Annotated in this window: 42 protein-coding genes and 2 tRNA genes (2 of these 44 only partly in view); 14 read left to right on the top strand and 30 right to left on the bottom strand. The window is 44.1% G+C overall.

What is annotated here, in order from left to right:
* The 3 genes from EII32_RS01010 to aspS form a co-directional block, all read right to left on the bottom strand.
* Positions 1–228, bottom strand: the 5' portion of a protein-coding gene (locus EII32_RS01010) for a hypothetical protein (RefSeq protein WP_233582271.1). Its footprint begins 105 nt before the window's first position; the window shows 228 of its 333 coding nt (coding positions 1–228); the start codon lies at positions 226–228; its stop codon lies off the left edge, out of view.
* A gap of 77 nt (positions 229–305) precedes the next feature.
* Entirely contained in the window at positions 306–605 is a 300-nt protein-coding gene (locus EII32_RS01005; RefSeq protein WP_125233592.1) for a winged helix-turn-helix domain-containing protein, read from the bottom strand.
* 167 nt (positions 606–772) lie between these two features.
* On the bottom strand, positions 773–2,533 hold the full coding sequence (aspS, locus tag EII32_RS01000; protein ID WP_125233591.1) for an aspartate--tRNA ligase: 1,761 nt from the start codon (positions 2,531–2,533) through the stop codon (positions 773–775).
* A gap of 227 nt (positions 2,534–2,760) precedes the next feature.
* On the opposite strand from aspS, the gene EII32_RS00995 reads away from it, so the two are divergent.
* Positions 2,761–3,144 (top strand): DUF1573 domain-containing protein, encoded by a 384-nt coding sequence (locus EII32_RS00995; protein WP_125233590.1) that lies wholly within the window; start codon positions 2,761–2,763, stop codon positions 3,142–3,144.
* A gap of 296 nt (positions 3,145–3,440) precedes the next feature.
* Here EII32_RS00995 and EII32_RS00990 read toward each other — a convergent pair whose 3' ends face one another.
* On the bottom strand, positions 3,441–4,688 hold the full coding sequence (locus EII32_RS00990) for a DUF3078 domain-containing protein (protein ID WP_125233589.1): 1,248 nt from the start codon (positions 4,686–4,688) through the stop codon (positions 3,441–3,443).
* Positions 4,689–4,889: 201 nt separating this feature from the next.
* On the opposite strand from EII32_RS00990, the gene yidC reads away from it, so the two are divergent.
* The 5 genes from yidC to EII32_RS00965 all read left to right on the top strand — a co-directional run bounded on the left by yidC (position 4,890) and on the right by EII32_RS00965 (position 13,491).
* Positions 4,890–6,785 (top strand): membrane protein insertase YidC, encoded by a 1,896-nt coding sequence (gene yidC, locus EII32_RS00985; RefSeq protein WP_125233588.1) that lies wholly within the window; start codon positions 4,890–4,892, stop codon positions 6,783–6,785.
* A gap of 12 nt (positions 6,786–6,797) precedes the next feature.
* Positions 6,798–8,963 carry an alpha/beta fold hydrolase gene (locus EII32_RS00980; RefSeq protein ID WP_125233587.1) on the top strand — a complete coding sequence of 722 codons (2,166 nt, stop codon included), beginning with the start codon at positions 6,798–6,800 and terminating at the stop codon, positions 8,961–8,963.
* Between the two features lie 86 nt (positions 8,964–9,049).
* Positions 9,050–10,669 (top strand): MFS transporter, encoded by a 1,620-nt coding sequence (locus tag EII32_RS00975; RefSeq protein WP_125233586.1) that lies wholly within the window; start codon positions 9,050–9,052, stop codon positions 10,667–10,669.
* A 455-nt stretch (positions 10,670–11,124) separates the two neighbouring features.
* Positions 11,125–11,694 (top strand): L-threonylcarbamoyladenylate synthase, encoded by a 570-nt coding sequence (locus EII32_RS00970; RefSeq protein WP_125233585.1) that lies wholly within the window; start codon positions 11,125–11,127, stop codon positions 11,692–11,694.
* 12 nt (positions 11,695–11,706) lie between these two features.
* A complete protein-coding gene (locus EII32_RS00965; RefSeq protein WP_125233584.1) occupies positions 11,707–13,491 on the top strand; it encodes a chloride channel protein in 1,785 nt (594 codons plus the stop codon).
* Here the strand turns inward: EII32_RS00965 and fmt are convergent, their stop codons facing one another.
* The 3 genes from fmt to EII32_RS00950 form a co-directional block, all read right to left on the bottom strand.
* Positions 13,492–14,457, bottom strand: coding sequence for a methionyl-tRNA formyltransferase (gene fmt, locus EII32_RS00960; protein ID WP_125233583.1), 966 nt, complete (start codon positions 14,455–14,457; stop codon positions 13,492–13,494).
* A gap of 127 nt (positions 14,458–14,584) precedes the next feature.
* On the bottom strand, positions 14,585–15,004 hold the full coding sequence (locus tag EII32_RS00955; RefSeq protein WP_125233582.1) for a polyketide cyclase: 420 nt from the start codon (positions 15,002–15,004) through the stop codon (positions 14,585–14,587).
* On the bottom strand, positions 14,986–15,516 hold the full coding sequence (locus EII32_RS00950; RefSeq protein WP_125233581.1) for an HXXEE domain-containing protein: 531 nt from the start codon (positions 15,514–15,516) through the stop codon (positions 14,986–14,988). Before EII32_RS00950 ends, EII32_RS00955 begins: the two co-directional genes overlap by 19 nt.
* Before the next feature lie 559 nt (positions 15,517–16,075).
* Here EII32_RS00950 and EII32_RS00945 point away from each other — a divergent pair.
* Positions 16,076–17,059, top strand: a complete 984-nt coding sequence (locus EII32_RS00945; protein ID WP_317125319.1) for an AMP-binding protein — start codon at positions 16,076–16,078, stop codon at positions 17,057–17,059.
* On the opposite strand, the gene EII32_RS00940 is transcribed toward EII32_RS00945, so the two are convergent.
* The 4 genes from EII32_RS00940 to EII32_RS00925 form a co-directional block, all read right to left on the bottom strand.
* Positions 17,041–19,947, bottom strand: coding sequence for a PD-(D/E)XK nuclease family protein (locus EII32_RS00940; RefSeq protein WP_125233580.1), 2,907 nt, complete (start codon positions 19,945–19,947; stop codon positions 17,041–17,043). The genes EII32_RS00945 and EII32_RS00940 overlap by 19 nt on opposite strands.
* Before the next feature lie 7 nt (positions 19,948–19,954).
* The gene (locus EII32_RS00935) at positions 19,955–23,200 is read right to left on the bottom strand and encodes a UvrD-helicase domain-containing protein (protein ID WP_125233579.1); all 3,246 of its coding nucleotides are present in this window, start codon (positions 23,198–23,200) and stop codon (positions 19,955–19,957) included.
* Positions 23,201–23,327: 127 nt separating this feature from the next.
* A tRNA-Glu gene (locus EII32_RS00930) sits at positions 23,328–23,399 on the bottom strand.
* Positions 23,400–23,426: 27 nt separating this feature from the next.
* Positions 23,427–23,513: transfer RNA gene (locus EII32_RS00925), tRNA-Ser, on the bottom strand.
* Positions 23,514–23,790: 277 nt separating this feature from the next.
* Between EII32_RS00925 and EII32_RS00920 the strand changes: the two genes are divergently transcribed.
* Positions 23,791–23,997 (top strand): hypothetical protein, encoded by a 207-nt coding sequence (locus EII32_RS00920; RefSeq protein WP_125233578.1) that lies wholly within the window; start codon positions 23,791–23,793, stop codon positions 23,995–23,997.
* A gap of 62 nt (positions 23,998–24,059) precedes the next feature.
* Here EII32_RS00920 and EII32_RS00915 read toward each other — a convergent pair whose 3' ends face one another.
* From EII32_RS00915 to EII32_RS00875, 9 genes are all read right to left on the bottom strand, one after another.
* Positions 24,060–25,637, bottom strand: a complete 1,578-nt coding sequence (locus EII32_RS00915; RefSeq protein WP_125233577.1) for an L-lactate permease — start codon at positions 25,635–25,637, stop codon at positions 24,060–24,062.
* A gap of 243 nt (positions 25,638–25,880) precedes the next feature.
* Positions 25,881–27,149, bottom strand: a complete 1,269-nt coding sequence (locus EII32_RS00910) for a phospholipase D-like domain-containing protein (RefSeq protein WP_125233576.1) — start codon at positions 27,147–27,149, stop codon at positions 25,881–25,883.
* A gap of 3 nt (positions 27,150–27,152) precedes the next feature.
* Positions 27,153–28,127, bottom strand: a complete 975-nt coding sequence (locus EII32_RS00905; RefSeq protein ID WP_125233575.1) for an SIS domain-containing protein — start codon at positions 28,125–28,127, stop codon at positions 27,153–27,155.
* Between the two features lie 5 nt (positions 28,128–28,132).
* A complete protein-coding gene (gene kdsA, locus EII32_RS00900; protein WP_125233574.1) occupies positions 28,133–28,888 on the bottom strand; it encodes a 3-deoxy-8-phosphooctulonate synthase in 756 nt (251 codons plus the stop codon).
* 179 nt (positions 28,889–29,067) lie between these two features.
* Positions 29,068–31,275: a tetratricopeptide repeat protein gene (locus EII32_RS00895; protein WP_125233573.1), complete on the bottom strand. Its 2,208-nt coding sequence runs from the start codon at positions 31,273–31,275 to the stop codon at positions 29,068–29,070.
* Positions 31,276–31,444: 169 nt separating this feature from the next.
* The gene (locus EII32_RS00890; protein WP_233582270.1) at positions 31,445–33,865 is read right to left on the bottom strand and encodes a TonB-dependent receptor; all 2,421 of its coding nucleotides are present in this window, start codon (positions 33,863–33,865) and stop codon (positions 31,445–31,447) included.
* Positions 33,862–34,095 (bottom strand): hypothetical protein, encoded by a 234-nt coding sequence (locus tag EII32_RS00885; RefSeq protein WP_125233571.1) that lies wholly within the window; start codon positions 34,093–34,095, stop codon positions 33,862–33,864. The genes EII32_RS00890 and EII32_RS00885 overlap by 4 nt, the downstream gene beginning before the upstream one ends.
* A 215-nt stretch (positions 34,096–34,310) precedes the next feature.
* Positions 34,311–35,321 (bottom strand): zinc ribbon domain-containing protein, encoded by a 1,011-nt coding sequence (locus EII32_RS00880; protein ID WP_125233570.1) that lies wholly within the window; start codon positions 35,319–35,321, stop codon positions 34,311–34,313.
* Positions 35,311–37,170 (bottom strand): peptidase U32 family protein, encoded by a 1,860-nt coding sequence (locus tag EII32_RS00875; protein WP_125233612.1) that lies wholly within the window; start codon positions 37,168–37,170, stop codon positions 35,311–35,313. The genes EII32_RS00880 and EII32_RS00875 overlap by 11 nt, the downstream gene beginning before the upstream one ends.
* 733 nt (positions 37,171–37,903) lie before the next feature.
* Between EII32_RS00875 and EII32_RS00870 the strand changes: the two genes are divergently transcribed.
* Positions 37,904–39,394 carry a phosphomannomutase/phosphoglucomutase gene (locus EII32_RS00870; protein ID WP_125233569.1) on the top strand — a complete coding sequence of 497 codons (1,491 nt, stop codon included), beginning with the start codon at positions 37,904–37,906 and terminating at the stop codon, positions 39,392–39,394.
* Between the two features lie 103 nt (positions 39,395–39,497).
* On the opposite strand, the gene EII32_RS00865 is transcribed toward EII32_RS00870, so the two are convergent.
* Both EII32_RS00865 and EII32_RS00860 read right to left on the bottom strand, forming a co-directional pair.
* Entirely contained in the window at positions 39,498–41,534 is a 2,037-nt protein-coding gene (locus tag EII32_RS00865) for a M13 family metallopeptidase (RefSeq protein ID WP_125233568.1), read from the bottom strand.
* Between the two features lie 9 nt (positions 41,535–41,543).
* Complete coding sequence (locus EII32_RS00860) at positions 41,544–43,499, bottom strand: ABC-F family ATP-binding cassette domain-containing protein (RefSeq protein WP_125233567.1); 1,956 nt, start codon at positions 43,497–43,499, stop codon at positions 41,544–41,546.
* Positions 43,500–43,575: 76 nt separating this feature from the next.
* On the opposite strand from EII32_RS00860, the gene EII32_RS00855 reads away from it, so the two are divergent.
* Entirely contained in the window at positions 43,576–45,771 is a 2,196-nt protein-coding gene (locus EII32_RS00855; protein WP_125233566.1) for a Tex family protein, read from the top strand.
* A gap of 254 nt (positions 45,772–46,025) precedes the next feature.
* Here EII32_RS00855 and rplT read toward each other — a convergent pair whose 3' ends face one another.
* The 3 genes from rplT to infC form a co-directional block, all read right to left on the bottom strand.
* A complete protein-coding gene (gene rplT / locus EII32_RS00850; RefSeq protein WP_125233565.1) occupies positions 46,026–46,370 on the bottom strand; it encodes a 50S ribosomal protein L20 in 345 nt (114 codons plus the stop codon).
* Between the two features lie 26 nt (positions 46,371–46,396).
* Entirely contained in the window at positions 46,397–46,594 is a 198-nt protein-coding gene (gene rpmI, locus EII32_RS00845) for a 50S ribosomal protein L35 (RefSeq protein ID WP_125233564.1), read from the bottom strand.
* Between the two features lie 77 nt (positions 46,595–46,671).
* On the bottom strand, positions 46,672–47,364 hold the full coding sequence (infC, locus tag EII32_RS00840; protein WP_125233563.1) for a translation initiation factor IF-3: 693 nt from the start codon (positions 47,362–47,364) through the stop codon (positions 46,672–46,674).
* 194 nt (positions 47,365–47,558) lie between these two features.
* Between infC and EII32_RS00835 the strand changes: the two genes are divergently transcribed.
* The 4 genes from EII32_RS00835 to EII32_RS00820 all read left to right on the top strand — a co-directional run bounded on the left by EII32_RS00835 (position 47,559) and on the right by EII32_RS00820 (position 51,986).
* Positions 47,559–48,317, top strand: a complete 759-nt coding sequence (locus EII32_RS00835) for an amidohydrolase (RefSeq protein ID WP_125233562.1) — start codon at positions 47,559–47,561, stop codon at positions 48,315–48,317.
* Between the two features lie 25 nt (positions 48,318–48,342).
* On the top strand, positions 48,343–49,965 hold the full coding sequence (locus tag EII32_RS00830) for a thiamine pyrophosphate-dependent enzyme (RefSeq protein ID WP_125233561.1): 1,623 nt from the start codon (positions 48,343–48,345) through the stop codon (positions 49,963–49,965).
* Positions 49,966–49,997: 32 nt separating this feature from the next.
* Positions 49,998–50,570, top strand: a complete 573-nt coding sequence (locus EII32_RS00825) for an indolepyruvate oxidoreductase subunit beta (protein WP_125233560.1) — start codon at positions 49,998–50,000, stop codon at positions 50,568–50,570.
* Positions 50,571–50,675: 105 nt separating this feature from the next.
* On the top strand, positions 50,676–51,986 hold the full coding sequence (locus EII32_RS00820) for an aminotransferase class I/II-fold pyridoxal phosphate-dependent enzyme (protein ID WP_125233559.1): 1,311 nt from the start codon (positions 50,676–50,678) through the stop codon (positions 51,984–51,986).
* A 110-nt stretch (positions 51,987–52,096) separates the two neighbouring features.
* Here the strand turns inward: EII32_RS00820 and EII32_RS00815 are convergent, their stop codons facing one another.
* The 5 genes in view from EII32_RS00815 to EII32_RS00795 are tightly spaced (at most 40 nt apart) and all read right to left on the bottom strand, a layout consistent with a single transcriptional unit that may run on beyond the window.
* Positions 52,097–53,533: an NADH-quinone oxidoreductase subunit N gene (locus tag EII32_RS00815; protein ID WP_125233558.1), complete on the bottom strand. Its 1,437-nt coding sequence runs from the start codon at positions 53,531–53,533 to the stop codon at positions 52,097–52,099.
* 2 nt (positions 53,534–53,535) lie between these two features.
* On the bottom strand, positions 53,536–55,035 hold the full coding sequence (locus EII32_RS00810) for a NuoM family protein (RefSeq protein WP_125233557.1): 1,500 nt from the start codon (positions 55,033–55,035) through the stop codon (positions 53,536–53,538).
* A gap of 40 nt (positions 55,036–55,075) precedes the next feature.
* Complete coding sequence (nuoL, locus tag EII32_RS00805; RefSeq protein WP_199741372.1) at positions 55,076–57,064, bottom strand: NADH-quinone oxidoreductase subunit L; 1,989 nt, start codon at positions 57,062–57,064, stop codon at positions 55,076–55,078.
* Between the two features lie 26 nt (positions 57,065–57,090).
* The gene (gene nuoK, locus EII32_RS00800) at positions 57,091–57,399 is read right to left on the bottom strand and encodes an NADH-quinone oxidoreductase subunit NuoK (protein ID WP_125233611.1); all 309 of its coding nucleotides are present in this window, start codon (positions 57,397–57,399) and stop codon (positions 57,091–57,093) included.
* Positions 57,400–57,405: 6 nt separating this feature from the next.
* Positions 57,406–57,671: the 3' portion of an NADH-quinone oxidoreductase subunit J gene (locus EII32_RS00795; protein ID WP_125233555.1), read on the bottom strand. The gene runs 247 nt beyond the window's last position; only the last 266 of its 513 coding nucleotides appear in the window; its start codon lies off the right edge, out of view; its stop codon occupies positions 57,406–57,408.

The following is a 57,671-nucleotide window of genomic DNA, read 5'->3' as shown; positions in this document are numbered from 1 at the left end:
GAGACGGTAACGACCGCGTTGTCCGGTGCATATCAATAACGCTTCTGTCCCCTTTGAGTTACGGTGTATGAATGCTTGTACATACTTATACACATCATCGAAAGACACCGGCTCGAAGAAAGAGTTCGAAGCATTAAACACATGCCGCGCAAGTTTCTTCACACCAATGCCGCTCTCACCTGCCTCGGCAAGTACCTGCATCATTGAGTTGTCGTTGTTGTTTGTCATCGCTATTAACAAAAAAGAGCCGGAGTGCAACTATGCACCCGGCTCTTGTGTATCTTGAAATGTGTCCCTGCCTATGGTTAGGCGAGAACAATCTTGCCGTTATCGTCTTTTACCTTACCCTCTTTGAGCAGCCAGCCGATACCGAGGAGAACTTCCTCCTTGCTTATTTTTGCAGTTTTCTGTATCTCTGCAACAGTAAGAGCCTTTGCCTCTGATGCGAGTGCCTGATAAACGTCACCGGCCTTAAAACCTACGTTCTCTGCATTGATAACCACTTCGGGCTTCTTTGCCGCCACTTTCTTTGTAGTTTCTTTCTTTGGTGTTGCCGGTTTCTTTGCTGTTGTCGCAACTGACTTGGTTGTTTTCTGTTCTGCCATATTGTTTTGAAATAATTTAAAATCCTTATTGTATCTTTGCCAACCTTAAATTACAATATATTTTCAAGTGCAAAATTAACACAATTGGTATAAATTATTACATAACCACGTCAGGTTTCCGGCAATACGCGTCGTTTTCTTGACCTATGTCAAAACGACGATAACTACTAATTGTCAAGGGCTAACGCAAGATTTAACTCATCAAGTTGTTTTTGATCCAAGAAACCGGGGGCATCAAGCATGACATCGCGCCCGCTATTGTTTTTCGGGAATGCAATGCAGTCGCGGATGCTGTCAAGTCCCGCCATTATGCTTACAAAGCGATCGAGACCGAAAGCAATGCCTGCATGAGGAGGTGCTCCATACTTGAACGCATTGATAAGGAAACCGAATTGTGCCATAGCCTTTTCAGGAGTGAAGCCGAGTATGCGGAACATCTTTTCTTGTAGTTTACCATCATGTATACGGAGAGAACCGCCGCCTACTTCTATGCCATTGCAAACAAAGTCGTATGCCTTTGCACGGACACGCTCGGGATGTTCGTTGAGAAGTGGAATGTCGTCGGGATGAGGCATGGTAAACGGATGATGGGTTGCCATTAAACGCTGCTCCTCGTCGCTCCATTCGAACAACGGGAAATCTACTATCCATAAACATTCGAACTTGTTCTTGTCGCGTAATCCGAGACGGTCGCCCATTTCCAAGCGCAGCGAACACAACTGTACACGTGTCTTGTTGGCGTTGTCACCACTCAATATGAGTACAAGGTCGCCATCCTTGGCTTCCATCTTCTCTTTCAATTTCTGCCACACCTCGGGGGTGTAAAACTTGTCTATACTGCTCTTTACGGTTCCGCCGGCATTGAACTTGACATATACCAGTCCCTTGGCACCAATCTGCTGCGATTTGACGAAATCGGTGAGTTGGTCAAGTTGTTTTCTCGTATATTCCGCACATCCCGGAACACATATTCCACCAATGTATTTTGCGGAGTCGAACACAGGGAACGTGCCTGTGCCTTGAAGTACGTCCATCAGTTCGACAAACTCCATTCCAAAACGAATATCCGGCTTGTCCGAACCGAAACGACGCATCGCCTCGTGCCATGGCATTTGCGGAAGTTTTGCAGGCAGTTCCACGCCGCGAACCTCTCTGAACAAATGGCGGCACATATCCTCGAACATATCTATTACATCATCTTGTTCCACGAATGACATCTCGCAGTCTATTTGTGTGAACTCAGGTTGACGATCGGCACGCAAGTCCTCATCGCGGAAACATTTCGCTATTTGGAAATAACGGTCGAAACCGCTTACCATGAGTAATTGTTTAAGTGTCTGCGGACTTTGCGGCAACGCATAGAATTGTCCCGGATTCATTCTCGAAGGAACTACGAAATCGCGCGCACCCTCCGGAGTAGAACCTATAAGTATAGGCGTTTCCACCTCTATAAATTGCTTTGAGTCAAGGAAATTGCGTATAAGGATAGTCATTCTGTGACGCAATTCCATGTTCTTCCTTACCACGGAGCGGCGAAGGTCGAGATAACGGTACTTCATGCGAATATCATCGCCTCCGTCGGTGTTATCCTCAATGGTAAACGGAGGAGTGATGCTTTCACTCAACACGTCAAGTTCCTTTGCAATTATCTCAATGTCACCGGTAGGCATTTTGTCGTTCTTGCTTTGACGCTCGTTTACCGTACCCTTTACCTGAATACAAAATTCCCGTCCCAGTTTGTTGGCAACGGTACAAAGAACGGCATCTGCCGACTCGTCAAAAACTATTTGTGTTATGCCGTAGCGATCGCGAATATCGACGAAAGTCATTCCGCCCATTTTCCTTACGCGTTGAACCCAACCGGCAAGTGTCACATCCCTGCCGGCATCTGCAAGGCGCAATTCTCCGCAAGTGTTTGTTCTATACATTTGATTTCTCTATAAAATAAATTTGAATGCAAAGGTAACAAATAATAATAAAAGCGCAAAGTTTTAAGCATTTTTATACCAACGAAATATTAAATAATGATAATTATTTCATCCTATTTTATAATGTTCATGGGAATTTAGTACATTTGCAAATGGTTAAACCTTTTAATGCACAAGGCATCAAAAAAGAAAACATGGATTATTAACGTATTAAAAACATAAAGGAAATGAAAAAGTTTATTATTATGTCATTGATGATATTCTGCGCATTCGGATATGCAGAAGCACAGAACAAGGCAGACATCAAGTTTGACAAGACATCTCACAATTTCGGTGCGTTCTCCGAGAAATCTCCGATTCAGAAATGCACGTTTACATTTACGAATGTAGGCAATGCGCCATTGGTAATAAATCAAGTCGTGGCAAGTTGTGGATGCACGGTTCCGGCATATACCAAAGAACCCATAGCACCCGGAAAAAAAGGCGAGGTTACCATTACATACAATGGTACAGGAAAACCTCTGGGACATTTCAAGAAAAATATAACAATTCGCACAAACGCCGTTGCAGAAATGACTCGCATTTACGTGGAAGGCGAAATGACAAAATAGTGACATTCAGCGAATATAAATCAAAACATTAAAGTTTTCATATAATTATACGAAAATGTATTTTTCAAGCCCCGGAAAGCATTTCTTTCCGGGGCTTGAAAATATGTTATGGCAATATCACAATTATTTTTTTATAAAACAAAACAGCCTGTTTTACTCGACAAAATCGCCTAAATTGATTTGTAAAATCGCCTAAATTGGTTTACAAATCCGCCTGTATTAGTCTCCGCACAATGTCTCATGGAAATATATTTCCAATAATATCTTTTCTCAATACCCCGCAAAAAGATTTATTTTCAGAAAGAATAGTTGAAACCGAGTGAAAGATATTCTTTCAGTTGCCAATATCCGCGACGACCATCACGGGCTGCGCCATCGTCAAAACGCGGATATATGAAAAGATTTGTGGATATGTATTTGTTGAACTGTAATGTGAAAGTGTTTTCCCACTCAAGTTCGGCACGCTTGTATGTGGTATAACCGTACAAGCGCGTTTTCCACTTTATATTGTCGGACAACAACCAAAATAACTCAACTGTAAACTGCGAACCGAAATCGTGCAGTACGTGACTCTCATCTTCAAGACCGTATCTTTTTAACAGTTCGTCCCTTTTTACATACTTAAAGTTATACGCAATCGGTGCGATATGCAAATTTCCGGTAAGTTTTTTGTTGAGAGCCTCTAAAGAATAGTCCATACCAAGCGAGAGATTGATGTTGAGAGGCGAAAGGAAATCGGAATACACAAAAGGGTCGTTCGACTTATATCCGTGCGTAAACTGCGTGTTGGCAATAAGTTGCAGAGTGTAATACCATTTCTTTGAAGCCTGCAGACCCAGTTTGCTCGTATAGCGTATAAGGTCTTCGGATGCCTTAAAAGAGTGGAGCGAGTCACTGCGTGAACTTTGAAATCCTAATTTAAGTTCGAGTTTGTTGTCCCACTTCATTCTCTGTTTATTGTTGTAGTTTGCCTCCATAGTTATGCTACCCACCATGGAATAGTTGCTCTCGCCCCCTTTATACCAGTTTCCTGATATGTAATTTTGTAAAAATTGCAGGTAATAATCTCCCTTTATTGTCCAGAAATTGGGTTTGCTGACAAAAACATTCACCGGCTCAACAATGGGCTTTTCGACAATCGGCTCAACCTTTTCCGCAAGCATCACGTTCTGCTTTATAGGTCGAGTTATGCCATCATTCATCTTTCCCGCAGCCAACAAGCGCGTTTCGCTGTTTTCAACAAGATCCGGACGATTCATATATATATACATCAAAGTTTTGTCTATGGCATTTTCCGTGGCATCGATGTATTTAGAGCCTTCGCCAAAACGAAAACTGTTGCTTACGGGAGAGTGATAGAACGTGGGAGGGACAAAAAGCCTGTAACAACGAGCATCGGCATCGGCATGCACAGAAACATTCAAATTTTCCTTGCTGTCATGCAGCAAATACATATATCGCCTGAGCAACAATGAATCGTTGCCGGCATGTAAGGATATGCAAAAGAACAATCCGATAAAGAACGACAGAATAATCTTTCTCATAACTTCGGAGATTAATATGGTTGTAAAACTTACGATATAATTATTTGAAAAGTTCGGCAAAGGTATAACTTAAATTATTATTTTACGACAACTTCAACATTATTTTACCAAAACAGAGGGTATATTTTTGCTGCATAAAAGTTTTTTTGTAATTTTGCGCCTTGTATCATTCAACAAGAAAAAGATAACAAACAAATGAATATGAATAAGAATACGATTATCGGATTCGTGCTGATAGCACTTGTGTTTATCGGGTTCAGTTGGTGGAACCGACCCTCGGAGGAGGATATCAGGAAACAACAGATACAAGACTCGATTGCACTGGTAAACAAAAAGAAAGCCGAACAAGAACTTAACGGCAGAAAAAAAGCGGAAAAGGAAAAACAATCGGAAAAAACAAAAGATGCCGCAACCGATACCACGGCATTGTTCCACGACGCAATTTCTGGATCAGACAACCTTGTTGTTCTGAAAAACGATAAATTGGAACTCACCATAGGAACAAGGGGGGGGACGATAAGCAAAGCGGTTGTAAAGAATTTCAAAGACAGAAAGGGAAACAAAGACGTAACTTTGTTTGACGAAAACGACCAGCAAATGAAATTCATGCTGACAGGGAAAGACGAGAATATAAATACCGCAGACTTGTATTTTAATCCATCGGAACAGACCGATACCACAGTAACCCTTACCGCGAAGGCAAAAGACGGAAAAACTTTGGAAATGAGATACCGGCTCGGACAAGATTACATGCTGCATTTTTCTTTCGTCGCAAAAGGTATGGAGGCTGTATTCGCACCGACATGCAATAGCATGGACATACAGTGGGACGAACGTTGCCGGCAGCAAGAGCGGGGATTTACGTTCGAAAACAGATATGCCACACTGACATATAAAGAAAAAGGCAGAGGCACAGACTACCTGAATGAAACAAAGGAATATGCAGACGAAAAGGTGGAGGAAGCACTCGACTGGGTGGCATTCAAAAACCAATTTTTCTCTTCCGTGATAATCGCAAAAGAGGAATTTGCAAGCAACTCACTGATGACCTCGCTACCGCAAGAGAAAGACTCTGAATATTTGAAACAATACGGAGCAAAACTAAAAACAAAATTCGACCCGAAAGGGAACGTTCCCACAGAGTTGGAATTCTTCTTTGGACCAAACGATTTTCAACTGCTGCAAACGGTAGAAAAGGAAAGCGAGTTCGGAAAAGAACTTGATCTCGAACGGCTTGTATATCTCGGGTGGCCACTGTTCCGCATAATCAATCGTTGGTTCACCATCTATGTGTTCGACTGGCTTACAAACATGGGATTCCCAATGGGTATCGTACTTATACTGATAACACTGCTACTGAAGGTAATAACTTTCCCGATGGTAAAGAAAAGTTATATGTCGTCGGCTAAAATGCGTGTGCTGAAACCGAAACTCGACGAGGCGACAAAACAATACAACAAACCGGAAGACCAAATGATGAAACAGCAAGCAATGATGCAGATGTACTCAAAATACGGAGTATCGCCACTGAGCGGCTGCCTGCCAATGCTGATACAGATGCCTATCTGGATTGCAATGTTCAACTTTGTGCCGAACGCGATACAACTGCGAGGGGAACGTTTCCTGTGGATTGACGACCTATCCACATACGACCCAATAATTGAATGGGAGAACGACTTGTGGCTTATAGGGGATCACCTGTCGCTAACATGCGTACTATTCTGCATAGCAAACGTGCTGTACTCATGGATGACAATGCGCCAACAACGCGACCAAATGGTGGGACAACAGGCCGAACAGATGAAAATGATGCAGTGGATGATGTTCCTCATGCCGATAATGTTCTTCTTCATGTTCAACGACTATTCTTCAGGACTTAATTTCTACTATTTCGTTTCGCTGTTCTTCAGCGCGGCAATAATGTGGACATTGCGCAAGACAACAAACGACGAGAAACTGCTCGCAATACTTGAGGCACGTTACAAGGAGAACAAGGATAAGCCGAAAAAGCAAGGCGGATTCGCTGCACGGCTCGAAGCGATGCAGAAGCAGGCAGAGGAAATGAGGAAGATGCGTGAACAACAATCCAAGAAATAAACCTAATAACTTATGAAAAAAACACTATTGATGACTGCTGCCATACTGATTGCAAGCAGTACAACCATTAAAGCACAGGACATGAAGGAAAAACCGATCCTTAAAAACGACATCAAACTGAACGGCAACCTTATGACACCCGAGGCTCTTTGGGCAATGGGACGCATCGGAGGATATGCCGCTTCGCCGGACGGTAAACAAATCGTGTATAACGTTGCGTATTACAGCGTGAAAGAAAACAAAAGCCATCACGTTCTATACATAATGAACGCAGACGGAAGCAACAAGAAATTGTTAACAAACTCTACAAAAAATGAAACAGACGCCGCATGGATAGAGGGAGGAAAGCGAATAGCATTCCTTACCGGAGGACAGATATGGAGCATGTTGCCCGACGGAACCGAACGTAAACAAATGACACACGACAAAACGGGTATAGATGCTTTCAGATTCTCGCCGGACGGAACACGGGTTGTATTGGTTAAGCAGATAGCATACCATGAGAGCATAAAGGCTAATCCCGACGATCTGCCAAAAGCAACCGGACGTGTCATCACCGATCTTAACTATCGCCACTGGGACGAATATGTGGAGAATATACCACACCCTTTCCTTGCCGATGTAAACAACGGAAGCATCTCGGAAGGAATTGACATAATGGAAGGAGAACCATTTGAATGTCCGGTAAAACCATTTGGAGGCATAGAACAAATAAACTGGAGTCCTGACTCAAAAAACATTGCATATACAAGTCGCAAGAAAGTAGGTGTAGATTATATGATATCTACCGACACTGACATATATATGTATAACATAAGTACACGCGAGACGGTAAACCTATGCAAGCCCAAGGGATATGTGGCACCAAAGGTCGACCCTACCAAGACAATGCAGACACAGAGCGTGAACTCGAAAGGAAACCTTAAGAACAACCCGGGATACGACCAAAACCCGAAATTCTCACCGGACGGAAAAGAGATAGCATGGCTGTCAATGGCACGCGACGGATATGAAAGCGACCGGCAGAGACTATGCGTATATGACTTAAGCACGGGCGAGAAGAAATATGTCAGCGAGGCATTCGATTCCAACGTTGACGATTTCTGCTGGGCAGACGGCAAGGACGCGAAGTTCTATTTTATCGGAGTATGGCACGCAACTGAAAACATGTATGCCATCAATGCAAAGGGCGAAATAAAACAACTCACTGATACATGGCATGATTTCGGTTCGCTACAAATGCTGAACAAAAAACAAGTGCTTGCCGAGAGACACAGTTACTCGCAGAGTGCCGACCTTTATGTAGTAACACCTTCTAAGAAAGAAACAAAGATTGAACAGATAACAAACGAAAACAAACACATCTTCGACCAACTTGCCATAGGCAAGGTGCAGCAACGTTGGACAAAAACAACCGACGGAAAAGATATGCTCTATTGGATTATACTGCCTGCAAACTTCGATGAAACAAAGAAATATCCGACACTTTTGTTCTGCGAAGGAGGACCGCAAAGTCCGGTAAGTCAGTTCTGGAGTTATCGTTGGAATTTCCAAATAATGGCTGCAAACGGATATGTAATAATTGCTCCCAACCGCCGCGGACTTCCGGGTTTCGGCAGCGAGTGGTGCGAGGAGATTTCGGGTGACTGGACCGGTCAGTGCATGAAAGATTATCTCTCTGCGATAGATGACGCCTGCAATAATCTGCCATACGTAGACAAGAATCGTCTCGGTGCCGTAGGCGCTTCGTTCGGTGGTTTCTCTGTTTATTATCTCGCAGGTCATCACGACAAACGTTTCAAATGTTTCATAGCGCACGATGGTGCTTTCAACCTCGAAGCAATGTACACCGACACAGAAGAAGCATGGTTCTCAAACTGGGAATACGACGATGCTTTCTGGAATAAGGATCAGACAGAACGTGCACGTCGCACATACGAGAACTCTCCACACAAGTTCGTAGACAAATGGGACACCCCAATACTATGCATACACGGAGAAAAAGATTACCGCATAAACTACACGCAAGGAATGGGAGCATTCAACGCAGCACGCCTGCGCGGTATTCCTGCCGAACTGCTTATATATCCCGACGAAAACCACTGGGTGTTGAAACCACAGAACGGAATACTATGGCAACGCACATTCTTCGGTTGGCTTGACAAATGGCTTAAGTAATTGACAACCGATAATGAATAATTCACCAATGACAATGGGAATTTGAAAGATTGAAAAGAAAAAGAAAATAATTTAATAATAATATCATGACCCAAACTATTCAAAAATCTCTGAGAGACTCGGCAGGAATACGCTGGACGGCTCTCTTGCTCTTGGCATTCGCCATGTTCTGTTCATACATCTTTATGGACATTCTCTCTCCCATCAAAGACCTTATGCTGTCTGAGCGTGGTTGGGATTCCACTTCATTCGGAACAATGCAAGGCTCCGAGACATTCCTAAACGTATTCGTGTTCTTCCTCATCTTTGCCGGCATCATTCTCGACAAAATGGGAGTTCGTTTTACTGCCATTCTCTCCGGAACGGTAATGCTCGTAGGTGCATTAATAAAATGGTATGCCGTTTCAGATGCTTTCATAGGCAGCGGTATAGAGACTTGGTTCACAAACAATCTTAACCACATACCGGTATTCGAACAACTCGGTGTTTCGCCGTTCTTCAAAGGCATGCCGGCATCAGCAAAGGTTGCATCATGCGGATTTATGATATTCGGTTGCGGTGTGGAAATGGCAGGTATCACGGTAAGCCGCGGTATCGTGAAGTGGTTCAAGGGACGAGAAATGGCATTGGCTATGGGTTCCGAAATGGCACTTGCACGTCTTGGTGTTGCCACCTGCATGATTTTCTCACCGTTCTTTGCCAAACTCGGAGGACATATAAGCGTAGGCCGTTCCGTTGCTTTCGGTGTGGTACTTCTCTGCATTGCACTCATTATGTTCATAGTATATTTCTTCATGGATAAGAAACTTGACTCACAGACCGGTGAGGCAGAAGAGAAAGACGAGCCATTCAAGATTTCAGACTTGGGACAGATACTTACTTCAAGTGGTTTTTGGCTTGTTGCCTTGCTCTGCGTGCTTTACTATTCTGCAATCTTCCCTTTCCAGAAATATGCCGTAAACATGTTGCAATGTAATCTTACATTTACAGAAGTTGACCCTAATTCGTTCTGGGCAGGCTCGACGGTAACAATAGTCCAATATATAATCATGCTTGTAGTTGCCGCAGCGGCATTCTCATTCAATTTTATGAAGAAGCCGGCAATGAAATATTTCATGCTTTGCCTTGCAATCGTATCACTCGTAACGTTCTGCTACATGGGATACATGCGTCAATCGGCTGAGACAATTTTCGCAGTGTTCCCACTTCTTGCCGTAGGTATCACACCTATACTCGGCAACTATGTTGACCATAAAGGAAAGGCTGCCACAATGCTCGTGCTTGGCTCACTTCTGCTTATTGCATGCCACCTGACATTTGCCTTCATTCTCCCGATATTCCAAGGCAATGGTGCCGGCGGTGTAATAATAGCGTATGTTACCATACTCGTGCTTGGTGCAAGTTTCTCGCTCGTTCCTGCCTCGTTGTGGCCAAGTGTTCCAAAACTTGTTGATGCAAAGGTTATCGGTTCTGCATACGCACTTATTTTCTGGATTCAGAACATAGGTCTATGGCTCTTCCCATTGCTTATCGGCAAAGTACTCGACAATACAAACGAAGGTGTTCAAGATCCGACTAAGTACGACTACACTGCCCCACTCGTGATGCTGGCAGGTCTCGGAGTTGCAGCTCTCGTTCTCGGACTTATCCTTAAAATTGTTGACAAGAAGAAAGGACTCGGTCTTGAAGAACCGAACATAAAGTAATAAAAAAACGGATATTAAGACAAATTCCCAATATCCATATCCGATAAAACATTTGTCCGCAATACCTTTAAATGGTTGGTGCGGACAAATGTTTTTTTTAATGGTTCTATAAATTGATACAGTAAAAAACAAAAGTCTTTATTTATAAACATCCATTCAAAATTAATATTATGTATGCATGGTTTTATCTATTTTTACTTCACCTCCATCCTAATGTTTCATTTGCCTAATACTGTCGATTGTCAATCATTCTGAAACTCGCCGCGTTAATTTTTACATACAATACACATACTGAAAAACAAACGTAAATATACAGGTAATTAATTTTGAACACCTTCTTGATATTATGTGTTATAAAAGTTTGTTTTTTCTTTGCAATACCATTTTTTTCGTATAACTTTGCCGTTCAAATCAATTTATATTTGTATTTGAGAGGTAAAAACAACATCAATTAGATGACACAGAAAGAAGATATTCAGAACGCGGTAAACGTGATGAAACATGGTGGGATAATAATCTATCCTACCGATACGGTGTGGGGTATTGGCTGCGATGCGACTAATGCAGAGGCAGTTGCAAAAATTTACAAGATTAAGCGGCGCGAAGACTCGAAAGCATTGATATGTCTGGTTGACTCGGAAGTGAGACTTCAGCGGTATGTAAGGAACGTACCGGAAGTGGCATGGCAAGTTATGGAATATGCCGACAAGCCTACTACCGTTATCCTCGACAACGCAGTGAATCTCGCACCCAATCTCATTGCCGAAGACGGTAGCATCGCGATGCGCATCACCCATGAAGTCTTTTCGAAAGAATTATGTTTCAGATTTCAGAAACCGATAGTATCTACAAGCGTTAACATCAGTGGTGAGACAGCGGCACAGAATTTCCGCGACATATCACCGGAACTGATTGAGGCTGCCGACTATGTATGTTTCTCAAGACGGCAGGAACATAAGCCGCACGCACCTTCGTCCATAATAAAAATAAAGGAAGACGGAGAGGTAACTATAATAAGGAAATAAGGATAGTAGCAAATGACAAGTGGCATATTGCTGAAATTTACGGAATGGCGCGTACGACATGTCAGCGATCGTCAGTTCACGCTCTTACTTAGTTTCGTGGTAGGTTTCCTTGCCGCAGTTGCCGGCTATGTCCTACATTGGATTATATTGAACATACAATTACTGCTAACGGCAGGGTTCGATATAACTTCGTCAAACTGGATGTACCTTGTCTTACCGGTAGTTGGTATATACCTCACGCTGCTATTCGTCAGATATATCGTGCGCGATGACATTGGGCACGGCATAACACGTGTATTATATGCCATAAGTTCTAAAAAGAGCCGTATAAAAGGACACAACTGTTGGAGTTCGGTGGTCGCATCGGCCATAACCATAGGATTTGGCGGCAGCGTTGGTGCAGAGGCTCCGATAGTCCTTACGGGGTCTGCCATAGGCAGCAATCTTGGCAAACTGTTCAGGATGGACAACAAGACAATGATGTTGCTCGTTGGCTGTGGTGCATCGGCAGCAATAGCCGGTGTCTTCAAAGCCCCCATCGCCGGTCTTGTCTTCACACTTGAAGTGCTGATGGTTGACCTTACGATGGCCTCACTGCTTCCCATATTGATTTCAAGTGTAACGGCAACATGCTTCACTTATATATTTACCGGATCTGCATCATTATTTAATTTCAGTCTCGACGGCAGCTGGACTCTCGAACGTGTCCCGGCAACGATACTTCTCGGTGTATGCTGTGGTCTGTTCAGCCTTTGGTTCATACGTGCTTCAAATATATTCGAAAGTATTTTTGAACGTATCGGGAAAAATTATTTGTTACGCTTTGCACTTGGCGGCGTAGTGTTGTCGTTGCTTATATTTTTCTTCCCATCGCTTTTCGGTGAAGGATACAGCAGCATCAATATTCTGCTTAACGGAAAGACAGAAGCAGATTGGCAGACGATAATGAACAATTCGATATTCTATGGTCACGGTGATATGCTCGTGCTTTACATCGGGTTGGTTATGCTGACGAAAGTCTTTGCCACGGCGGCAACAAACGGCGGAGGAGGCTGCGGCGGTACGTTTGCACCATCATTGTTCATGGGAGCGTTCGGGGGGTTCTTCTTTTCGCGCTTATGGAACATGTACCAAATAGGTGTTTATGTGCCGGAGAAGAATTTTACGCTTCTCGGCATGGCAGGTGTAATGACAGGAGTTATGCATTCACCGCTTACAGGCATATTCCTTATTGCCGAACTAACGGGTGGATACGCCTTATTCATTCCGCTTATGATTGTTTGTATATGCGCCTACCTTACCATCATCATCTTTGAACCTCACAGCATTTACGGCATGCGTCTTGCCCGTCAGGGTAAACTGATAACACACCATACGGATCATGCGGTGCTCACCCTTATGAGTCTTGACAGTGTAATCGAACGTGACGTTACTACTGTACCTTCAGACATGGCACTCGGCAAACTCACCCATTTCATCAGCCGCAGTCGCATGAACATCGTTCCGGTGGTAGATGATGCGGGCTTGTTGTTAGGCGAGATAGATGTTACCAAGATAAGACATATTGTTTTCCGTACAGAGTTGTACGGGCATTTCAATGTTTCCCAACTTATGACAGAACCGCCTGCGGTACTTGGCGAAAACGATCCTATGGACGAAGTGATGAAAAAATTCGACAGCACCGATGCCTCGATGCTGCCAGTAATAGATTCTTTCGGGAAATTGAAAGGTTATGTCGCCCGTGCACATCTTTACAGCCAGTACAGACAGATGGTTGCAGACTTGTCGGCAGAATAATCATACCTCTGCAATACTTGTTTTCATTCCGTTAAGGAAATCTTTCGATGCCATTCTCCTTTTTCCACTAAGTTGTACTTGTAAAAGTTCGAGCATTTCTCCTCCGGCAGATGCCATTAACCGTCCTTGATATGAGAAAAGAGTACCGGCAGGTTGGTCAGTGCATATACCTGTAATATGCGATTCATATATTTTTATTGTCTGTCTTGCATCACTGCCGAAAGGTGCCCATGCTCCCGGTATGGGAGACAATCCACGTATAAAGTTGTGTACCTGTTTGGCACTCATATTCCAATTTATAATGCAGTTCTCCTTAAATAGTTTCGGAGCATCATTAAGTTTCTCAACTCCGGAAATCAGTTGCTCTTGTGGAATACTGTCAATCTTCCCGTTGCCTTCAATCATTCTGTCAATGGTTTCTACGGCAATCTCTGCTCCAAGTCTCATCAGTCTGTCATATACCGTCTCAACATTGTCCTCTGCCCCAATTGGCATTTCGCGTTGCATTATTATGCGTCCGGTATCTATATTGCGGTCAAGGAAGAACGTTGTCACACCCGTACGTTCCTCACCGTTTATTATAGCCCAATTAATCGGTGCCGCACCGCGATATTGAGGCAACAGAGCCGCATGTACGTTGAATGTGCCGAAACGAGGCAATGCCCAAACAACCTCGGGTAACATGCGGAAAGCCACAACGACTTGTACGTCCGGATGATATTCGTTTAGTTCTTTCAAAAAACTTTCATCTTTCATCTTATCAGGTTGCAGTACCGGTATGCCGTGTTCATTTGCATAAACCTTCACCGCCGGCGGTTGCAAAGTGTGGTGATGCTTGCCTACCGGTTTGTCCGGCTGTGTCACTACGCACACGACATTGTATCCTCCCTCGACCAATGCTTGCAGCGTAGGCACCGCAAACTCCGGTGTTCCCATGAACACTATCCTAAGTTCTTCTTTTTTCATCAATTTGGTTTATTATGATTTGATAATCGTTGCAAAGTTACGAAAAAATGACATTATATTTGATGTTGTTTGTAAGTTTAATGCACAAGATTGTTTAACTTGCATACTTCTTTCGAAATAGTTATTATCATATAACAGAACTTGATTCCAAAAAACGTTTCAAGTCTTTTACATACTTGATTTGGTGTATTTTCAAATAAATCCTTATAAATAGTTTGGGAAAAAATTTCTTTGTCTCCAAACATTCAGTGAAATCAATGGTGGTTTTACCTTCATTTTCAAGAAAAAGCCCAACCCAATGTCCTTTTATTTTGTCATTTTCCATATCAAATTCCCATCTATGACAGTTCTCTTTTACAGTAATGGTAAAAAGCGTTCTATACCCGTCTTTTGTTATTTCAACAAACTGCGTATCTGACAATACCTCTATCCTGCTTAAATCACTTCTCCATGAATATTCTGTAAGCGATGTCACTGCATTCCAAACCTTTTGCAAATTACAATGTAAGGTTGCTTTTATATTTGATGTTATTGTTTTCTTTCCCATAGGTTAAATTTATTGGCAAAATAGAAAGCAGAGATAAATGACATAACCATTAAGACTATACCTATAAACGCCCATAATAGCATTTGTAAATATGACAATAAAGAAAATTTCACAAACAACATTAATGTATAAATACAATATGGCATAGTCATAATGCTCGTAACAATGGCAGGTATGTATTTTCGAAAAACAGCCCATTGCACAATATGTACCAACAGATGCAGAAAGAATGCCATAAAAGCTGCAAACCACCATTCATATAAACTGTAAAATACGGCAGTCAATGAAACAATGGTTATCAACAGAAACTCGTGAGCAACGGCAACTGAAAATGCCGCAGTTGATAACTCAAAAAATCGCTGCCTTGTGAGAAAGTATTCAATTTTAGGGAAACGTTTCCTTAATTCTTCTCTGTTTTTTGCCAACCATGAATTAGACATTATCAATTCTTCAAAGTCATGTATCATAAAAACAACGGGAAGCAATGTCATAAGAAAATTCAAATTTGTCATAACTGATATGTTTTTGATTGTTCTATAATATCATATTCTTACAATCATATCGCTTTTTTAATTATAACGATTAAACAGACGAATTATTACTCACAAAATCAACTCTTTTCAATGTATTTGAAATACTTTTATAATGATATTTAACTATTGCAATATGAGACCTCTGCTAAATTAATTACTTATGCAGAGGTCTCACCATATTTACACTATTTTTACTCCGAACCGACATCTCATTTGTGCTTAATCGTACTGTTATATCGCCGAATTTACTCACCAATTTCGGCGGTTTCACTCACCAATTTCAGCGAAATTGCCAAGCACCTTCTATCGAATGAGAAATATGCTTATTATCAACTCGTAATAAAACGTATATCAATAAAACATATAATAATTTGCAGAATTAATTTTGCAAAAGTATTAATATAGAACTACTTAAGTATAACAAGTTATTTTAAAGTGTTGTATAAATAATACAAGCCTTTTATCCGAAGTAACAAAAAATTCTGTTATACAGGTTGCTTTCTATATTTAAATTTGTATTTTTGCACTTACAACCAAGTTGATTATTATCACTGTTATGGATATAAAGCAGTTTTATGAGGAATGGAACAATGGTAACGACCATATAGAGGTACAGACAAGTGGTTCGACGGGTGTGCCTAAAAAAATAATGATAGATAAAGAGTGCATGTTGGCATCGGCATGCCGTACCAATGATTTCTTTGGTCTCCGTCGTGGCGACCGGGCATTGCTTTGCATGAGTCTTGACTATATTGCAGGTAAAATGATGGCAGTGAGGGCTATAGAGAGAGGTTTGAGACTCGACATAATAGAACCTTGTGGCAATCCATTGGCAGATTGCACCGGTTGTTATGATTTTGTTGCAATGGTTCCCATGCAGGTATGGAACACCATGCACGACAAAACTGCACGGAAACGGCTTGATGATGTTGCCAACCTGCTCGTAGGAGGAGGTTCCGTAAGTAGTGAGATGGAGTCAGGCTTGGCATTGCACAAGTGCCGTGCATGGAGTTCATATGGTATGACAGAGACTTTGTCGCATGTCGCATTGAGACGAATTGGTGGCGAAGCATGGTACGAGCCGCTCATTAATGTAAGTCTATCACTTGACTCCGATGGTTGTCTTGTTGTCAGCGATAAGGCAACCGGAGCTTTAAATCTCAAGACAAATGACATCGCGGAGTTTGCTTCCGACGGTCGGAGATTTCGTATTATCGGACGTAAAGACAATGTCATCTGCTCCGGTGGTATAAAAATACATGCGGAGGAGGTGGAACGTATCATTGCCGAACATTTCGCCATTCCGTTCATTATAACCAAACGCAACGATGACAAGTTCGGCGAAGCGATGGTAATGGTTATAGAAAGCCGCGACAAAAATATTGTTGATAAAGCACGTCGCATCTGTGCAGATATTCTTCCCAAGTATTGGCAACCACGTCATTTCATGGTTGTTTGCGAATTGCCACGTACAGAAACGATGAAAATAAAGAGAGCCATTCCTTACCGGCAGAGTTTGTAGTATGGACACATAGTACAGCGTTTTCTTTCCTCCGTAGGCTTGAAAGTAATCGAAGTATCAAGAATTTCAGTCATAACCCTTTTTAAGTTCTCCATAAAAATGTCACCATATATTGATATGTCGTTTATATATTCTTTGACGTTTTTGTCTTTGAAATAAAGCGTGGGGTTGGTATCATCGGCGTATGAATGTTGAATGAACAGCAATGCTGGTGACACAGGTACATTACTTTCTTGCCGTTTCCTACTGATGAGCAAAGAGTAAAGCATTGCCTGAAGATAGTAATCGCGATGACTGTCTGATTTTGCCAATGGGTCAAACACGGCTTCAATGTTGGCTGATGGACTTTTAATTTCCTTTGAACCGGTTTTGTAATCCACCACACGAATTACCTCTTTTCCGCTCTCATTGTCTCTAACTTTGTCAATACGGTCTATGCGTCCGCCCACTTTTATCTTTCTCTCTCCTTTGTCGGTACATATCGTTATATCCTCATACACGTCATGTTCCAAGCCTATTATCGTAAACGGTGCAAGTCTTATGTCAAGCCTTAACAGCATCTCCAAATATTTCCTTATAACCTCCCTGTTGATGAGTTGAATACCATTGTATTTAGGTTTAAAATCCGAATTGTCATTTATCTTGAATAGTTCTTTCCTAAAAGCCTCGTCTATGGCACGATATATGCCGGCCTTGTCTTTCAGCAGGTAATTCAGAACTTCTTTGGTTATCACTGCTCCCTTTACCTTATTATATATTATCTCCGATGCCTCGTGGAATACAAGTCCGAATATACGATTGTCAATGCTGTCATCATCTGTCTCGTCGTTCTCCTTCAGTCCCGCTACATAGTTATAGAAAAAGCGCAATTGGCAATAAAGGTAATTGTTGATTGCCGTAGGCGAGAATGAGTCCATCTCGTCGAGTATATCCGCCACCTTTCCTTCTTTTGCAATTTCCGCAGGAATGGATATCATAGAGTGTTGTCCTGCCGACAGAGCTTCTTTCGACAATTTCCATGTTGCAGGTTTTTCTACCATCATTTGCACCATGAAACGTGACATCTCGCCACTCCTTCCACCATCGGTTGAGTTGTTATATACTATTGTAACATCCTTACACCGCTGTATTATGCTGTTGAAATAATAAGCATATACGGATACCTTATTGTCTATGGTGGTCAATCCATGCCCATAACGTATAGAATGCGGTATAAACGATGCATCGTTTATACCTTTGGGCATGTTGCCTTCGTTGCAGGATAACAGCAGGACATGATCGAAGTCGATGTTACGCGTTTCAAGCACTCCCATTATCTGTACTCCCTCTACCGGTTCGCCGTGGAATGGGATTGTCGTACTTCCGATTATTTGCATCATCAGGCGGCGTAATGTATCAAAATCTACTATAAGGTCGCGATCCTCTATAAGGTTCACGATGCGCATAAGCAAAGTGTAAGTGCGGAATAATGACTCTACGGCAAAACCATTCTCTTGCTTTTTATTCTCCGGAAAATTACGTGCAATCTGTTTTACGATGTCCGCCAAACGTCTTACAATAAACTCGTTATAATTATTTTTCTCACGGTCTATCGGACTAAAAATGAGCGACAACCCATCATCTCCCATAAGTTCTTCGACATTTGGAAAATATCGGTGCATGCTGTTAAGTGTTGAGCGTAGTTCTCGTGCTTTCTGTGATATATACTTGGCATACGGGTGTGAGAGTACCGCGTTGACAAAATGCAATCGGAACACTTTCCCGTCAGCAACATATCCTTCGGAATGTAGCGTAAGGAAATTGGCAACCAATGTTGTTATCGGTGCTTGTGACAACGGGTATCCGGTGGTTACGTTCACCGCAGGCATTTCTTCAGGAAGACAGTGTATTATTGTTTGCAGCAACGTTTCGTGACACATCACTATTGCCGTTCGTCTACCGTGTAGCATACGGTCGTTATCCATCAGCCATTTAGAAACATAACGTGCCTGTATATTCTCAGTCGGTGCACTGACAAATTTCACTTCTTTCTCTTCTTTCATAGTGTCAAATACGTCCGTACGGTCAGGTGCAAGTTCGTTTACAAACTTTTCTTTCAGTCTTGATATATAACTATATCTGCTCACTTCGTTTGACACGGAGTTTCTCTCCTGCATGAAAAAATTATCGTAGTCCCAGTAGAACAACGCGCGCCCTTCCTCTTGTAGCATCGAAAACAATTGTCTCTCAACCTTTTGCACAACATTGAATCCCACAAAGACATATTTCTCTGACGACAGATTAAGACATTTGCTTTCAACCACTTTTCGGTATAGTGCTCCTTCGTATGCCAGTCCTTCGCCGGCAAGCCGTTCATTGAATTTATGATAAATATCGGCAAGACTATTCCACATCTTTAAGAATTTTTCTTTTATTTCCGAGTTGTCTTCATCAAGTATGATATTGAAAAAACGTTCTATTGCCTCCCTTTGTCCTTGTGTGAAATCTATTTTGTTTTCCAATTCATGGAAAGCAGTGATATTCGAGAATACGGCATCAGCATTGGCCATATTCTTGTCAATATCATCAAAGTCAGAAATCATTAATTGCCCCCACCCGTAAAATTTATCGAGTGTAAGTTCTTCCGTCCCATGGTATGCAGAATATACTTTGAATAGTTCGCATACAAGTTTTACGGGATCGGCCACAACAGTTTCCGTCTGTCTTCTGAACAATTCGCTTATGGTAATATATTGCGGACTCCACATCGGTTTCCCCGCCTTAATTGCAAGCATTTCTTTCATGAACAACGATGCGCGTTTGTTTGGAAAAACAATCGTTATGTCAGAAAGGTCTGTGCCGTGTTTCGTTATTATGTCTTCTGCTATATGTTCCAAAAATGATGTCATGGCGTACTTAGTTGTCAAATTCCTTAATTATATTTTTGTCAACGTACCATAGGTATCCCTTTATGTTCTTACATCCCATGTCGTCGAGTAATCGCATATATCTGTGTATCTGTTCTTCGTGGTTTGTGCGCGGCATCCCGAACTTGTAGTCAACCACTATCGTGCTATCACCGTCAGTCATTACTCTGTCCGGGCGGTGTTCCTTTATTTTTCCGTCATCCATCTCCAGCACAGAACATTCTTTGAATGTCTTCCACCTTCCGGAGAACCAATCTGAGGCAATTGGAGACTCAAGGCATTTGCCTATTGCTGCCAGCAGGTCATCACGAGTCAGTTCGTCATAAAGTATTCCTTCCTGTTCCATTTCCTTCATTACCCGTACCACGTCGTCCTTTGTATCAATCTGCGAGAATATCTTGTGCATTATACAGCCGCGCTTTATATATGTGGTATCTTTGACATCGCTGTCTTCCTGACGTGTAAACTCATCGCTCTTATTGCTTTGCCTGAAACTTACCGGAACAGGGAATGTTTTTACATCAACCTTTACTTTTCTTGTTTCCTGCAAGAAAACGTTTGATGTCTTGTGTTTACTTTCTCCGTCACATTCTTTGAACGAGCCGTAACAGAACTCAATTTCCTCTGCTTGAGAGTTATTTTTTCCTTCTTTGTCATTATTAATTTTTCCGGAAAGTGTCGCTCCGTCAAGTTTCTCCGCCACCTCCTCAACAGACCGGCATATAACGTATGATCTGTTTGCCTTACCATCACTCTGCCCTATGACAAAAAGGTTGTTTACTGCACGTGTGAAAGCCACATACAGTAAGTTCATGTTGTCAACGGTAGTTTGCAGATGTTCATGCTTGTAGTCTTCCGCAAAAAGACTATTGTTCATTTCCTGACAATATCTCACAGGAATCAGCGGCATCTGACAGAACGGTTCTTCGTCTGTTGAACACCACAGCATATCGCTGCCGCCAATTTTCCAATTTGCAAAAGGTAATATTACGTTATCAAATTCAAGTCCTTTGCTCTTGTGTATTGTCAGCATGCGTATGCCGTCTATCTCGTCACTCTGTATGTTCTTTGAGTGCATGTTTTCTTCCCATTCTTTTAGCAATGCTTCTATTTCTGGTGTGTAATCTTTTGCAAACTCACTGACCGCATCATGGAAAGCACAAACATAAGCACTCTGGTCATTCAATCTGTCGAGTCCTAACACATTATATATATATTCTATCAAGTCTGTCAACGGCATCTCCGTCATTCTTTCAAAACATGCAGTGAAGTTTTCCGGCAGCAAAGCGTTTATCTTTTTCTCGTCGGCATGCCACATCATATTACCTTCACTTGTGTCGCTTTCAATTATGTTTCTCTGATATTGCTTGGCCAGAATGGCTCTTGTGAGCAAATCTTCAGGATGCAACAGCAGACGCAGAGCCTCTATTATCATGTTGACCGCCAATGAGGCTTCGAGCCTGAACGCTTCATCGCTTACGAGATGAATTTCCGGGCGCACACGCATCAATTTCTCCGCTATGAATGTTATATCCTTGTTCCATCTCAGCAATATCGCTATTTTGTTTTGCGGAACTCCTTTTTTTATAAGTTCGTCTATCGTATCCACAACCTTGTCGAACATACGTTCCCGAATATCGTCAGACGGTAGCAGCGTAACTTTTACCATTCCTCCATCAGCATTTCTCTCAGGAATTTCCTGTATCACGTCACAATATGCCCTCTCAAGTTCCTGTGCATTATCACCGCTCGTCTCCCTCTCGTTGTCGGTCTCAATCCTTACAGCAGTCTCGAAGAAAGCATTATTGAAACGTATTATATTCTTGGCAGAACGGAAGTTATATTCCATTGGTTCTATTTTCAGTTCATTTCCGTCAAACAAGTTTTCTATGTTATTCAACAATTGCCAGTCTCCCGATCTCCATCGGTATATACTCTGTTTCACATCGCCCACTATAAGATTTTGTGCCACATCTTTCACGCCTGGGTCTGCCCTGCTCATGCAGTCTTTAAGCAGTACAAGAAAGTTTTTCCACTGCACTGTACTTGTGTCTTGGAATTCATCTATCATAACATGACTTATCTGTGTACCGATTTTTTCGTAGATAAACGGTGAATCACTACCTTTGACAAATTCTGAAAGCAGTTGCTGTGTATCGCTCAACAGAAAACGGTTGGCGTTGTAATTAACTTCTCCCACTTTCTTCTCTATCGCGCTTAACAGGCGCAATTGGTTTATGTACGTCAGCGACATTCTCGCAGTATTGTACCTTCTTATTTCATTTCTTACCTTCTCGTTCGCCTCACGCAATAACGGCATTAGATGTTGCTCTGCAAACTCAAGCAATTCAGGACGTTTCTTTGCCATCGGTTTCGTAACCCATTCCTCTGCCGACTCCATGGCTTTGATATATGTAACTTTTCCCAATTCGCTCGTAGTAAACTTTTTCTCGGCCAGTTTCTTGAAATATCCGCATGGTGTTTTCTTGAGTTCGTCAATATCCACACCGTTCTCATTGAGTAATTCCATGAATTTAAGTTCATATCCTACCATTTCTTTCTCGAACGTGTCAATTATACTTTTCATGTTTCCAAAGAACAATTCAAAGTTCTCCTCCTTTCCGGCCACGTTGTTTATCGCGTCTCGTTTTTCCTTGTATGTATCGTTAAATATCGTCTTTCCAAAACTCTTAATCTGCGATGTTACGTTCCATCCTTTGTCCTCGGATATATTTCTCGTTATATAGTCGATAATCCATGAAAGTTCCTTATCATTGTCTGACAAATCCTCGATTAATCGGTCAACAGCCATTTCCTCCACTTGATTATCATTCAGACCTACCCGTAGTTTGGGAGTAAGTCCCAATTCATGTGCAAGATTACGCAGGATACTTTGAAAAAATTTATCAATGGTCTGTACTCTGAAATAGTCAAAATCGTGTATTAGACGACTTAATGCAATTCCCGCTCTTCTACTTGTTTCCGTTACATCCATCTTCAATTCCTCCGACACTTTTCTAAGGTACATCTCCGAGTCGGGCAATTTTTTCCATATACCGTACAGTTGCGACATGATACGTTCTTTCATTTCCTCCGTAGCCTTGTTCGTAAATGTCACGGCAAGAATGCTTTTGTGTTCATTCTCCGGATTTTTTATAAGTAGTTTTATATATTCCACTGCAAGACGAAATGTTTTTCCGCTACCTGCACTCGCTTTATATACAGTTAGTTGCATGTAAAATTCTCATTTATTGTTTTTCATTTTTCACAAAATCAATGCCTGATTGACGAATATGTCATATCATCCTTTAACAAGGCTACAAAACAAGGGTACGTCTGTTTTGACGCACCCTCGTTTTTAGTAGTGGATAGGGGAATCGAACCCCTATGCCAAGATTGAGAATCTTGTATCCTAACCGTTAGATGAATCCACCATTATCTCCGGCATTCAAAATCCCTTGCGGAAGGAGGGGGATTCGAACCCCCGGTACGGTTACCCGTACGACAGTTTAGCAAACTGTTGGTTTCAGCCACTCACCCATCCTTCCTCGGGCTGATTTGTTGCCGAAACAATCGATCTCTCAATTGCGGATGCAAAGGTAATATATTTTTTTTATATTTGCAAATATTCTATGTATTTTTTTGCTACCTGCCAAACTTTTTCTTTTTTTCTAATTTTATATGTAATATTCTTTCAGACCCGATATCCTTTCTTTGACATTGACCCTTCCTCAAATAGTTCGTCGGAAAATAAATTTGGGCAACCAGCAAGCAAACAATATATCTTTAAACCCAAATCGGTCATTAGACCGCATTTGCTTAGATTTGCTATTGCCGTTACACTTCCCTACTGCTTTAGCCCGCTTGCTGCCATCTGCGCAGCCATTACATCTCGACGCAGCCCGCTACGCCTTCGATGAAACGGCTGTGCATCCGCCCAACAATCGAACAAAATCGGTTGAGGGTTCTAATGACCGATTTGGGTTTAAAGATTTTACGAATAAGAGGAAATACGGTTTGTTAGATTCATAAAATCCGGCACAGACCGTATTTCCTTTTTTATCAAATTCGTTTTACTATATCTCGGGCTATCCTTATATAATGTTCAAACCAAAATAAACCATCAGTCCGGAGATTATGATATACACAACGGCGTATGGTATTGCCGACTTAAGTATGTCTCCGTCCTTACCTTCCATGTCACATGCAGCAGTGGCGATGGCAATACTCTGCGGCGAAATCATCTTGCCTCCTGTTGCTCCTGTGGTATTTGATGCTATTAACCACGTTGACTGATTTGGTGTAAGTCCGAGTTGGGTGGCAACGTTTGCTTGTAGTTTTCCGAACAATATATTGGCAGAAGTATCCGATCCTGTAACGAAAGTACCGATAGCACCAATTAGAGGTGCGAAGAACGGATAGAACGAGCCGGTAAGTGCCACGAGACCTACGGCAATGGCATTTATCATTCCCGAATTATTCATAACCGACGACAATGCAATCAGACTCACGATAGTAATAATCGTCTTGTTGCTCTTCACTATGGTACGTGCAAGCAATACCATTAGTTTCCCGAAACTCATACCTTGAACCATACCTCCTATAGTAGCTCCAAGGAATAGCATCAAACCGGCATTGCTTATCCAACCGAACGATACCGTGGATCCGATGACAGGCAGTGTAAGTTTAGTCACAAGGTGTGTTTTCAAGAAAATATTTATCGGCGGACACAAAGCACCGCTTAATAGAATAAACACGAGGATAAACAGATATACACTCCATGCACGGAATGTCTCTCCTAAAGTATATGATTTATTTTCTTTTTCCATACCATCGGCTTTACCACGTTTCTTTTCGAAAATGCGGGCATAAATAATTATGGCAACTATCGCTGCGATGGAACCAAGTATCGCCGGTGTCTCTGCACCAAGAAAGTGCGCACAGCAATATTGTGTAACAAATGACACCACACCCGTCCATAGTGCCAATAAAATGTTCTTGATCACGGCTTTGCGATCGGTTATCATAAGTATTATGAACGGAATTATAAAGAAAAGCATTGCCAATTGAAGCACTATGAAAGATGAAGTCTGAGATATGAACTCCGTCGAAACCACTCCGCCTACCGCAACCTCATTACAGAGTGTTGTTACGGGAACTCCTACCGCACCAAATGCCACGGCAACGGTATTGGCAATTAGAGAAACAAGGGCAGAAAACATAGGTTTGAAACCAAGTCCGATAAGTATAGCCGCAGGTATGGCGACCGCCGTTCCGAAGCCCGCCATGCCCTCAAGAAGTCCGCCGAACCCCCAAACCATAAGTAATACAACAATACCCTTGTCGTTGGAAATACTTGTAAACTGTGCTTTGATAATGTCTATTTCCTTTGTTTCGAGAAGAATGTTGTAACTGTAAAGAGCCATCATTATGATGATGAGAATCGGGAATACTGCTTTGAACACACCTTCCACGAAACTCCATCCCACCACGCCGAATATTGATGCTTCCTGAAATTTTTCCGGAACCATGTCCATTGCAGGTGCGGCAAAGAGAGCAAGTAGGATTGTCACTACAAGAGTTATGAATGCACTCTTGTGACCTGCCATCTTGAAACCAAGCATCAGGACAAACAGCAGGACGATAGGTACGATTGATACGATTGCTGACATAAAATAGACTTTAGTAAGTATTATATATAAGTATTATTTAAAGTTCTCGGCAAACGTGCCTCATTCCGTCTTCGCAAAATCTGCGAATGCATGAAAAACGTTCGACAAATTTATAAATAATAATTGAAAAACAAAATATTTTTCGGTATATTTTTCAAATATACATACTTAATTAAAGAAAAATCTTTTGATAACGGGGTGACAGAAACAAGAAATCGATGTAATACATCGTAAAGAAAAACATCAAAGGAACGGAGCGAGCAGATTGGCAAACCAACCACGGAATTTCTGCCAAGGCGTCCTCCATTTGTCCCAAGTCTCCTCGGTAAGTTTGAACGAGTGCCGCTTATCCCGTTCGAACATGTCTTCAAGTTGCTTCGTAGTACACGAGTCTGCAATCACGGCATTCTCCTCATAGTCGAAATAAAGACTGCGTGCATCGAGATTTGCACTTCCAACCGTGCATATTTGTCCGTCGACAGTCATCATCTTCGAGTGGTGAAATCCGTTCTCGTATATCCAAACGTGAGCACCCTTTTTCATCAGCCTGTGCATGTTGTGGAAACTACAGTCGGGTGTAAGTGGAATGTCACTGTTTGCGGCAATCATCAGTTCCACCTTCACTCCTCGCTTTATAGCCTTGCGCAATGCTTTCTTTATACCCGGAATAAGGGTAAAATAAGGGTTTATTATCTTTATACTGTCTTTGGAATTGTTTATCGCACTTATATAAAACTGTCTTATTATCTTCGGCGATTTATGCGGTTCACGGTTTATGATTCCAACCATTTTTCTGCCAACCGTAAGTGTGGTATCCGGCATAAGATCTGCGAAGCGACATGGAGTTTTTTCGTTATTTTTGCGATAATATTCCTCACCCTCTATTTTTTCTCCGGTAACCTTCTCCCACATTCTTGCAAATATCTCTTGCAAATCGTTTACCGCCGCTCCTTCTATACGACAGTGAAGGTCGCGCCACTCGCCCACGGTTTCAGTGCCTTTTATGTAATAATCGGCAACGTTCATTCCTCCGGTGTATGCAATTTTACCGTCTATCACCACAATCTTACGGTGGTCTCTGCCAAAAAGGTCGTCAAGCCAAGGAAATTCCACAGGATTGAACTCATATAGTTGTATGCCCTGTTCACGGCGATGTCTTATGTGCTTTTTCTTTAACGGCATGTTGTTAGACTTGTTGCCGAAACCATCGAATAAGGCTCTTACCACAACCCCCTCCTTGATTTTATTTGCAAGTATTTCGAAAAGCAGGTTGGCAATGGAGTCGTTTCTGAAATTGAAATACTCCAAATGCACGGAACTCTTTGCGCTACGTATTGCATTAAACATGTCATCGAATTTCTCTTGTCCCGACATTAGCAACACCACCGAGTTGTCTTTTGTAAATTTTATGCCATGGCTACGCAATTCGTTCACTATCAAAGAATCTGTTCTTTGTGCGTTGCAGGAAAAGGAAAACAGACAAAGCAATATAAGAGGGAATAGTCTCGACATATTCTAAATCATGCAAGAATAATGGTCAACCACTCCGAGTAGATGTCCTTCCTTGTCGGTTACGAGAACTGTATGTACGAAATTCGCGTGCATTATCTTTTGTATTTCCGTTATCTTGGTGTCTGCCAAGACGCATTTCGGTGTCCTTGTCATTATCTCTTCAACCTTATGCCGGACAAATTCAGCCTGCCATTTCTCCATGGCACGCCTAATGTCTCCGTCGGTTATGAGTCCTTCTATCCTGCCTTCCCCGTCAATTGACACACCAAGTCCGAGTTTCCCCTTACTTACAAGGATTATAGCCTCTCCGAGTTGCATTTCTTTCGGAATTACAGGCAGGTCGTTCGAACGCATCACGTCTTTTGCGGTGGTAAGCAATCTTTTCCCAAGTTCGCCTCCCGGGTGGAAATGGGCAAAGTCGGTAGGCTTAAAATCGCGCACCTCCATAAGTGCTATTGCAAGTGCATCACCCATAACAAGTGTCGCCGTGGTGCTGCTCGTCGGAGCAAGATTTAGCGGACACGCTTCCTTGTCCACCTTAACTTTTATGTGTGTTGTGCTGTATTTTGCAAGCAGGCTGTTTTCGTTCCCGCTTATGCCGATGATTGGTATCTGCATGTGAAGAACCATGGGGATAAACCTCAACAGTTCGTCTGTGTTGCCCGAGTTGCTTATTGCCATTACCACATCATCGCGTGTCATTACTCCGAGGTCACCATGAAATACATCAAGAGGATTGATGAAGAACGATGGGGTACCCGTGCTAGACAATGTTGCGGCTATCTTTGCCCCGATATGCCCACTTTTACCCACTCCCGTCACAATTATCTTACCTTTGCAGTTTAGCATAAATTCGACGGCACGGTCAAACTCTTCGTCAATCTGATTTATAAGATCCAATACAGCATTGCTCTCGTCTTTTATACATTGTATGGCATACCGGCGTACCATAGCCAAACGTTCATTATGCTTCACCATTCTTTCTAATCTATAAGTTGTTTAACCAAGCCTTCCAAATCATTGAGGAAAAGCATATTGGGAGCATCGGACAAACCTTTGTCGGGATCGGGATGCACCTCAAAGAAATATCCTGTTGCGCCAAAGGCTTTTGCTGCCAATGCCATGGCGGGCACGAAACGGCGGTCACCGGAGGTCTTACCGTTGCCTGCTCCGGGACGTTGTACGCTGTGGGTGCAGTCCATTATCACATCAGGAACAATGTCAAGCATGTCCGGTATGTTTCTGAAATCAACTACAAGGTTGTTGTATCCGAATGAATTACCGCGTTCCGTAAGCCATACGTCCTTTGCTCCTGCCTCTTTTGCTTTCTCTACGGGGTAGCGCATGTCTTGCCCGCTGAGGAATTGGGCTTTCTTTATGTTTATGGTCTTTCCTGTCTTTGCCGCGGCAACAAGCAGGTCGGTCTGCCTGCATAAGAATGCCGGGATTTGCAGAACGTCACACACTTCTCCTGCCGCTTCCGCCTGATAACTCTCGTGTATGTCCGTAAGTATGCGCAGTCCGTATTTTTCTTTTACGTCACAAAGCATCTGCAGACCTCTTTCAAGCCCCGGTCCTCTGTATGAATGTATGCTTGTTCGGTTGGCCTTGTCGAACGAAGCTTTGAAAATTATGTCCGTTCCGTATTCCTTATTTATAGATATAAGTTTCATGGCAACTGTATCAAGCAATTCTGCCGACTCAATTACGCAAGGTCCTGCAATGAGTATGGGTTTCATTATAAATACGCTTTTTAATAACATGCAAAATTAGTTTAATTGTTCCAATTACCCAAACATTTTAATAAAATTCGGAAGAAACAAAAAAAAAACAAGAAATGTTTGCATGTGTTGAAAATAAATTCCGCATTTTCAACACATGTTTTCTTAACTTTGGAAAGCGTATCGCTCGAAAATCACTAAACCTCCTCTACACTGCTTATCACAGAGTCTTTGCCGCGATAGATTATATTTATTCGAAAGTCAACGAAATCACTATATATATAAAGTGGCAATTGTTCGTTGTATTTCGGAACATAATCGAACACGAGATGTATGGATGTACCCGATAGATAGTTGCTTGTGGGCATCAGCACATCATCATTATCTGCACTGCGCAAAGAGAACACAGGATCTATCATGGTAAGCACTCGTGGCAATTCTATCTTCAAATCGTTGTCCGGACGACAAAACCACGAACCTATTGTCGCCCAGAAACCTTTTTCTTCTTTCGGATCATCCTCCGGCTGTAATACCGTAATACCTCCGAGCATGGTCTGTTTCAGTTTCCGCGGCTCTATGGAATAATTCTTCAGATATTCTTCCTTGTCTTTTTCTATTCTTCTGTCTACACCGTTGCCACTAATGCTTATGGCATGTTTTTTCTTGTATCCGGTCTCATCTACCCAGCATATTTTGTCATCTGTTATGGCAATGGCACGAATGCGGGTAATGTCTCCGGTCTTCTTTCCGGCGCATGACAATCTTACAGTATCAAAGTCCGCCGTAGAGTGCTTTCCTATTATGCTCATTGTCTTCGGTACACGCACCACGTCGTATTCGTCTTTATACATGTCGGTATAGTGAATACAGAGAAACACGCGCACATTTTCAAGGTCAAGGTCAGAACGATTTTTGATTTTCACATTCAACAGTTCGTCATCCTCCCAGAAGAGCCACTTTGTCTCAGGTTCCACCTCCACGTCTATGAAAGAACTCTCTATGAGCAGTTGTTTGAAACCGGCATATAGATGCTCTTCACAGAATTGCATGTCGGAGAGCAGCCCATCATATACTCCTTGATTGCCACGGCGGAAGAAGTGTTTGAAAATTTCCTCCTTGCATTGGGACAAATCTCGCTTGTCCGCATGACACTTAGCCTTCAAGAGATTGGGGCTGAACAAACCGTATCCCTCCATTTGCGAACGATAAAGACGTGTGAGATACTGTCCTTCGGAGGTTTTGCCGAGATAGTTGCGCAGTCGGTAAGATTCAAGCATATCCGTTAGCCGTGCCGCTTGTCTGGGATATTCTATTGCAGCCTGATCGAAATACAACATTGCCTGATTTACGTTACCGGTCTGTTGGCAAAGCATTCCTTTCAAAACCATTGCCGGAGCCGTGCTGTCCGGATAACGCAACATGTAGTCATCGATAATTACGTCTGCCTCCCACTGTGCATCGTTCATCGTCTGTCGATGTACCGTCATGGTATCTTGGAGCATTACCTCTCCCCTACTTGTAATAATACTGTCTTTTGCCTGCACTGATTGTCTAATGCCGTTTATGGCACCGGTTGCCGAAGAACCGTTACCTCCCATTATCAAACTAAACGACTTCAACAGCATTGCCTCGCCGTTGCCCGGATATTTGTCGAGTATTTTCTGCGAGTGTGCAAGCGCACTCGTAGGTTGTCCGGAGTAAATATCCATATACGCACGGTCTTTCTCCACACACATAAGGTCGTATTCTTTCATATACTTATGGTATATCGGTGCATAATCGGTCAGGTATTGCATATATGATGTACGCAACCGTTCTATGTCCGAGCGTATCTCATCTTTCAGTTTCTTGTCTTTCTCGTATTGGTCGAATGCCGAACTTGTGGCATGGTCGGCATCTTCGGAACTTACTATGCTGAAAATGGCAATCGGATCTCCTGTCGCAGCGAATGCCACCTGTGCAATATTCTTGTCTTTGATTGCCGTCTTCCCTCCCGCCGCCGCACTGCGTACAAGCATCCACATGTCGCTCAACTGCTCGTCCATAGCCTGCAACTTATACATATATTGCAGTATGGGTAACAGTTTCTGTTTTGCCTCCATTACATCGGGGGCGACTCCGGTGTAGTCCAATCGTGCCATCTGCATCAGGAAATCATTGAAATTTTCAGAATTTGCTTGTGCCAACTCAAGCGCATTTATAACTTTAACGGTTTGTTCAATGTCATAGTCTTTGTTTGTGGCAATGTCGGTGCGATTGGTAAGTGCCTCGTATGCCGGGACAAACTTATCCACAGGTTCATAATGTTCGAGGTCGAGAACAGCCGCGTCATGGCTGTCGGAACATGATGCCGGAATAAATACTACCATTATGAGGCATGCATAATATATATATTTTCTTACCATATCTTTATCTTTCCTTGTTTTAATGTTTTCAAAAATTATCCGACAGCGAAGTTATCAAATAATCACATCAAATCCAAATTTCTGCAATGGTAATATTTATTTTCTACAAAAAGAGTAATGGCCGCATTGGAAAACCGATGCGACCACTACCGTCAATCAATCATTTATATTATAGGTGTAAATTCAAATCAACCCCCATTTGGAAAGGATTGCCTCGCTGTGCAAAATACTGTTTTGTGGCATTGTTGAACGAAGCGAAAGTGTTATACCTCGTACCCGCAAGATTGCGCCCCCACACACTAAGAGTAACGCACCCGAAATCGACATCGGCATGGGCACCAAGTATGCAATACATTTTCTGCGAGAATGTATTGGCCTCGTCCCAATAGATTTTGCCCTGTGCGTATGCGTTGGCACCGATTTTAATGGCACGCAATCCGGTGGCGGCTATCGGGAAAGTATAGTCTGCAAGTGCGCACAGTGTATGTTCGGGAACGAATGGTACTTTCTTGTCCTTATAACTTATTTCAACTTGTTTCCCGCCAATTATTACCGCATCATCGTACTCTTGGAACACGGCATGAGTGTAACCATAACTCAATGCCCACGAGAGATTGTTGTTTAGAGCCTTGCCGCGGAGCGAAGTCTCGATGCCGCAACTGAAACTCTTGCCCGCATTTACCATCATACGACCGAATCCGTAATTACCTGCCATGACCGAAAGTTGCTGATCCCGCACCTGCATGTAATATGCGGATAAATCTGCCTGCAAAGAGTTTCCGAAGAGATTGAGATGCGTTCCAACCTCATAGTTCCAACTTATCTCCGGTTTGAAAGCAATGATTTTGTTCATTTTGTTATAATCCTCGGCAGTATGTGGTATGTCATAACTTTTACGATTTGCCTTGTCGCGGTTGGCATTGAGTTCTGCCTGCATGATGTCGGAGAACATCTGAATGTTGAAACCGCCTGCACGGTAACCTTTGCTTACCGTGGCATATACATTGCTTCCGGCCTCGTCAATTCGATAACTGACACCGAATTTGGGTAGCAACTGATTGAAATCGTTATGGTTGCGCCCGTCCAGCACGGACGACAACACGTTTGTGGCAATACTGCCCATTACGTTTGCCGTCATTTTCATCATTGCCGATGTCTCATAGCGTATGGCACAATGGCTGTAATCATAACGCAGTCCGAGCGTCAATGTAAGTTTGTCGAATGTGAAATTGCTCTCGTGGAACAAGCCGAGATTGAAATGCGGAGTATGGAACAAGCCCGGAACATCCATGTCAACATTCATAGAAATACCTCCGGCTTTCTCTATCGCTGCGGCTGCGGCTGCCTTTGCGGCTTCTTCGGACAACCCTTTTCTCTTCATTTTTTCCACCATCGATGCAAAAATGGCATTATACATCTGTTTCTGTACCACATTCGAAATGCGCGAGGTAAAATCATTGTCGAAATACGCCGGTGCATCAGTCCTCTGCCATAGATATGAGCCGAACACGCCGTTAGTCCACTGCCATACACCTTGTTTGTTGCTTTTGAACGAAAACTCCTGACTTATTGAGTTATGAAGTTGTCTCTGCTCCAAGTGAAGTAGGTCTGTGGGCATATAGTCAACGTCTATCATCATATAGTCTTTAAGATACTGGTATGATGTGGTAGAGAAGAAATCGAAATAATTACCGCGGAATTTCAAGTTCAATCCTGTGTTCAACATGTTGCGACGGTAGTTGCTCTGACGGTTTGTCGATGGACTTGCCGTCTCGCCCGTAGTCAAGTCCATCATGCCATACGGGAAACCGTTTTGTCGCACATACTGATAGTCGGCTATAACATCGGCAGTCCAACGGTTGTTGTCGGAATATGCGAGACGGAAACGCCCGCCTGCTTCGTTGTATTTGTCGGCACGCTGTCCCGTGGTTTTGTTTCGGAAGAAACCGTTCTGACCATTATAGAATCCGGCAAGCGAAATGCCGAAACGGCTGCCAAGTTTGCTGAAATGTTCAATCCGGACATTACGATAAAAACGTGTGCCCCACCCCAACGACACATCGGTGCCTTGGTATTTGAGCGGGTTCTTTGTGTATAATCGTATCATTCCGCCCTCGGTATTCATTCCGTAGAGAGTTCCCTGCGGACCGCGCAGAATGTCAACACGCTCAACGGAATATGTATGAAAATTGTATTGACTGTTTGCAACCAGAGGCATGCCATCAACATATATACCTACCGCCGGACTGTTGATGCGCGAACCTATGCCGCGCACATATACTGCCGAAGTGTAACGCGAGCCGTAGTTAGGCATTGAAAATGATGGTATATATGAAGAAAGTTCGCGGAGATCACGCACTCCCAGCGAGTTTATTTCGGTGACAGAGAACATTGACGAACTTATGGGTTGCATGCGCATGCGCAGTTGTTCCTTTGGTTGTGATATAACGATTACCTCATCAAGGTCGTGAACACGCGAACTATCTATGAGCGATATGTCCGGAGTGCCGTTATTTACTACCGCCGAGGCAGAAATAGCAGAAAAAATAACGACTGCGGTTGAAAACATTTTTATCATAACAAATTTCATAATTGTTTTTTCGGATGCAAAGGTATGTCAAAAAAGAAAAAATGACAATCCTTATTTATATGGATTTTAAAACCAAATCGGTCTTTAGAACCCTCAACCGATTTTGTTCGATTGTTGAGCAGATGCACAACCATTTCATCGAAGGCGTAGCGGGCTGCGTCGAGATGTAATGGCTGCGCAAATGGCAGCAAGCGGGCTAAAGCAGTCGGGAAGCGTAATGGCAATGGCAAATCTAAGCAAATGCGGTCTAATGACAGATTGGGGTTAAACACTATGAAATTCGTGTCTAACACCGGCGTTTTCGTTCGTACATTGCCGATTGTCACGGTTGCGGTATATTTTAAAAAATAAAATCGTCCGTTTTGCAAACCAAATTCGCCGAGATTGTTTTGCAAAACAGGCGAATTTACAAAGCAAAACAAGCGGTTTTACTCATCGGCAGTTACTATTCGTTCAATGCTCCGCACGCATTACAACGTCCTTTACGGTACATAGGCTGACCACAGTTGCCACATTCGTAGCGTGCACGGAAAAAATGCAGATACCGCCGAATGGCAAAAAACACATACACGGCAAGCAGAACATACCCAACATACCACAGAGTGGTGACGCTGAAAATGATATAGTCGGCAGCGCAAACGGCAGCCAATCCGCAAACGTAAAGCACGGCATCGCCGAACGGAAGGTGCTGCCGAGCCACATCAATGGCAGCAATACCTACGATGAGCATTGCCCACACAGACACAAGAAACAGTGACAAAACAGACTCTGTCACAAAGGGATTGAGCGTGGGATGATAGTAAAACTCGCGCCATGTGTCGGGCAAGAAATTTTGTATCGTGGCATAGAAAGATGCCGATGTGGCCACGATAAGCGTAAGCAAGGTTGGGTAAAACGAGGGAATATCGTTGAAATGCACGATATGAGCATTGCGGCGGAACGATACACGTACAACGTATGCCGCCGAGAAAAGTATGATGACAACGATGAAGATTACATAGTGAACATCGCTGAAAATGGATATGAACTTGGATATGGGGTCGTCCGGTACAACCGCCGGCAACAAATGTGACTCTCGTGCCCAACCGAACGTCTGTTGGTCGTGGGCCACCTGCACCCAGATACTGTCTTCGGCATCGTGCGGAATGACACGAATATCGGCAACGACAATGTGGTCGCCTTTCAATAGAATGACACTATCTACCGGCATGCCGACGAGTGCCTCCTCGGGGAGTTGCTTGAGAAGAGCCAGCGAAGACTTGTTCACAACGAAATTATAGTTCTGCGAATAGTGGTGTTCGCGGTCGAAACGCAGACTGTCTTGTTGTTTGGCTGTCAACATGGTGGTATCGACTTTCGTGTCATGGCGAAAGGTTATGCCCTTGCCGCAGGAGCAGAACGAGAGCATCGTGAACGATACAATGACGAGGAATGCGACTCTGATGTTATTCGGCATAAACGTTCATCTGGCAGTTTTTACAATCGAACTCCAATGGAAAACGCCGCCCGTCGGGAAGTGCAAGACTGAGAGGTTCTCGCCACGAGGGGTTCTTGCCGCCATGTCTGACACAGAAACCGAGACTGTAGCGGATACAGTGGCGACACTGCATGAGGAGGGGACGGTGTACCGGAGGTTTTACCTCGAACGCCTCGCCAATGTTATCTGCACCGCATACTTCGTAAAAATCGCGAGAGATATGGTTGCTTATATTATACAAATAGGGCATCGGCATGCGCGGAGGGGGCGTGACAGTCTGCGAAACAGATGTACCACATGTCTCGCGGACGCACCTCACATGGTACGAAACGGCATCGGAAAGTTGCGTGGTAACATCACGGCGCAACGCAACGAGAAGACTTGACGGAATGAAGAAATTGAAATCCGACGGACTTACAACTACGTCTTTACACGAAAACGGGGTGTCTCCCAACTTTGTCAACTGACGAATGATGTTTTCATGTTGCGGCACTCGTGCCTCCTGCTTGTCGGCTACGATGCGAGCCTTAGCAGTAATCTCACCATGACTTTCTGTCCCAACGATGCAAGCTTTCAAAGAGAATCCGTCGGACGTATCATTCAGAAATAACGTTATGGGTATCTTTCGCACTGCTGTCTCGCGCGAAAGTTCACGCTCGAACCGTCTGTCATTGTTGCGATAGAGCGGCATGCCGGGCTTCAACGACTGCGGCATCTTTGCAGGGAAAAGGAAATTATTCTCGGCACGGTTTATCCGGAAACCTTCAAGTTCGCGCTCACCGTTGATATAGCAAAGTCCGTCACCGTTAGCAAACAACGACATGCCCGCCACAGTTATACGCCGCCCGCGTATCTCTTTCACTCTCCCAACAAACTCGCCTGTTGCCTTGGGAGTGTCCGGTGAGGAGATTTCCGGTTTTCGCCCGTCTATGAAATAGTTGGTATATCCGCGGTTGAAAGTTCTATTCAGATTTGGAGTGAACGTGTACGAGACTGTTCCGAGAGATGCACGGGCAAGCCTGCCGGCACTTTTTTCCACAATTTTGTCCAATTGCCTGCTGTATGCCGCCACTACGTTCTTGACGTATGTTATATCTTTTAATCTGCCTTCTATCTTGAAAGAAACGGCTCCCGCATCTGTCAATTCTTCCATACGGTCTATTTGACACATGTCCTTCAGGGAGAGGAAATACTGCGGACGTCCCAACTTGTTGCCGTCTGCATCTTCAAGTTGGAACTTCAAACGGCAAAAATGAGCACACGAACCACGGTTTGCACTGCGCCCGAAACAATGCTGTGAGGCGTAACACTGGCCGCTGTAACTTACGCAAAGCGCGCCGTGTACGAATACTTCAAGTTCTACATCGGGAACTTCGCGATGTATCTTTGCAATCTCAGCAACCGACAACTCGCGTGCAAGCACTACGCGATGAAAACCTATTGAGTGCAGCCATCTTACCTTTTCAACCGTTCGGTTGTCGGTCTGGGTGCTGGCATGAAGAGGTATTTTGGTTGAGAGTTGAGAGTTGAGCATTGACATATCTTGTACCAATATGGCATCAACATCTATCCTTTGCAGGTCGGAAAGCAACCGGCGCACGTCTTCTATCTCGTTCTCATAGACAATGGTGTTTACCGTAACATAAACTTTTGCTGCATAGAGATGGGCAAAACGGCATAGTTCTTGTATGTCTTCGAGCGAATTGCCGGCTGCCGCACGGGCACCGAAACGGTCGGCACCGATATATACGGCATCTGCGCCATGGGTAATGGCAGCAATCCCACACTCCAAATTCTTTGCCGGTGCAAGAAGTTCTATCTTCCGTATCATCTGCTATCCATTCTTTATATTATGGCAACACTGCGTTTTATGGCGTTCTCTTATATTTATGATGCAAAATTAAACAATAAAAACGATTTCGCAAAATAAAAACCTTTCTTTTACTTTTATACAACAAACTGTAAAGAATATCCCATGTATATGCCGAATTATCATGTATGTATTTATTGTGGCTTAATCTTCCAAAAAATCTTTTTTATTAACTAACAGACTTATTTCCCACATTTTTTATTAAATTTGCAGCGTGCTTTATTCAAACATATCAATAATAATACAAAGAATAGTGCAATGATACAAGTAAGTAACGAAAAAGCCATCAGAACAATAGTAGGTGCAAATGTAGAAGCATACGCTCCGGAGTTTCCGACAGACATTTTTCAAAATTGAATTACGAGAACGGCACCATTAACTCAAAGATAAACTAATGTATTTATTGACGCATAGGTTCCTGGATACGAAAGAAATAGACAAAGAATATTATAATACAGCCCGTAAAACCGTAAGAATAGATTAAAACGACTTTACGATAATGATAATGCTTTTGTAGTAGAACCGCTTATGACAAATTTACAAATGGTATCATAGTCTTTACGACAACAAAGAAAAACATATCAATAAGAACGTTCGACAAGAAATATCAGGTGAGTTTCATGGATAGGAATGATAGGAAAACGAAACATTTATTAATAACAAATTACTAAACATACAATTATCAATTATTATGAATTGGAAGAAACTTCAGAATGGCTCCGACATTAGAGGTGTGGCAATAGAAGGAGTTGAAGGGGAAGACGTTAATCTTACGCCGGAAGTGGTCAAGATTTTGGCACAATCGTTTGTGAAATGGCTGCAAGAAAAGACTGGAACGGCACGTCCCGGCATAGCCGTAGGAACTGACTCCCGCATATCCGGACAGACTTTGAAAGAATCACTGACTGAAGGATTCACGGAAAGTGGCGCGAAAGTGTTCGACTGCGGAATGGCATCGACACCGGCAATGTTTATGACCACTGTTGACAAAGAACAGCCGACAACTGCCGGAATAATGATTACGGCGAGTCATCTGCCTTTCAACCGCAACGGACTGAAGTTCTTTACAAAGGACGGGGGGCTCGACAAAAAGGACATTTCGGCAATACTGACAATCGCCGAAAACGGATCATACAAATCTGCTGACGAGAAAGGAACTGTTGAGAAGTGGAATTTCATGGACTTGTACGCCTCTACATTGGTGGATTATATACGTAAAGGGGCTAATCTTCCCAACTATGAGCAGCCACTGAAAGGTATGAAAATAATAGTAGATGCCGGCAACGGAGCCGGTGGTTTCTTCGCAGACAAAGTACTCAAGGAATTGGGCGCCGATACAGATGGAAGCCAATTCCTCGAACCTAACGGAATGTTCCCTAATCATATTCCTAACCCGGAAGATAAGAAGGCTATGCAGTCGGTGTGCGATGCGGTAAAACGAAACAATGCACAACTCGGTATAATATTCGATACCGATGTCGATCGCTCCGCCATCGTTGACCAAAACGGAGAACCGATAAACCGTAACTCGCTTATTGCTCTCATCTCTGCCATCATGCTCAGGGAACATCCGGGAAGCACAATTGTAACCGACTCAATAACATCCGTGGGACTTGCCAAATTCATTAAAAATCATGGCGGTGTTCACCACAGGTTCAAACGCGGATACAAGAACGTGATAAACGAGTCGATACGACTGAACAACGAAGGCAAAGAGAGTTGGCTTGCAATCGAAACATCGGGACATGCCGCACTGCGTGAGAACTATTTCCTCGACGATGGGGCGTATCTCATAGCAAAACTGCTGGTGGAAACAGCAATACTTAATTCCAAAGGACAAAATCTTTCGTCGTTGATTACCGATTTGGAACAGCCTGCAGAAAGTAAAGAGATACGTTTTACAATCACAAGTAATGACTTCGCCGAGTATGGCAAAAAAGTATTGGAAGAACTGCCAACAATTATCGGTGACATAAACGAATGGGAAATTGTAAGCCCCAACTACGAAGGGCTGCGCATAAATTGCAACGGAGCGAAAGAAAGAGGTTGGTTCTTGTTGCGCATGTCGTTACACGATCCGGTAATGCCGTTAAACATCGAGTCTGACATTGAGGGTGGTGTTGAAAACATTGAAAAACAACTAAATGAAATTTTGAGTCAATACAAAGGACTGAAAAGATAATAACAACAACGTCTAACACGTTGTATTTACTCATAAAACAAACAATTCGGCATACGCTGTAATATACAGACGTATGCCGAATTGTTTGTTTATAACTGTAGTATTACCAGAGATCGAGACGCTGGCTCTTCGGAATGAAAAGTTTGTTGCCTTCCTTCACGCCGAATGCTTCATACCAAGCGTCAATGTGCGGCAGTGCACCGTTGACGCGCCAGCAACCGAGTGAGTGCGGGTCGCTCTTCGTACGCGAGCGTATTTCTTTCTCCGTGATATTCGCAGCCCATACTCCTGCGTATGCAATGAAGAAACGCTGGTCGGCGGTTAGTCCGTCTATGGTAGGCAACGGCATTCCTTTTGTAGCATTCTTGTATGCTGCAAACGAAACCTGTAGTCCCCCGTGGTCGGCAAGGTTCTCACCAAGTGTAAGTCGACCGTTTGCATTAAGGTCGGGCAGAACTTTTATATTAGAGAAGAAATTATCAAATAGTGTTGCCTTTTCCTCAAATCCTTTGCTGTCAGCCTCTGTCCACCAGTCAATCATATTGCCGTTCTTGTCATAGTGACGACCTTGATCATCGAAGCCATGGGTCATCTCGTGTCCGATTACCACACCTATTGCACCATAATTGAAAGCATCGTCAGCCTCCGGATCGAAGAACGGATACTGAAGAATTCCTGCCGGGAAGCATATCTCGTTGGTAGAAGGATTGTAGTAGGCATTCACCGTCTGTGGTGTCATAAGCCACTCCGTCTTGTCAACCGGCTTTCCGGCTTTCCGTGCGATGTTGTCCTTGTCCCAGAATATGCCACACGCCTGAACATTCTCATAGTATGACTTTGACGGGTCTATTACGAGTCCGTCCATATTTTTCCACTTGTCAGGGTATCCAATCTTCACATAGAACGAACTGAGTTTTGCCAATGCAGCAAGTTTCGTATCAGTCTCCATCCACGTTTGTGCAAGGATTCTCTCTGACAATGCGAGTTGCAAGTTCTTTACGAGACGTTCCATGCGAGCCTTTGATGTGGCAGGGAAATAACGTTCACAGTAAATCTTTCCGAGAGCCTCTCCCATCTGACTTTCCACTTGATTGGTGGCACGCTTCCAGCGCGGGTGGTTCTGTTTCTGTCCGCGCATTGTCTTTCCGAAGAAATCGAAGTTTGCAGCAATGATGTCATCACTAAGATAACTTGATGCTCTCATTATCACGTCCCACTCTATGTAAGCACGCAACGTCTCCACATCGTGACCGGCAATAAGCGCATTGGCACCCTCTAAGAATGACGGTTGTCCCACCACCATCTCCTGTATGAACTCGCTCTTAACTCCTTCGGCATTGAGGAATTTCTCAAGTGGAATGTTAGGATATTTCGTTTGGAACTCTTTCAACGTCATCTTGTTATAGTTTGCCTCAACATCGCGCAGTTCCGTACGGCTCTTGCTAACCTTTGCCAGTGCAGTCTCGTATGCAAGAATAAGGTTCATCTTCTTGTTGGCATCGCCTTTCTTGAATCCGAACAACTGGAACATGCGCACAATGTGTTTCTTATAGGCATCGCGTATTTCCTTGGTTGCTTTGTCGTTGTCTAGATAATATTCTTTCTGTCCGAGCGTAAGTCCTCCTTGGTAGATGTTGAGAATGTTCATCGAGGCATTCTTTTCATCTGCACCGAAGCCTATTCCCATTGGAACTCCATACCCGAACGGTGCATACTTGTTTTGGAAAGCATGCAAATCATCGATTGTTTTAGCCGCTGCTATTTCTTTCATCATCGGCATTACAGGCTTCACTCCATCACGGTTGCGGCGCACCGAGTCCATTGCAAGTTTGTAGAAATCGCTCAATTTTTGCTCAACACTCCCCTTTTGATAAGAACTTTTCAGCATATCTGTCAATATGGTGTTGATTCGTTTATTGTTGTCCTCTCCCAATTTGTCGAACGAGCCATAGCGTGAGTAAGCCGCAGGCAGCGGATTTTTCTTCATCCAACCACCGCAGGCAAACTCGTAAAAATCTTCGCTCGGACTAACGTTACGGTTTAGATTCTCGGGATAAATTCCCGTCTTCTGTGCTTGTGCATCGGCTCCTGTGGCCGCAGCAGCAAAAAACAATGTTGCCATTAAAGTCTTGATTTTCATAATAATGATTTAATTAGTTAGATATTTTATTTTGTTTTTTTCAAGTTCCATAGATAGTTGTTCCCATCTGTCAGTCGCTTTGTCCAGCAATAGTTTCGTTGATGTATATTCTGTTACCACCTCCATGTTGCTCGCCCCTTCCGGAGTACATAGTATCTTGTCGAGTTTGCTAATATGTTCCTCCATCTTCTCTATCTTCTCCTCCGTATCTTTAATGCTTTTCTTCAACCTTGATACGCACCTCATCATCTCTTTCCTGTTTTGGTATGAAATCGTCGAGGTGTTGTTTTTCTTTTCATTTTCCTTTTCCGAGTTATCTTTCCCTGTCACCGTCTTTGTCATCTCGACCTTATGTACGGTCTGCACCGACGAATTAATCCAATCATAGATACCTCCCAGATGTTCTCTCACCTTTCCTCCACCAAACTCATAGACCTTGCCTACAAGACCATCAAGGAACTCACGGTCGTGGCTTACGATGATTGCAGTGCCGTCAAATGCCTTTATGGCTTCTTTCAACACATCTTTCGAAAGCATGTCGAGATGATTCGTCGGTTCATCAAGTATCAACAGATTGACCGGTTCGAGCAACAGTTTTATCATTGCCAGCCTGCTGCGTTCTCCTCCGCTAAGCACTTTCACACGTTTGTCGGCCTCCTCTCCTCCGAACATAAATGCTCCGAGAATGTTATTTATCCTTAACCTTATGTCGCCTCTCGCCACACGGTCGATGGTATCGAACACTGTGAGCGAGTCGTCGAGTAGTTGCGCTTGATTCTGTGCGAAATATCCAATCTGCACGTTATGCCCCACTTTCAGCATCCCTTCGTATGGTATATCACCCATGATACATTTCACGAGTGTTGACTTTCCTTCTCCGTTTTTTCCCACAAATGCCACTTTCTCGCCACGTTTTATGGTAAGGTTTACACCATCGAAAACCTTGTGTTCGCCGTATGCCTTGCCCACTTCTTCGCATATTATCGGATAATCTCCGCTTCTGAGACATGGTGGAAACTTGAGATGCATCGCCGAGTTGTCCGCCTCGTCTATTTCGATAGGCACAATTTTCTCCAGTTGGCGTATTTTTTGCTGCACTTGTACGGCTTTTGTTGCCTGATAGCGGAAACGCTCTATAAACGCCCTTGCCTCCGCAATCTCTTTTTGCTGGTTCTCGTATGCGCGCAACTGCTGTTCACGCCGTTCCCTGCGCAGTTGCACATATTCATCATACTTTACCTTGTAGTCTGTAACGTTACCGCAACTTATCTCCAGCGTACGGTTTGTCACGTTGTTTATAAACGCTCTGTCGTGACTAACAAGCACCACAGCTTTCGCACTCTGTGCAAGAAACTGTTCAAGCCACTGTATCGACTCTATGTCGAGATGGTTCGTAGGCTCGTCAAGCAGCAGTACATCGGGTTTCTGCAACAATATCTTTGCGAGTTCTATTCTCATGCGCCAACCTCCGCTGAACTCGCTTGTGGGACGGTCGAGATCTTCCCTCCCGAAACCCAGTCCGCAGAGAGTTCGCTCAATTTCCGCCTCATAATTATCGGCTCCCATCATCATATACTGCTCATGTTCTTCGGTATATCTCTGCACGAGTTCCATATATTCGCGGCTCTCATAGTCGCTGCGTTCTGTCAGTTGGCGATTCATTTCCTCGAGCCTTGCTTTCATCTCGGTGCTTCCGGCAAACGCTTTGCGTGCCTCTTCGCGCACCGTGGTGTTGTCCTGCAGCACCATTACCTGTGGCAAATATCCGATAGTGGTCTCCGCCGGAATGCTTATTGTTCCGCCGGTCGGGCGTTGCTGCCGACAAAGTATCTTCAGCATCGTACTCTTCCCCGCACCGTTCTTACCGACGAGTGCAATGCGGTCTCGATCGTTAATCACGAAAGCGACATCGGAGAACAGCGGCTTTACGCCAAATTCCACCTTTAATCCTTCAACAGAAATCATAATGTCTGCAAATTTACTCCATTTTAACGGTAATACAAAATAAAATTATTAATTTTGCCAAAAATAACAGGTAAACATGGACATATTCGCTCAAATCATAGCAAAGGAATTGCAACTGCCGCAAGAATGGGTGGAGAATACTCTGCGACTTCTTGACGAAGGCTGCACAATACCCTTTATATCACGTTACAGAAAAGAACGCACCGGAGGACTCGACGAGGTACAAATAGCAAGTATTTCCAACCTCAACGAGCGACTGAAAGAAATAAGCAGGCGGAAAGAAACCATAGTAAAAACCATAACCGAGCAGGAACGCATGACCGACGAACTGCATCATCGCATAGATGCCACGTGGGATTCCACCGAACTTGAAGACATATACCTGCCTTTCAAGCCCAAACGCAGAACAAGGGCACAGGCGGCACGCGAACAAGGACTCGAACCATTGGCTGAAATATTGATGATGCAGAGAGAGTTGGAAGCGACGACGGCGGCCGCAAGATTTGTGAAAGGCGATGTAAAAGATGCGGCAAGCGCACTTCAAGGAGCAAAGGACATCGTTGCCGAGACGGTAAGCGAAGACGAAGAATCGCGACAATTGGTAAGACAGCAGTTCCACCGTGATGCGGTAATACGTTCGAAAGTTGCAGCAAAGAAAAAAGATACCGACGAGGCGGCAAAGTACTACGACTATTTCGATTTCCGCGAACCGCTTCGCCGTTGCTCGTCACACCGACTGCTGGCAATGCGTCGGGGCGAAGCGGAGGGAATACTGCGGGTAAACATAACCACTGACGACGAACAGTGCATAAGCAGACTGAAACGCAAATATGCACGCGGACAGGGGCAATGTCGAAAACTCGTGGAAGAAGCGGTGGAAGACGGTTACAAGCGACTTCTGTGTCCTTCAATAGAAACGGAGTTCGCCGCATCAAGCAAGGAAAAGGCTGACGACGAGGCCATAAAGGTGTTCAGCGAGAATCTGCGACAACTGCTGCTATCCGCACCGCTAGGACAAAAGCGAGTGATGGGTATAGACCCCGGCTTCAGAACCGGCTGCAAGGTGGTATGCCTCGATGCACAAGGCAATTTGCTGCACCACGAGGCTATATTCCCCCACCCGCCAATAAACCACACTATGCAGGCTACGATGCACTTGAAAAAAATGATTGCAGACTACGGAATAGAAGCCGTTGCAATAGGAAACGGAACGGCGAGCCGCGAAACAAGACAATTCGTTGAAGACAACATCAAGAATTTGGTGGTGGAAAAAGGAAATAATACAAGCGGAAACTACGACAGACAACCTGCCGATGGCAACGGACACAGAATTGGTATATATGTCGTAAGCGAAGACGGAGCAAGCATATACTCTGCCTCAAAACTTGCACGCGAGGAGTTTCCTGACAAAGACGTGACAGTGCGAGGGGCTGTATCGATAGGCAGAAGACTCTTGGATCCTCTTGCAGAACTTGTCAAGATTGACCCGAAAAGCATCGGTGTCGGACAATACCAGCACGATGTTGACCAAACAAAATTAAGACACTCGCTCGACCAAACCGTGGAAATGTGCGTGAACTCGGTCGGCATAGACCTTAACACGGCATCGCAACAACTGTTGACGTATGTCAGCGGAGTCGGGCCTACATTGGCAAAAAACATTGTGGATTACCGACGCGAACACGGAGCATTTACCAGCAGGGAGCAACTGAAGAAAGTGCCGCGACTCGGTCCGGCGGCATTCGAACAATGCGCCGGTTTCCTTCGGATACGCAATGCCGAGAATCCGCTCGACAATTCGGCAGTACACCCGGAAAGTTATGCCGTGGTGGAACAAATGGCCGACGACTGCGGCTGCACCGTTACGGAACTTGTCGCAAACAAAAAGAAACGCGACGGCATAGACATCACACGTTACGTCGGGGACAACATAGGACTGCCTACACTCAGCGACATAATGAAGGAACTTGAGAAACCCGGTCGCGACCCACGCAAAAAGATAGAGGAATTCGACTTCGACCCGAACGTCAAAGAAATTGACGACCTCGAAGAAGGAATGGTGTTGCCGGGCATAGTTACGAACATAACAAATTTCGGAGCATTCGTTGACATCGGTGTGCATCATGACGGACTGGTACACATATCCCAACTTGCAAACCGTTATGTAAAAGACCCGAACGACATTGTACACCTGCATCAGCAGGTAATGGTAAAAGTTACGGGGATAGACCGTCGTCGCAATCGCATATCACTATCAATGAAAGACGTTTAAATACTTCTCTCGATACCGTGCGGCAATGCGATTTGATAAGAAATGTTCTGAATGAACAGGCGTGAAAAAATGCAATTCTGTCGATTTTGAATATCAATTTCGGCGGATTTGCTTTTTAATTCCACCGAAATTGAAAAGTAATTCCACCGAAATTGCAACGGTTGTTCATACATAAAGACAAAGTGTTTTAATGAAATATGCCGCCGGACACAAACTCTGTCCGACGGCATATTCAAATATTTCGTAATTCCGAATTACTTTACCTTTGCCACAATGGCCTTGAAAGCCTCCGGATTGTTCAGTGCGAGGTCTGCGAGAACCTTGCGGTTTATCTCGATACCGGCCCTGCGCAATGCACCCATCAACTGCGAGTAACTCATTCCCTCGATGCGTGCGGCAGCATTAATACGCTGTATCCAAAGTGCACGGAATACGCGCTTCTTGTTTTTGCGGTCGCGATATGCGTAAGTTAAACCCTTTTCCCAGGTGTTCTTTGCTACTGTCCAAACATTCTTGCGGGCACCGAAGTAACCGCGTGTAAGTTTCAGAATTCTCTTTCTCTTTGCTCTTGAAGCAACATGATTTACTGATCTTGGCATAGTTTCTTTCCTTTCTTAATTAATGATTAACGAAGGCAGAGCAAATCGCGTACCTGCTTCAGGTTGCTGTTGTCAACTATTGCAGAGTGAATAAGGTTTCTCTTCTGCTTCTTTGTTTTCTTTGTCAAGATGTGGCTGTGATAAGCATGCTTGCGCTTAATCTTGCCAGTACCGGTGAAACGGAAACGTTTCTTCGCACCGGAATTTGTCTTCATTTTTGGCATTTTTTTATTATTTAATTGTTATTTATAATGGGGCGGCAACGTATATACCTGACGTTACGCGCACCCGTTGACCTTTGTCAGTCTTCACTATCCTCTTTCAGTTTCTTCAATATGTCCTCGCCACCTTTCACGTTGGCAAACAATCCTCCTTTTCCGACAGTCTGTGCTTCAACTTGCTGCGTTTCCTCGGCTTTCGCATCTGTCTCGCTGCGCTCACGGTCTCGTTTCTGTTGGCTTTTCTTTGCCACGCCCGCTTTCTTCGGAGTGATGTAAAGGAACATCTTTTTGCCTTCAAGGCTCGGCATTTGCTCAACCTTTCCGTATTCCTCGAGGTCGTTTGCAAAACGCAGCAAGAGAACCTCTCCCTGCTCCTTGAATAGTATTGAGCGACCACGGAAGAATACATACGCACGAACCTTGTTTCCATCCTCGAGGAACTCCTTGGCATGCTTCAGTTTGAAGTTGTAGTCATGTTCGTCGGTTTGAGGACCGAAGCGTATCTCCTTTATGTCCTGCTTCACTTGTTTTTGCTTCATCTCCTTGGCACGCTTCTTCTGCTGATAGAGGAATTTCGAATAGTCGATGAGTCGGCATACGGGAGGATTGGCATTGGGAGATATTTCCACGAGGTCAACACCTTGTTGGCGCGCCATGTCCAATGCTTGCCTTGTCGGCATTACGGTGGATCCGTCTTCTCCTACAATTCTTACTTCGCGAGCACGTATCTGCTCGTTAATACGGTATTGGTTACCTTTTTTGTCGTTCTTCATCAAATGTTATTAAGTGACTATTTTCGAAAATCGGTTGCAAAGGTAGTGATTAGAAAGCAAACAGCAAAATAATTATCGATTTATTTTTGTTTTACGTTTTTTTTTTGCATCTTTGCAGTCGTGAAGGTAATACTTTACACTTTTCCGAGTTAAAAAACAGGAAGCGAACCGGATTTTATTCAATCGGAAAGACTATGAAGACAACTATTCTACAAATGGATATGGTTTGGAAAGACCGTTCCGGCAATGTCAAAAAAGCAGATGCCATGATTAACAATGCGCCGGAGTCCGACCTTTATATTCTTCCGGAGATGTTCACGACGGGCTTTGTCACCGAACCGGAAGGAATTGCAGAGGACGAAGACGGGGATACATTGCGCTGGATGCGTCGTAAGGCGACTGAAAAAGGAGCGGCCATTGCCGGCAGTATGGCAATAAGGTGCGGCAACAGTTTTTTCAACCGATTGTATTTTGTCAAGCCGGATGGCGAAATTGCCACCTATGACAAACGTCACTTGTTCTCGTATGCAGGTGAGAATCTGCATTATACAAGAGGAAAAGAGCGTGTCGTGACGGAATGGCGAGGTGTAAGGATATTGCTTCAGGTGTGCTATGATTTGCGTTTTCCGGTGTTCGGCAGAAATCGCGGCGACTACGACATGGCAATATATGTAGCCTCGTGGCCGACAAGTCGCATAAATGTATGGAACACACTGTTACACGCAAGAGCAATAGAAAACCAATGCTATGTGGCGGGAGTGAACAGAATCGGGCGCGACCCTGACTGCGAATACTGCGGAAACTCACTCGTGGCAGACCCTTACGGCAACGACATGGCAATTTGTAAAAACGGAGAAGAGTGTGCCGCAACGGTAGAAATAGACATGGAAAAACTGTCCGCTTTCCAAAAGAAATTCCCCGTGATGAATGATGCTGATATAATACACGTTTAATAACTAATACCTAAATTTTAACAAAATGACAGAAAAAAAACTTTTATTGGGAGACGAAGCCATTGCCCTGGGTGCAATCCATGCCGGACTGTCCGGTGTGTATGCTTATCCCGGAACTCCCTCGACCGAGATTACCGAGTTCATACAAGGCAACGAGATTGCCAAGGAACGCGGAATACACAGCCGCTGGAGCACGAACGAAAAGACAGCGATGGAAGCCGCGCTGGGCATGTCGTTCATGGGCAAGCGTGCAATGGTCTGCATGAAACACGTAGGTCTTAATGTATGTGCCGACCCATTCGTTAACTCCGGCATGACCGGGGTTAACGGCGGTATAGTGGTTCTTGTGGCCGACGACCCTTCCATGCACTCGTCACAGGACGAACAAGACTCACGCTTCTATGGCAAATTTGCAATGATACCTACATTCGAACCGAGTTCGCAGCAGGAGGCGTATGACATGATGAACACTGCATTCGAGTACTCCGAAAGTCAGCATCTGCCGGTGTTGATGCGTGTGACGACGCGCATGGCACACTCTCGTGCAGTGGTAAAAGTGGCAACCGAAGCGCGTAAGGAAAACGAGATGAACTACAATGCCGAAGCGGGCAGTTGGGTATTGCTGCCGGCAAACGCACGCAAACGCAACGACATCGTCACGGCACAACAGGCGGAACTTGAAGCCGATGCAGTAGTGTCTCCGTATAACAAATACATCGAAGCAAAAGGAAGCGCTGCAACCTCCATGGGTATAATAGCAAGCGGCATAGGTTTCAACTATGTCAACGAGTGTTTCCCCAACGGCAGTCCATATCCCATATTGAAGATTTCGCAATATCCGCTGCCGAAAAAACTCGTAAGACGCATGTGCGATGAATGCGACTCGGTGCTCGTCGTAGAAGAAGGGCAACCGTTTATCGAGGAAATACTGCGTGGCGTAATGGACGGAAATGCAGTTATAAAAGGACGACTGACCGGAGAATTGCCACGCACCGGCGAACTAAATCCGGACGTGGTGAAGAAGGCTCTCGGAATGGAAACGGGTGAAAACTTTGCTCCTTGCGAAGATGTGGCACCGCGCCCGCCGGCACTTTGCAAAGGTTGCGGACACAGAGACATGTATGCAGCATTAAACGAGGTACTGCGCGAATACGATAATGCACGCGTGTTCGGAGACATTGGCTGCTATACACTCGGTTTCCTGCCACCGTTCCGTGCAATACATGCATGTGTCGACATGGGTGCCAGCATCACAATGGCAAAAGGTGCGGCAGATGCAGGACAATGGCCATCGGTGGCAGTAATAGGCGACTCAACGTTTACACATTCCGGAATGACAGGACTGCTTGATGCCATAAACGAAAATGCAAACATAACGGTTATAATAAGCGATAACCTCACCACCGGAATGACAGGAGGACAGGAGTCGGCAGGAACGAACAAGTTCGAAGATATATGCCGCGGACTGGGTATAAGCAACGACCACTTGCACGTTGTTGTACCATTGCCCAAGAACATGACGGAGATAACACGCATCATTCGCGAGGAGATAAACTACAAGGGTACTTCTGTAATCATTCCAAGACGCGAATGCGTACAAACACTGCAGCGACACATGAAGCAGAAAAAGGCTGCGGAAAAGAAATAACCCTATAAATCCGTAAAAACGTAAATCTAAAAATGAAAACAGACATAATTTTATGTGGTGTGGGAGGACAAGGTATCCTTTCCATCGCAACAATAATAGGCGAGGCGGCCATGAACGAGGATCTTTACATCAAACAGGCAGAGGTACACGGAATGAGCCAAAGAGGAGGGGACGTGCAATCGAACTTGCGCATCTCGTCAGAGCCGATAAACAGTGACTTAATAGCAAAGGGAAGTGCCGATGTGATAATATCAATGGAGCCGATGGAGGCACTGCGTTATCTGCCCTATCTCGCCAAAGACGGTTGGATAATAACATCAAGCACACCGTTCGTGAACATAACGAACTATCCCGACATGGAGGTTATAAATGCAAACCTTGCAAAGATAGACAACGTTATCGTACTCGACATAGAGAAGATGGCAAAGGAGAACAACGTGCCTCGCTCGGCAAACATGATACTGCTCGGAGCGGCACAAAAGGCTCTCGGCATAGAATACTCAAAACTGGAAGATGCCATACACAGAGTATTCGGACGAAAAGGCGATGCCATCGTTGAAGCGAATATCAAGGCTCTCGCATTAGGAAGGGCTGAACAAAAATAATATTTGATTGAGAATTGGAAGTTGTGAATTGACTGTACTTGACAGAAAAACGATTCCCAATTTCCGATTCTCAATATTAAAGTCTCAATCCTAAAATTCAATTAAATGAATACCCCAATAAAAAAAGAAATAGTTGACAAATTGATCAACAATTTAGGAATACGCGACTTTGCCAAAGCAACGATACGCGAGGTAAAACAAGTTGCTGCAATGGCAGAGAAAGAGTCAGGTGTGGAATTTATAAAAATGGAAATGGGAATACCTGGACTGCCTGCCGCAAAGGTGGGAGTAGATGCACAGATAAAGTCTTTGCAGGAAGGTATTGCTCACAGTTATCCGGACATACAGGGTTTTCCGGAATTGAAACGTCAGGCATCACGCTTTGTGAAGGCTTTCATCGACATAGACATAAAGCCGGAAGGATGTGTACCGGTATGCGGAAGTATGCAGGGAACGTTCGCATCGTTCCTGACATGCTCGCAGGCTGACCGTAAAAAAGATACTGTTCTGTTTATCGATCCCGGATTTCCCGTACAGAAAATGCAGTTGCAGGTTCAAGGTGTGAAATATGAAACGTTCGACGTATATGACTACCGCGGTGACAAACTGCGTGTAAAACTTGAAAGCTACTTGTCGAAAGGAAATATCTGCGCCATTGTATACAGCAACCCCAATAATCCATCGTGGATATGCTTCAATGATGACGAATTGAAAATTATCGGTGAAATGGCGACACGCCATGATGTCATAGTAATGGAAGATCTCGCATATTTCGCAATGGATTTCCGTAAGGATATGAGCCAACCGTTCCAACCGCCATTCCAACCAAGTGTGGCTCGATACACCGATAACTATATCTTGCTCATAAGCGGATCGAAGGCTTTCAGTTATGCCGGCGAACGCATCGGTGTGACATGCATCAGCGATAAATTATTCCACCGACACTACGATGATTTGTCGGCACGATACGAGGGACTTCCTTTCGGACTTGTATTCTCTACACGCATGCTTTATGCCTTATCATCGGGAACGAGCCACAGCGCACAGCACGCAATGGCGGCAATGCTCGGTGCGGCATGCGATGGTACTTACAATTTCCGCAACGAGGTGAAAGTTTATGGAGAACGGGCGCATAAACTTAAGGAAATATTCTGCAAGCATAATTTCCACATAGTATATGACCGAGACCTTGACCGCCCCATTGCCGACGGTTTTTATTTCACCATTGGATACCCCGGAATGACAAGCGGAACATTGGCACGCGAACTGATGTACTACGGTGTCAGCGCCATCTGTCTCATTACAACGGGTTCGCAACAAGAGGGATTGCGTGTCTGCACATCGTTCATAGAGGAACATCAATATGCACAACTCGAAGAACGCATGAAACTGTTCGCAGATAACAATCCCGTATGACATCTGTTTAAAAGTAGATTCCATAAATTAAATGAACCCCGAAAGTTGGTCTTATTTCCAACTTTCGGGGGTCATACCATTTTGGTGGTAACCTCATTACATGTGGTTACTTATGCCGCTGCGGCGAATATCCAATCGTAAATGCACGAAAAAATACCGAAAAGCATTATGCCTGCCGTACAGATGGCAAGGGCGATACGCGTACCGGCATCAGTGCGGAACGTTGGCAACGGATTTTCTGCCGAGCGAATATACATTGCTTTCACTATGAGCAGATAGTAGTATAGCGATACAACGGTGTTTATCAATGCCACGAAGACTACTATGTATGCCAATGTTGAACCTTGTTCTGCCGCTGCCATGAAGACAAAGAACTTAGAGAACATTCCTGCAAACGGCGGAATTCCGGCAAGTGAAAAGAGGGAAAGCGTCATAAGGAATGCCAACTTAGGATTCTTGGAATAGAAACCATCATAGGCACGCATATCCGTTCTGCCTGAATTGTTCTCCTCGACAGTGCCTATAACGGTAAATACGGCAAGGTTGGCTGCTACATATACAAGTACGTAGTAACTTAGTGCTGCCACACCGTGCTGGTTTGCTCCCACCACGGCAAGCATAATATAGCCTGCCTGCGAGATGGAACTGAATGCCATGAAACGCTTGAGTTCTTTCTGTCGTATGGCGAAAAGATTTGCTATGGTAATGCTGAGCACAATTACTATGTACAAAAGATACTCCCAATATTGTATCATCGGTGCGAACACTTTCATCAAAATGATACAAAGCGCAAATGCCGCTGCTCCCTTGGATATAACGCTCAAATAGCCGGTGATGGTTGTCGGTGCGCCCTGATATGTGTCGGCTGTCCAAAAATGGAACGGAACGAGACTTATCTTGAATCCGAGACCACTGAAGAAAAACACAAGTCCGACAATGCTCAAGGCAAGATGTTCCTTGCCAAGTACTGTTGTAAAATCATCGAAATAAAGTTGTCCCGTTGCACCATACAGCATTGATATGCCGTACAGCATCACACCACTTGAGAATGTGGCGGTGAGTATATACTTGGCCGAAGCCTCCGCAGAGTTGTGGCGGTACTTGTCGAGTGCTACGAGGCATGCCATCGGCACGCTTGCCATTTCGAGTCCGAGGAAGAACATAAGGAAATGTCCGGATGACATCATCATGTTCATACCTAGCAGTGTAGAAACCACAAGCATATAGAACTCACCCTCCTTGAAAGCCGTATCTTCACGCGAGAGCCATTGTCTTGCCTGTATTACGACAACGAGTGTGCCTGCCGCGAGTATTGTTTTCATCACGTTAGCCGCGGCTGTTGTGACATACATACCTCCAAATGCCGTTGTCGGGTCTTTCTGGAGGAAACTGACTACCGTCTGCACAAGCAACAGCAGACACATCAGCGGGTTAAACCAAGTGCGCCGCCCGTTCTTAGACGATGCGAAATCTGCCACGAAGGCTATAATCAGAATGGCAACAAGCGTTGCCTCCGGAATCATGTTTAGAAATTGACTGTATCCCATAATTAGATGCTGGCGGTTAAGATGTTAGACAAAACGTTACCTACTCCACTGTCGATTACCCGACTTGCCCACATCGGGAAAGTGCCAAGACCTGCAACACAAGCAATGAGGCAGATTACGGCAAACCGCTCGTCCCATGTGGCATCGGTAAGTTTAACAGTATCCATGTGCGGATATTGCAACTTTTGGAACAGTATCTTACCCACAACACGCAGAATATATACAGCGGTAATTACTATCGAGCAACAGGCGATAATGGTACATACGCGACGGAATGTGTCGGCTTTCTCGAACGAACCCACGAAGATTGTCATCTCTGCGATGAAGCCCGAGAAACCCGGAAGCCCGAGATTGGCAAGACCGGCAACGACATATCCCACGGCAAGGAATGGCATTACCTTCATCAAACCACCGAGATAGCGAACGTCACGAGTGTGTGCACGACCGTAAATCATACCGATGAGTGCAAAGAAGAGTGCCGTCATAAGTCCGTGTGAAAGCATTTGGAGAATTGCTCCGGTACATGCAGTCTGGGTCATCATAAGAAGTGCAAAGAGTACCAGGCCGCAATGCGAAACCGAAGAGTATGCGTTGATGTACTTAAGGTCGGTCTGCACGCATGCCGAGAGTGCCCCGTAAACAACCGATATGGTAGTTAGGATAAGGAAGATCCATGCCAACTCGCGTGCCGCATCGGGAAGTAAGAACATTGCTATGCGGAAACAACCATATCCTCCGAGCTTCATCAGCACACCGGCATGAAGCATTGACACGGCCGTGGGCGCAGAGGCATGACCATCGGGACTCCAAGTGTGGAACGGGAAAAGAGCACCAAGTACACCAAAACCGATGAAGATGAACGGGAAGAATATCTTCTGCACTTCCACCGGAATGTTGTGCATGGCAGCAATCTCGTTAACGTTCATCGTTGTGGCACCGCTGAAGAAATAGATACCAAGAATTCCGAGAATGAGGAGTGCAGACCCTCCCATAAGCATTAGCGTAAGTTTCATTGCGGCATACTCCTTGTTGCCGCTGCCCCATACGCCGATGAGAAGATACATCGGTATGAGTGCCACCTCGTAGAACATAAACATGGTAAACATATCAACCGAGATAAAGAAACCATAAACACCGAGAGAGAGCAGAGTAAACCAAAGAAAATACTCCTTCTTCATCGGTTGTAACTGCCACGAGGCAAACGTTCCTGTAAAGACTATTATGCTTGACAAGAGCAACATCACTACCGAGATACCGTCAACACCAACGGCATATTTTATGTTCAAAGGCTTGAACCAATCAACGGCATAAGTGTGAAGCATCATACTGGTATCACCTCCGGCACGAGCCTGAATGAAATCTATTGTCAGCCATATAGACAATGCCAGCAGACACGAAGCACCGGCAACCATCACGCCACGCACCTGATTGTCGTTGCGGGCAATCCACAGTGCAGGCAACATCAAGGCCGGGATAACTACGAATAATGTTAATATAGACATAATGCTATTTACTATTTAACAATTTACTATTTTAAATATTTTATATTGCCAACAATATCAGTGCGAGTGCAACAGAACCGGTAAGGAACCATACTGCATATTGGCGTACATCGCCGCTCTGCCACGGGCGTAGTGTCTCACCAGCCTCGTTGGCTCCCCATGCCATGAAGTTGAAAGTGCCATCTACACAGTGACGATCGAACCATGCTATAGGGTGTGAGAAAAAGCGGAAAATTATCTTATGTGTAACGAACATCCACACTTCGTCCATGTAGAAACGCTTGTAAGCAGCACGGTGGAGACGTGGGAACATCTTATACATACGTTCGGCAACAGGTTGCTTCTCTCCTTTATATATATAGGTGGCAAGTGCTATGGCGCAAATCGCAATTACTGTGGAAGTGAGTGCGATGGTGGTATCAAAATGAATGGTATAGTCCTTACCCGAAGCAGTTACGAAACTACCGAAACTGCCACTCCAACCGAGGAAACCTGCAAGTGTGGTGTATATGCCAACACCAACGGTTATCAAGCAGAGGACAATCAAAGGTATTGTCATTGAGAACGGTGCTTCATGCGGAGTATGCTTGGCATGGGCGTCCTTGTTTTCCGTCCCCCAGAATATTCCGAAATAGAGACGGAACATATAGAATGCCGTCATGGCAGCAACGCCGGTCATCCACCAGCCGCAAAGCGGACTATATGCAAAACATGCAGATATTATCTCGTCCTTAGAACTGAAACCTGAGAAGAATGGTATGCCGGCAATTGCAAGGCAGGATATAAGGAATGTCACATGAGTTATAGGCATGTATTTACGCAAACCTCCCATCATTGACATCTCGTTTGAGTGAACTGCGTGTATTATACATCCTGCGCAGAGGAACAAGCATGCCTTGAACATGGCATGTGTAAAAAGATGGAACATTGATGCCATGTAACCCAGTTGTGCATGGTTGTCGAGTAGTTCGCCGTGATGTCCGGGCATGGAAACGCCGAGCGCAACCATCATGAAGGCTATCTGCGAGATGGTAGAAAAAGCAAGCACACGCTTAATGTCCGTCTGGGCACATGCCACGGCGGCGGCATAAAAAGCAGTGAAAGCACCTATTATCACCACGATGCTCATTTGGTCGGGAGCATATCCTACCCACAACGGGAACATGCGGGCAATTTGGAAAACACCGGCAACGACCATCGTCGCAGCATGAATAAGCGCACTGACTGGCGTAGGACCTTCCATGGCATCAGGAAGCCAGATATGCAATGGGAACATTGCAGACTTACCGGCACCACCGATGAACATAAGTACCAATGCTGTAGGAATTATGAAACCTCCGGCAGCAACTGCCTTTGTCATGTCAGCGGTAATGAAAGGCTCTGTTCCCTGCCCCATTACTATGTCGCCGACAAAACTGAAACTGAACGACTGGGTGTAATAGCCGAACAGTAAAATACCGATAAGGAAGAAAAAGTCGGCAAAACGAGTAATGATGAAAGCTTTCTTTGATGCTGCGACCGCAGAATGCGTGGGATAATAGAAACCGATGAGCAAATATGAACTAACACCCACGAGTTCCCAAAACAGATACATCTGAAAGATGTTGGTGGCCAACACAAGTCCGAGCATAGACATGGTAAAGAGCGAAAGATAAGCATAATAACGCTGGAAACCTTTCTCACCGTGCATATATCCGAACGAATAGATGTGAACCATGAAACTTACCGTGGAGATGAGAATGAGCATCATTACCGAAATCGGGTCGAGAAGAATACCGAGGTCGAAATGAAGTGCACCCAGAGGCAGCCATGTAAAATTATAGGGAACGATTGTCTGGAAGACATCATTAACCCTGTCGGCCGTAAAATATACAAATACCGTGTAATATGACAGTGCCGTAACCGCACCGAGAGACGTTGTCCCGATGAGTCCTGCCACTTTATGAGACATCTTCATGCCCGCAAGTCCAAGTATAATGAACGATAGCAGCGGCAAAAGCAGTATCAAGAAAGAATAACTGTAATCCATAATGATGTTCTGAATTCTTAATGATATTAATTTCTAAGTTCTTTGATGCTGTCAACCGAGTCGTTTCTGAAATTGCGGAAGACATTGATAATTATAGCGATTGCCACTGCCGTTTCTGCAGCACTCACGCCTATTGAGAAGAGAGTGAAGAAGAAACCGTCAAGCATTCCCGGATATAGAATGCGGTTGAATGCGGCAAAGTTTATATCCACAGAGTTAAGTATCAACTCAACAGAAATGAGCATTGCAATCAGGTTGCGGCGAGAGATGAAGCCGAACACACCGATGAAGAACAACAGTGCCGATAACACAAAATAATATTCTACTGGTATCATCATTGCTTAACCCTTTCTTGAAATTACAATACCACCGATGATACATGCCAAAAGAAACACCGAGATAAACTCGAACGGAAGCACATAACCGAATTTGTCGGCTCCTACGAGTTGGTTTCCGATTGTCTCTACACTGATTTCTGCATCGGGAAGTTTTGCGAAATTATTGATGAACTGATTCTTAAGGAATACAGCCACGACTGTGGCAAATCCCACGAGTGTAACAAGAGCACCGAAAACCACCCGGCTTCCTTTAACGCGCTCGACAAGAC

Source organism: Prevotella sp. OH937_COT-195 (genome assembly GCF_003932845.1).
Classification (GTDB): domain Bacteria; phylum Bacteroidota; class Bacteroidia; order Bacteroidales; family Bacteroidaceae; genus Prevotella.
This window is presented reverse-complemented; position numbering and strand designations above follow the sequence as displayed.

Bases quoted from the DNA above. Each gene is read 5' to 3' on its own strand.
- EII32_RS01005 (WP_125233592.1), bottom strand. From the start codon at position 605: ATGGCAGAACAGAAAACAACCAAGTCAGTTGCGACAACAGCAAAGAAA.
- aspS (WP_125233591.1), bottom strand. From the start codon at position 2,533: ATGTATAGAACAAACACTTGCGGAGAATTGCGCCTTGCAGATGCCGGC.
- EII32_RS00995 (WP_125233590.1), top strand. From the start codon at position 2,761: ATGAAAAAGTTTATTATTATGTCATTGATGATATTCTGCGCATTCGGA.
- EII32_RS00990 (WP_125233589.1), bottom strand. From the start codon at position 4,688: ATGAGAAAGATTATTCTGTCGTTCTTTATCGGATTGTTCTTTTGCATA.
- yidC (WP_125233588.1), top strand. From the start codon at position 4,890: ATGAATAAGAATACGATTATCGGATTCGTGCTGATAGCACTTGTGTTT.
- EII32_RS00980 (WP_125233587.1), top strand. From the start codon at position 6,798: ATGAAAAAAACACTATTGATGACTGCTGCCATACTGATTGCAAGCAGT.
- EII32_RS00975 (WP_125233586.1), top strand. From the start codon at position 9,050: ATGACCCAAACTATTCAAAAATCTCTGAGAGACTCGGCAGGAATACGC.
- EII32_RS00970 (WP_125233585.1), top strand. From the start codon at position 11,125: ATGACACAGAAAGAAGATATTCAGAACGCGGTAAACGTGATGAAACAT.
- EII32_RS00965 (WP_125233584.1), top strand. From the start codon at position 11,707: ATGACAAGTGGCATATTGCTGAAATTTACGGAATGGCGCGTACGACAT.
- fmt (WP_125233583.1), bottom strand. From the start codon at position 14,457: ATGAAAAAAGAAGAACTTAGGATAGTGTTCATGGGAACACCGGAGTTT.
- EII32_RS00955 (WP_125233582.1), bottom strand. From the start codon at position 15,004: ATGGGAAAGAAAACAATAACATCAAATATAAAAGCAACCTTACATTGT.
- EII32_RS00950 (WP_125233581.1), bottom strand. From the start codon at position 15,516: ATGACAAATTTGAATTTTCTTATGACATTGCTTCCCGTTGTTTTTATG.
- EII32_RS00940 (WP_125233580.1), bottom strand. From the start codon at position 19,947: ATGACATCATTTTTGGAACATATAGCAGAAGACATAATAACGAAACAC.
- EII32_RS00935 (WP_125233579.1), bottom strand. From the start codon at position 23,200: ATGCAACTAACTGTATATAAAGCGAGTGCAGGTAGCGGAAAAACATTT.
- EII32_RS00915 (WP_125233577.1), bottom strand. From the start codon at position 25,637: ATGTCAGCAATCGTATCAATCGTACCTATCGTCCTGCTGTTTGTCCTG.
- EII32_RS00910 (WP_125233576.1), bottom strand. From the start codon at position 27,149: ATGTCGAGACTATTCCCTCTTATATTGCTTTGTCTGTTTTCCTTTTCC.
- EII32_RS00905 (WP_125233575.1), bottom strand. From the start codon at position 28,127: ATGGTGAAGCATAATGAACGTTTGGCTATGGTACGCCGGTATGCCATA.
- kdsA (WP_125233574.1), bottom strand. From the start codon at position 28,888: ATGAAACCCATACTCATTGCAGGACCTTGCGTAATTGAGTCGGCAGAA.
- EII32_RS00895 (WP_125233573.1), bottom strand. From the start codon at position 31,275: ATGGTAAGAAAATATATATATTATGCATGCCTCATAATGGTAGTATTT.
- EII32_RS00890 (WP_233582270.1), bottom strand. From the start codon at position 33,865: ATGAAATTTGTTATGATAAAAATGTTTTCAACCGCAGTCGTTATTTTT.
- EII32_RS00880 (WP_125233570.1), bottom strand. From the start codon at position 35,321: ATGCCGAATAACATCAGAGTCGCATTCCTCGTCATTGTATCGTTCACG.
- EII32_RS00870 (WP_125233569.1), top strand. From the start codon at position 37,904: ATGAATTGGAAGAAACTTCAGAATGGCTCCGACATTAGAGGTGTGGCA.
- EII32_RS00865 (WP_125233568.1), bottom strand. From the start codon at position 41,534: ATGAAAATCAAGACTTTAATGGCAACATTGTTTTTTGCTGCTGCGGCC.
- EII32_RS00860 (WP_125233567.1), bottom strand. From the start codon at position 43,499: ATGATTTCTGTTGAAGGATTAAAGGTGGAATTTGGCGTAAAGCCGCTG.
- EII32_RS00855 (WP_125233566.1), top strand. From the start codon at position 43,576: ATGGACATATTCGCTCAAATCATAGCAAAGGAATTGCAACTGCCGCAA.
- rplT (WP_125233565.1), bottom strand. From the start codon at position 46,370: ATGCCAAGATCAGTAAATCATGTTGCTTCAAGAGCAAAGAGAAAGAGA.
- rpmI (WP_125233564.1), bottom strand. From the start codon at position 46,594: ATGCCAAAAATGAAGACAAATTCCGGTGCGAAGAAACGTTTCCGTTTC.
- infC (WP_125233563.1), bottom strand. From the start codon at position 47,364: ATGAAGAACGACAAAAAAGGTAACCAATACCGTATTAACGAGCAGATA.
- EII32_RS00835 (WP_125233562.1), top strand. From the start codon at position 47,559: ATGAAGACAACTATTCTACAAATGGATATGGTTTGGAAAGACCGTTCC.
- EII32_RS00830 (WP_125233561.1), top strand. From the start codon at position 48,343: ATGACAGAAAAAAAACTTTTATTGGGAGACGAAGCCATTGCCCTGGGT.
- EII32_RS00825 (WP_125233560.1), top strand. From the start codon at position 49,998: ATGAAAACAGACATAATTTTATGTGGTGTGGGAGGACAAGGTATCCTT.
- EII32_RS00820 (WP_125233559.1), top strand. From the start codon at position 50,676: ATGAATACCCCAATAAAAAAAGAAATAGTTGACAAATTGATCAACAAT.
- EII32_RS00815 (WP_125233558.1), bottom strand. From the start codon at position 53,533: ATGGGATACAGTCAATTTCTAAACATGATTCCGGAGGCAACGCTTGTT.
- EII32_RS00810 (WP_125233557.1), bottom strand. From the start codon at position 55,035: ATGTCTATATTAACATTATTCGTAGTTATCCCGGCCTTGATGTTGCCT.
- nuoL (WP_199741372.1), bottom strand. From the start codon at position 57,064: ATGGATTACAGTTATTCTTTCTTGATACTGCTTTTGCCGCTGCTATCG.
- nuoK (WP_125233611.1), bottom strand. From the start codon at position 57,399: ATGATACCAGTAGAATATTATTTTGTGTTATCGGCACTGTTGTTCTTC.